This is a genomic window from Rhodoferax sp. U11-2br (assembly GCF_018619435.1).
Classification (GTDB): Bacteria; Pseudomonadota; Gammaproteobacteria; order Burkholderiales; family Burkholderiaceae_C; genus Rhodoferax.
The window spans coordinates 57,032-114,702 of record NZ_JAHFZF010000011.1; the positions used below are offsets into that span (position 1 = coordinate 57,032).

Genomic DNA, 57,671 nt, shown 5'->3' on the forward strand with positions numbered 1-57,671 from the left:
GTTTTTGGGTCGAGGTGCCCAACAAGTCGGCGCTGGACTTGGCGCCAAACAAGCGCTGCGCGGCCGGATTCACATACAAAATGGTGCCACCCCGGTGCACCAGCACCGCCTCGGGCGTGTGTTCGGCCAGCGCCCGGAAGCTGGCCTCGTTGGTGCGCAACTGTTGCGCCACCTGATGCCGCTCCACCGCCAGCCCGGCCAGACGGGCCAGTTGCGCCAACAGTTCCAGATCTTCGGCACCGGGTGTCGCCGGTGTACCCACCACCACCGACAACACTCCCAAAACCTGGCCTGACAAAGCCAAAAACGGTTGTGCCCAGCACGCCCCCTGGACAATCGGTTGCCCCAGCTGCGGGGCCAGTGTGCGGTGCACCGCGAGGTTGGGAATCACCACCCGCTGGCCGCTGGCTGCAGCCGCAGCACAGGCCCCCTGACCCCGTCCCACATCCTGGCCATCCACCAGCCGCAATGTGTCATCAGACACACCGGCCGAGGCCACCACCTGCAGGGTCTGGCCACAACCGTGGCCGGGTGTCACCAGCGCCACCAGACAGGCCTGCTCAGGCTGCAAGCCGCGCAACCCGTCTGCCAGCACCTGCAGCAGATGCGGCAGTTCAGCACCATTGGCCAGCAGCTCAAGAATCTGGCTGCGCAGTTGCTCAAACTGTGTCTGGTACCAGCGCGCCGTGATGTCCCGGCCCATGCTCAGGATGCCGTCGGCCTGCCCATCTGCATTGCGCAACACCACTTTGGTGATCTCCAGCAGCGCACGCCGTGAACCAGCCGCCGCGCTGGCCCAGCACTCGCCCACCACAGGCTGTGTGGCGGCCAGACAGGTCTGGTCCAGCTGGTGGTAACGCTGCGTGTCTTCGGGGGACAACAGGTCGGCGTTCGTGCGGCCACACAAGCGCAGGGCAGGCAATCCGGTGAAGGTCTCAAAGGCGGAGTTACACGCTAGGTAGCGGCCCTGCGGGTCTTTGAGCCAGACCATCTGCGTCACATGTCCAAAAAGCGCCTGAAAGCGCTGAGGTGACGCGACCAAGGCATGCGTATGCCCACTCCCGGCACGCTCATCCTGTCCCAATTGCGCCAGCAACTGGGTGAACAGATCAACCAACACGCGTGTTACTTCCCTGGCTTGCCCTCACCGGGACAGCCCCTCGCGCGGGGAACCCAGCCCGGTGGCAAAAAGAAGTCAACAACATCACACGCTGAACCTTGAACTTGAGTTTGTTACATATCGGCAGAATTTACCCGTTATTGAGTGGTCTGACTATCCCCCGATTGGGGGATAGTCAGCAAGGAGAACTAGAACACACTGTGGTTAAACTGGTTGTTCACCGTTCAAGGAGACACTTGATGAAGATTTTGCTGGCCGTCGACGGCAGCCCCTACACCAAAAAAATGTTGGCCTACCTGGCCGCCCACGAGCTGTTTTCCCCCAAAAACGACTACACCGCCGTGACCGCCCAGGTGGTTTTGCCGTCGCAAGCCCGCTCCGCGCTGGGTAAGGAACTGGTGAACAAATATTATGAAGAAGAGGGCCTGCGGGTGATGGCGCCGGTCACCAAATACCTGCAACGCCATGGCATCACACCGAAGTTCGTCTGGAAAACCGGCCGCCCCAGCGAACTGATCGCCAAAACCGCCACCGAGGGCAAGTTTGACCTGGTGGTGATGGGTTCCCACGGCCATGGCGCACTGCTCAACCTAGTGATGGGTTCGGTCGCCACCGAGGTGCTGGCGAGCTGCAAAGTGCCGGTGCTGATCGTGCGCTGAGAGCGCCGCAACCCACTCTTTTTTCCATAGCTTCTAGCCCTTTATAAACAAGGGCCTGAAGGCTATTTTTAGATGCTTAGCGCCCATATAAGGTGCCATGCCATGCCGTCCACCCTGCCGCCAGCATCAGTAACACCCCCACGCCGCGCCCGATGGCCACTTGTGCTGCCGGGTTACGACGCAACCACTGCTCGATGCTGCCCGCACCCCAGGCAAAACTTCCGTAGATGAGGATTTGCGTGATGGCGATGATCAGGCCCATCAGCACCGCCTGCACACCCAGCGGACCATATTCGGACCGCACAAACTGCGGAAACACCGCCACCATGAACACATAGGCCTTGGGGTTCATCAGGCAAGACACGACCCCGCGCCACATGGTTTGCTGCACGGTCAACCGCGGCACCCTACCGACTTCACCCAGCGCCGCTGCTCCACGCCACAGACACCAGCCGATCCAGGCAATGTAGAGCGAGCCCGCCAGCAGCAACACGGTGAACGCCAGCGGGTACAGCGTCAGCAGCAGCCCTAAACCCAGCGTGGCCATGGCGACATGCAGCATGCCGCCGCCCACAATGCCCACCACCGCTGCCATGCCCAGCTTGCGCCCACCCGCCAGCGCACTGGCCACCACATAGGCCATGTCCATGCCGGGCACGGCGATGATGCCCAGCACCATCAAGCTGAACAGCCAAAGGTGGCTGGTGTGGGTCAAAAGCAAGTTATCCATGGTTCAGTCCTTGATGGCGCCAGACGCGGCGGCTTGACATGAACTTTAGGCAGGCATGCGGACAGAATGTGTCCTAATGGGGCTCGCTCAGGTTCTAAACTGATGCCTATGTCCACCCCCACCAATCGCGTGCTGGCCCTGCTGGAACTTTTACAAAACGCCGACGAACTCCCCGGTGCGGCGTTGGCGCACCAGCTCGGGGTGGACAGTCGCACGCTGCGCCGCTACATCGTCAAGCTGCAAGACATGGGCGTGCCGGTGCAGTCGGTGCGCGGGCGTTATGGCGCTTACCGGCTGATGCCTGGCTGCAAGCTGCCGCCTTTGATGTTGACTGACAAGGAAGCGGTGGCCGTGTCGGTGGGGCTGCTGTTTGCCCGGCAGTTGGGACTGGCTGACACGGTGGACGGGGCCCACAGTGACCAGGCCAAGCTGGAGCGGGTGATGCCGCCGGCGTTGCGCGGCAAACTGCGGGCGGTGTCGGGCGTGGTACAGCTGGAGCTGTCGCAACCCGTGGCCAGCATGCACAGCGAATCGTTGTTGGAGATGAGCTCAGCCGCCCAAGAACGCTGCCGGGTGCGCCTGCGCTACCAAGCCGCCAATCAGGACGTGAGCGAGCGGGAGTTTGACTGCTACGGCCTGGCCTGGCGCAGCGGACGTTGGTACGCTGTGGGCCACTGCCATCTGCGCGGGAATTTGCGCTCGTTCCGGCTTGATCGGATTGAGTCAGTGACACCCCTGACCGTCAGCTTTTTGGCCCCGTTTGACTTTGATGCCGTTCGACACCTGGCGCTGGGCTTGGCCACCCTGCCCCGCACCCATGCCATTGTGGTACGGCTCAAGACCAGCCTGGCCACGGCGCAGACCGAGTTGTTTGATGCCATTGGCCTGTTCCGGCCACTGGAAGATGCCGTCATGCTGTACAGCCAGGCCGATGACCTGCCCTGGTTTGCCCGGCAACTGGCTAGGGTGTCGTTTGACTTTGAGGTGCTTGAGCCGCCTGAGCTGCAGGACGCCATCAAAGCCTGCGCGCAGCGTTTGCTGGGGCAGGTGACACCCCGAGTGGCCTAGACTAAGTTGCTACGTTATTAATAACTTATTGCCCTCTACCCATAAGGGCTAACGGGCAATCAGACCCTCAAAACAGGTGCTCAGCACCAACTCGGTGATCTGCTCGTCGGTGAACAGGCCGCCCATCTGCAGAAACTCCACCACCGAGTCGCAGGCGCGGGCGAAAAAGGTGTACAAAATCGCGATCGCTGGCAGCTTGGCGCTGAGCTGGCCAGCCGCTTGCGCCGCTTCTATCCAGGCACCGAGGCGGTCGCTGACCTCCATCAGGCCGTCCATGTAATCGTTGTTGGCCATCAGGGTGGCGCGCAGGCTGGAGTTCTGGCTCGGCAAGGTGGGCATGTCACCAGCCAGCTTGACCTGCAGCACCCAGCGCACCACCGCGCGCAAATTCTGCAGCGGGTCGGCCTCGGGCGGCAAACTGCTGATGAACTCCTGGGCGCGCTGCATCACCCGCACCATCGCTGCCGCAGCCAGGTCTTCCTTGCTGGGAAAGTGTTTGTAGAGGCTGGCCTTGGCAATGCCGACCTGGGCCGCCACCTCGTCCACCGTCATCGCGTCAAAGCCTTTTTCGGCCAGCAGGCGGTTGACAGCGTGAACAATGGCGTCTTCACGCACCTGCAGCATGCGTTGTTTGAACGAGGTTTTGGGGGTGTCGATGGCGCTCATGGCTGAATTTTAGCCGCCAAATTCACATCTTGATCTGTCAGACTTTTTTGCTACTGATGAGTTTAGATTCTGGTTTGGGTGGGCTCAAGGCCACCCCCGCTGCGGTTTTGAGCGCATGGGTCAGCGCATCGAGCACCGCCGAGTTGAGGTTCCAGCAATGCCAGTACAGCGCGACCGGCAGGCGATGGCCGGGCATCAGATCGATCAGGCTGCCGTTTTTGAGGTGCTCGGCCACCTTGAGCTCCGGCAAGACACTGACACCCCAGCCCGCCAGCACCGCACGCAACTGGCCCTCGGAGCTGGGCACATACATCTGACTCAGCGACACCTGGCGCAGACCACAGGCGCTGGCGACAAACTCGGCCTGCAGGTCGTCCTTGCGGTTGAAGGCGATGAAAGGCAGGCGACTGAAATTGTGGGGGCTCAGGCCATGCGGGCAACGTGCTGCGGCAAAACCGGGCTCGGCCACCGCCACATAGGCCATGGTGCCCAGTGGCTCCACCTTGCAGCTGCGCAGGGCCGCACGCAGGGTCGTCACACAGCCCAGCACGCGCCCCTCACGCAGCCACTCGAAGGTGAAATCCTGGTCGTCGGTGATGATCTCCAGGCCCAGGCCCTGGTGCGCCAGCGGACTCAGCGCGGGCAGGGTCCAGGTGGCAATGCTGTCGGCGTTGATGGCAATCGAGATGCGCTCGTCTTCACCCGCCGCACCAGCAGCGCCGGGCGAGAGGTCCTTGAGGTCACGCTCCAGATCGGCGCGCAGCAGGCGCATCTGCATCGCGTGTTTGAGCAGCAGGCGCCCGGCCTGGGTGGCTTTGAGCGGGCGGCTGCGCACAATCAGCACAGTGCCGACCTGCACCTCGAGGGAACGCAGACGCTGGGACACCGCCGACTGGGTGATTGACAAACGCACTGCCGCACGCTCAAAACCACCCTCTTCCACAATGGCCGCGAGGCATTCCAGGGCAGCAGGATCAAAAGTACTCATGGGGCATTAGTGAATAAGGGTTGCTAATGAATTCTGGATAAGTTTAATCCTGCCAAAAGCGGCCCATGATCTCGCGGACACTCTCGGCCCATGAAAATCACAATCCTCGGCGCCGGCATCATCGGCATCAGCACCGCCTGGCACCTGCTGGAACGCGGCCACCAAGTCACCGTCATCGACCGTCAGCCCGACGCCTCGATGGAGGCCAGTTTTGCCAATGCGGCACAAATCTCGGTCAGTTATTGCGAGCCCTGGGCCAATCGGGACACCCCGATCAAAGCGCTGAAATGGATGCTCAGCAAGGAAGCGCCGCTGCTGTTTCGCCCGCGCCTGAGCTGGCAACAATGGCGCTGGAGCCTGCTGTTCCTGAGCCAATGCCATGACCGTGCTTTTGAGCGCAATGTGCAACAACTCGTCTCCCTGGGCGCCTACAGCCACGCCGCGTTCAAGGATCTGGTGCAGACCACCGGCATCGAGTACCAACGCCTGGAAAAAGGCATTGCCCACTATTACACCGAGCAGAAGTCCTTTGACAGCGCAGGCGAGGCCGCCGCGCTGATGGCCCGCTACGGTGTGGCACGCCGGGTGGTGGACCGCGCCGAGCTGCTGCGCATTGAACCCGCGCTGACCCCATTTGCCGAGCAGATTGTGGGCGGCACCTACACCCCCAGCGACGAATCGGGAGATGCTTTTGTCTTCACCCAGGCCTTGGCCAAGCTCTGTGCGGCGCGGGGTGCCGAGTTTTTGTACAGCCACGACATCGTGGCCCTCAACAGCACCGGCGGCGCTATTGATTCTGTAACAATCAAGCCAGTATCCACGGGGGCCAAGGGCCACAAAGGCGCACAAAAAGCGCGCCAGATCAAAGCCGACCATGTGGTGGTGGCCTGCGGCGCCTACAGCGCACCGCTGCTGCGCACGGTGGGGGTGGACTTGCCGATCTACCCGGGCAAGGGTTACAGCGCAACCTTCAAGCTGCTGCGCCCGGAACAGGCGCCCCAGGTCTCGATGATTGATGACGCCAAGAAAATCGCCATGAGCCGCCTGGGCAACCAGTTGCGTGTGGCGGGCACCATCGAGGTCGGTGACTACGACCTGACCTTGGACTCGCCGGTGGCGCGTGCACGCTGCCGCATGTTGTCCAACCGCATTGAGCAGGTCATGCCCGGCGTGTGCGACACCCGCACACCCGAAGACGGTGGCGACCCGGCTTATTGGGCTGGTCTGCGCCCGGCCACACCCACCAACATCCCCTACATCGGCAAAACACCGGTGGGCAAGCTGTGGGTCAACGCCGGTCACGGCACCCTGGGCTGGACCCATGGCGCCGGTTCGGGCAAGGCGCTGGCCGAGCTGATCTGCGGTCAGCAGCCTGAGATGGCCTTCAACTGCTACGGTTTTCCGCGAAAAACCGCTTGATAGCGGGTTTTTCCCAGCCTATTTGGGCTTTAGAAACCCAAAGGCTTGCGCAAAATGCGCGTCATGACCGGAGGTTCCATGACGCTGCAATACCAACTCAAAGAAGGCAATTACCACCTGTATGACCTGAGCTCGCCCGCCAGCCGGGTCACAGGGGAACACCGCCTGCGCCTGAAGTCCGACACGGTGGCGATCGCGTTTGAGGCCAGCACCGGGGCCCTGCGCGAACACGGCAGCCCGAACCGCATCCACTCCTGGGCCAACAACACCCGTCGACGCCTGCGTGCCTCAGGGGCGCTAGACAAGGCCAACGACATCGTGGTGGTGTCGGGCCCGCTGCCGGTGGACGAGATCAACAAGTGCCTGAAGATCCAGGGGTATTGCCGCGACATGTTCACCCGCTTACATGAGTTGCCACACGGCAAACGGGTGCAGCACAGCAGCGCCCACACCACCCACTGAGCCTGCTCCGTCCGCCAAAGCTGCGCTCAAGACAAGCGCAGCGTTAGCGCAATCACCCCCAGCGTTAACAACGTCACCGGCAGGCCAATGCGGGCGTGGTCGCGCCAGTTGATGCTGACGCCGCCTTTTTGCGCCAGGTCCACCATGATCAGGTTGGCAATGGAGCCGACCAGCAGCAGGTTGCCCGCAAAAGTGCTGACCAGCGCCAGCGTCACCCCAGCCTGCTGGCCTTGCAGATGTGGCAGCAGCAGCATCACCGCGGGCACGTTGGACACCAGATTGGACAATCCCACCCCAGCCACAAACAGAGGCGCCGGGTGGCTCAGGTGCACACCTTGGGCTGCCAGCGCGGCCACCGCGTCAGTCGCCAATCCGGTCGAGGCGAACGCATGGTTGACCACAAACAGACCGGCAAACAACACCAGCAGTTCCCAGTCGACAAACCCCATCACATGGGAGGAATGGAAACGGCGGCTCATCAGCAACACCCCGGCGCCCACCAATGCCGCTACCTCGCGCGGCCAGTCGGTGAACAGAAACACGACCATCAAGGCACTGGCCACCAGCAGGCCTTTGAGCGTCTGCCAGCGGTCAAAAGCAAAGACGTCAGCGGCGTCCAGGTCGACCTCCACCCGGCTCAATGCCGGGCTGGGTGCCACAGTCGACGTGGGAGTCGCAGCGGTGGGCACCCACACCAGCCAGGCCCACAACACACCCAGGCTCAGGCCCACCGGCAGCAGTGCCTGGCGCAGGTAGTCGCCAAAATGCAGGTGCATCAGCGAGCCAATCAGCATGTTTTGCGGGTTGCCGATCAGCGTGGCGGCCGAGCCGATGTTGGCGGCACAGGCCAGCCCGACCAGAAACGGCACTGGCGCCAAACCCCGCTGAAGGCACAGTTGCAGCACCACCGGTGTCATCGCCAGGCAAATGATGTCATTCGAAAAAATCGCCGACAGCGCGCCCGACACGCCAATGATCGCGCCCAACAAGCCGGTGCGCCCGAGTGGCAGGGCCGCCACCCGGCGCGTCACCGCGGTGTAGAAGCCGCCCAGGCGCATCTGCGCCGACAGCACCATGAACGAAAACAGCAGCAGCATGGTCGGCAGATCCACCACACGGGCCGCTTCTTCGGTGCTGATGGCGCCGATACCAATCACCGCAATCGCCCCCAGCAAGGCAATGCCCGAGCGGTTGAGCTTGAGCCGTGGCAGGCCGCCGAGCACCATGCCCACGTAGACCGTGACAAAAATAGCCACGATGGCACTGTTGAGGCCCTCCAGGTCATGCAAGATCGGGCTCATGGTGTGGCCTCTTGGGGCGCAAAAACTACGCTTTTTTGATAGCTACTCGCCCTTTTTACATAAGGGCTAGAGGCATAAATCTTATAAAACATCATGCTGCAAGCGTAGCACGGCCCGCCGCATGCGCCTGGTGCAGGCAGGCTTGAAACGCCAACGTGACCCGCGCGGCCTGCGGTGAGGCGCGGACAATGCCAAAAAAACTGCAGCGGTAGTTGAACACGCTTGGCTGGACCGCCCGTAGCCGCCCCTGGCGCACAAAACTCTCGGCATAGTGGTCGGGTAAAAAGCCCAGGTAACGGCCCGACAGGATCAGCGTGGCAATCGACTCCTGGTCATACCCCGTGGCTTGGCGGGTGAGCTGCACCTTCTGAGCCAGCTCCATGTTGGGTGAGTGGTAGCCCAGCCCGGCAAAGGCATGTGCGTGTAATGCCGCCCAGTCACCCGGCTGCTGCGCGGCGTCCGCCCCAAAAAGCGGGTGTGTGAGGCCGCAGTACAAGTACATGGTTTCGCTGAACAACTCGTCGTACACCAGCGCGCCAGAGGTACGGTGGCCCGGCACCACCCCGACCTGGAACTGGCCATCGATCACACCGCGCTCGATCACATTGAGCGGCGCCACATGCAGGTGCAGGCTGACGCCCGGCGCCTGCGCCTGAAACAGCGCAATCGCCTCGCCAATAAACGCCTCTGGGTTGCTGGCAGTTTTGTCAAACACCGCCAGGTGCAACTCACCGCCCATGCGCTGGTGGATTTCGTCGACCCGGCTGCGAAACGCGTCGACACCGGCCAGCAGGCGCAGGGTCTCGGCATAAATCTGCTCGCCTTCGGGTGTCAATGCAAAACCGGCGCGGCCACGTCGGCACAGGGTCAGGCCCAGGCGGGTTTCCAGGTCCTTGATGTGGCGGCTTACCGTGCTGGTGCCGATGTTGAGTTCCAGCTCGGCCGCTGCCATGCCGCCGCAGTCGACCACGGTCTTGAACACCCGCAGCAGGCGGATGTCCATGTCGCTCAACTGGCCCAGGGCGGCGCGGGTATTTACTTGCATAGATTTGCAACCAAGCAGTGATAGTTAAGCAATCATAAGAGTAAGGCACTGCGCACAATCCTTGCTTTATTTCTGTTGCCACGCCTCACCAAGCACCAAAACACGCACAACCACAAGGAATCACCATGGACCTGACCGACAGCAAAGCTCTGGCTCAACCACGACTGGACGCCGCCTGGCTCGACGCGCACTGGATGCCGTTCACCGCCAACCGCAACTTCAAGGCGGCGCCGCGCATGATCACCCGCGCCGAAGGTTGTTATTACTTTGACAGCGACGGTCGCAAGATTTTTGACGGTCTGTCGGGCCTGTGGTGCTCCGGCCTTGGCCATGGCCGCGCCGAGATTGTGGAAGCCGCGCGCAACCAACTGGCCACGCTGGACTACTCACCCGCCTTCCAGTTTGGCCACCCGCTGTCGTTTGCCCTGGCCAACAAACTCAAGGAACTCACGCCTGACGGGCTGGACTACGCGTTTTTCACCGGCTCCGGCTCCGAATCGGCCGACACCTCGCTCAAACTGGCGCGTGCTTACTGGCGCGCCAAGGGTCAAAGCAGCAAAAGCCTGCTGATTGGCCGCGAAAAGGGTTACCACGGCGTCAACTTTGGCGGCATTTCGGTCGGTGGTATTGGCGGCAACCGCAAGACCTTTGGCCAGGGCATTGCGGCGGACCACCTGCCCCACACCCAGCCACCCGTTGGCTCGTTTTTCAAGGGTTGTCCGGAGCAAGGCGCTGACCTGGCCGACGACCTGCTCAAGCTGATAACCCTGCATGACGCGTCCAACATCGCCGCTGTCATCGTCGAGCCGATGTCGGGCTCGGCCGGTGTGGTGGTGCCGCCCAAGGGTTACCTCAAACGCCTGCGCGAGATCTGCACCGCCAACAATATCCTGCTGATATTTGACGAAGTGATCACCGGTTTTGGCCGCCTGGGTGCCTACACCGGCGCCGAGTACTTTGGCGTGACACCCGACATCCTGAACGCCGCCAAACAGATCACCAACGGCGCCCAGCCGCTGGGTGTGGTGATGGCCAGCAAGGAAATCTACGACACCTTCATGGCCGCTGGCGGCCCGGAGTACATGCTCGAATTTGCCCATGGTTACACCTACTCGGCACACCCGGTGCCCTGCGCGGTAGGCCTGGCCACCCTGGACATCCTGGTGCGCGAGAACATGATTGACCGTGTGAAGTCGCTGGCACCACATTTTGAAAATGCCGTGCACAGCCTGCGCAGCGCCAAACACGTGGCCGACATCCGCAACCTGGGCTTGGCTGCAGGTTTCACCATCGCGTCCTTGCCCGGTGAACCCGCCAAGCGGCCTTACGAGGTGGCGATGGCGATGCTCAAGAAGGGTTTTTACGTGCGTTACGGCGGCGATACCATCCAACTGGCACCCCCCTTCATCAGCACGCCCGAGCAGATCGACAGCCTGGTCAATGCACTCGGTGAATGCCTCAACGCCACTGCTTGAGCTTGTTACATTTCTGATAGCTGGCAGTCCTTATTAAATGAGGGCTACAGCCTGTTTTCTCATTATTTTGCATACAACATGACCAAATCCCTCCCCACCATTCAGCACTTGATCAACGGCCAGTTGGTTTCAGGCGGCAGCCGCAGCGCCGACGTGTTCAACCCCGCCACCGGGCAGGTTGAAAAGCAGGTGTTGCTGGCCGACAAACTCACCGTGGAGCAGGCGATTGCCAGCGCGCAGGCGGCTTTCCCGGCCTGGCGCAACACACCTCCGCTCAAACGCGCGCGCGTCATGAGCAAGCTCAAAGAACTGCTGGAGCAACACGCCGACGAACTCTGCGCCCTGATCACCGCCGAGCACGGCAAGGTGCTAAGCGACGCCTTTGGTGAGTTGCAACGCGGCATCGAAAACGTCGAATACGCGTCTTATGCGCCCGAATTACTCAAGGGTGAACACAGCAAAAACGTTGGTCCTGCCATCGACAGCTGGAGCGAGTTCCAGGCATTGGGTGTCACCGCTGGCATCACCCCGTTCAATTTCCCGGCCATGGTGCCGCTGTGGATGTGGCCGCTGGCAGTGGCCTGCGGCAACACCTTTGTGCTCAAACCCTCCGAGCGCGACCCCAGCTCGACCCTGCGCGTGGCCGAACTGGCGTTACAAGCCGGTCTGCCGCCGGGTGTGCTCAACGTGGTTCACGGTGACAAGGAAGCGGTGGACACCTTGCTGCAAGACCCACGTGTCAAGGCGGTGAGTTTTGTGGGCTCCACACCGATTGCCGAATACATCTATTCTGAGGGCTGCAAACACGGCAAACGGGTGCAGGCACTGGGCGGTGCCAAAAACCACGCGGTGTTGATGCCCGACGCCGACATCGGCAATGCGGTCAACGCCCTCATGGGGGCTGCTTTTGGCTCCTGTGGTGAGCGTTGTATGGCGATCCCGCTCGTGGTGGCCGTGGGTGACGATACGGCTGAGGCAGTGATAGCAGGTCTGAAGACCGAGATCGCCAAGATGAAAGTTGGCCCCGGCTCCGACGCCAGCAGCGACATGGGTCCGCTGGTGACCAGGACGCACTTCGAGAAGGTGACAGCCTATGTGAACCAGGGTGTCAAAGAAGGCGCTACCCTGCTTGTGGATGGCCGTGGCGTTCAAGTGGCGGGTCATGCCGCTGGTTACTTTATGGGCCCCTGCCTGTTTGACAACGTCAAACCCGGCATGACCATTTACCAGGAAGAAATATTTGGACCGGTGCTCGGTGTGGTACGCGTGAAGTCCCTGCAGGACGCCATGGACCTGATCGACGCCCACGAGTACGGCAACGGCACCTGCATCTTCACCCGCGACGGTGAAGCCGCGCGTTATTTCACCGACAACATCCAGGTCGGCATGGTGGGGGTGAATGTGCCGCTGCCGGTGCCGGTGGCTTACCACTCGTTTGGCGGCTGGAAACGCAGCCTGTTTGGTGATTTACACGCCTACGGCCCGGACGCGGTGCGCTTCTATACCAAACGCAAGACCATCACCCAGCGCTGGCCCAGCGCCGGGGTACGTGAAGGCACGGTATTCAGCTTCCCGAGCAGCCGATAGTTTCTGCTTGCCTCACTGGCGCCGGTTAGGGTAATAATTGGCGTCAGGCACCTGAGGGTGCAATCTTTCAACAGCTTGGCTCACGCGGCCGAAGGATGCAGGGCAAGACATGAGCGACAAAGAGCCAGACAACACACCGTTTCAGGGGCCGGTGGCCTTGCTGACCCGGGTGGAAAAAACCTACCACATGGACTCGGTAAGTGTGCCGGTGATCAAGGGTGTCGACATTTTGGTGCGCCCGGCCTGCTTCACCGTGTTACTCGGGCCGTCGGGCAGCGGCAAGACCACATTACTCAACATGTTTGGTTGTATCGACAAGCCGGATGCTGGTGAAGTCATGGTGGCCGGTTGCAAGGTGGGCGAACTGTCTGACGACGACTTGTCAGACTTTCGCGCCAAGAACATCGGCTTCATCTTCCAGAACTTCAACCTGCTGCCGGTGCTGAGCGCCTACGAAAACATCGAGTACCCGCTGCTGCTGACCGGCGCCACGGCCAAGACCCGCGCCGACCGCGTGCCCAAACTGCTCGAAGCTGTCGGTCTGGCCGACAAGGCGCACCACCTGCCCGGCCAGCTCTCGGGTGGGCAGCGCCAGCGTGTGGCCATTGCCCGCGCCCTGGTCCGCAAACCCAAACTGGTGATCGCCGATGAACCCACTGCCAACCTCGACAGCGAAACTGGCGCGGCCATCCTTAGCCTGATGCGCCGCATGGTGGACCGCTTCAAGATCTCGTTCATCTTTTCGTCGCATGACTCCGACGTAATCAGTGCCGCCGATGACACGATCTTCTTGAAGGATGGTCGTATCCGCGGCATCAAACGCAAAGACATGGAGACTTCGACATGATGACCTTGTCCCTGGCTGTGCGCAACCTGCTGCGCAACAGGCGCAGATCACTGGCCACCTTGCTGGCGATGGCAATTGGGTCAACGTCGATTTTGCTGTTTGGGGGTTTTAGTGCAAATATCAACTACATGATGCACACCCACCACGTGCGCACAGGCGGGCACCTGCAGATCCAGCACCGTGACTTTTACCAGTACGGCAACGGCAACCCAAGTGCCTACGGTATCAACAACTACCAAGAACTGATCAAAGCGATCCAGGCCGACGAAGTGTTGCGCGACATGGTGCTGGTTGCCTCCCCCACATTGCAATTTGGCGGCATTGCTGGCAATTATGCTGCCAACGTATCGCGCACCATTATTGGTAACGGGTTTGTCGCCCAAGACATTAACCGCATGCACGAGTGGAATGACTTTGATGTCAAAAAGAAGGAGCCACCCTTTGTTCTGGAGGGTGCAGCTGAAGATGCCGCCATTGTCGGCATAGGCGTGGCCCGGGTGCTGCAATTGTGTGACGCCCTCCATATAGACAACTGCCCCAAACCCCAAAGTGATGCTAAGCCAGCCAGCGCAGGTGTACCAGACGACATTGCAACACTCAGCCAGCAAGACGCCGCCGACGCCTCAATTGGCCAAGGCAAATCTGCCCCCACCGCCCGGAGGCTTGATGTTTTGGTGGTCAACGCAGGTGGCGCGCCAAATGTCACCGCTGTTGAAGTCATCAAAGCCCAAGAACAAGGTATCAAAGAGCTGGATGAGGTGTACATGATCATGCAGTTCCCACACATCCAGAAGCTGATGTACGGATCATCCGCCCCCAAAGCCACATCCATCATGCTTCAGTTGCGCCACTCAGACCAGATTCCGGCCGCCACGGAACGCTTAACGCCCATTCTGGCCAAGTTTTCCGTCAACCAGCCGCTGGCTGTGCTTGACTTTCGCACCCTGAACCCGTTTTATGTACAGACCATCCGCATGTTTGACACCATTTTTGGCTTTGTTTTCATTCTGATAGGTGGCATTGTGCTGTTCACAGTCAGCAACACCATGAACACGGCGGTGGTGGAACGCACTGTGGAGATAGGTACGCTTAGAGCGATTGGTCTGCGCCGCTCAGGCATCCGGGGCCTGTTTGTTACCGAAGGTGCACTTATTGGGCTGTGCGGTGCGGTGCTAGGGGTTCTGATAGCACTGATGCTGGCGGCCCTAGTCAACCAGTCTAGTCTGGACTGGCTACCACCAGGCAATGTAGAACCGCTGCCGCTAACGATCACTGTTATAGGTGAAACACGGATGATCGTCGGGACAACCATCGGTTTGATGGTGATTGCAGTACTCTCCGCCTGGTGGCCAGCATATCGTGCGGCTGATCTGAAAATTGTGGATGCGCTGCGGCATGTGTAAAGCTGCGGCTAGCTAGCTTTAGGTGACGCTACCGCTAAGTCAACCTGACCTTTCCGCCGATAAACGTACTCCATAGCTGATGGGTAAAAATCCGCTTTAGGCTTTAGTTTAGAGAGATAGGCGAATTGAAACGACGGGCACCGTACACGCTGGAATCCAAGATGGAAGCCGTATGGTTGGTCAATATTGACCAGGCGACCGCTGCCACGGCCAAGATATTGTGTGTATCCAAACAGACGCTGGAGGGCTGGGTGCGACTCGATAGCAAAACTCCGCTGCCAGATGATCTCGAGTGACCGACAGGTCTGAGGAAAGACATGGAGGTCGATCGGAGTGAGGCATGCCTTGTCACCAAGGAGCATGAATGCCGAACAAGCCGAACAATGACAAGGCCGCACAGGCGCAGCAGGCCATACCAAAAGAACTCATTGACCGGTTTGCCAGTGGCCCAATGAGCGCACAGGCGGTGAATACTGCCTCCATGGCCTTCAAGAAGGCACTGATCGAGCGTGCTTCAGGTGCCGAACTCACCGACCACCTGGGCTATGTGCTTAGCACAGAAAAACCCATTGAGATGAGCAATCATCGCAATGGCACCGCCGCCAAGACCGGCCTGACCGAAGACGGCCCCCTGCGCATCGAATTCCCGCGCGACCATGCGGGCAGTTTCGAGCCCTTGCTCATCGCCAAACACGAACGCCGCTTCACGGGCTTTGACGACAAGATCGTGGCCATGTATGCACGTGGCATGATAGTGCACGAGATACAGGACTTTCTGGTTGAGTATTACGCCACCGAGGTCTCGCTTGAGTTCATCAGTTCGGTCACGGATGCGGTGATGAGCGAAGTCACGGCCTGGCAGGTACGCCCCCTGGGGGCCAAGTATCCGGTCGTATTCCTTGATGCCTTACGGGTCAAGATTCGCGAGGATGCAGTGGTACGCCACAGCCTGAATGGAAACAGAGCAAGGAAGCGGCTTCCGATTTGCGACTGATTGACACGGCTGTGACCCAGGATGAAGCCCTGCTCCGGCCCACAGAGTTTGAAGCCAAATGGGATGCATCCTTCGCCCCGATTGGCCAGTCCTGGCGCGCAACTAGACACGTCTGACACCCTTCTTTGAATCCCCGCCAGACTGCGCAAAACCATTAAGACGCGCGGACACTTCCCTTCGAACGATGCCGCTTCAAAATTGATCTGGCTTGCCTTGCGCGACATCATCGACGACTAGGATCGCCCAGCACGGGACTGGAAGAGGGCCATGAACCAGTTTGCGATCCTTTCTGAAACCGCCTAACCAACCAAGTTCATTCAGATGAAAGCCGACTGCCCAATACTGTGGGCAAGCATTCCCGCTTCACACACAAAAACTTAGACACTCCCGGTTCAAGCCACCAGGGCAATTCGCAGCACCAACCCGATTGGTCTATCGCTGTGTTATACCCACAGTCCAGGTACAACTGGTACTGTTACTGGTACTGCCTGAGTGATGGATCAAGGCATTCGCATCTAGCTAACAGTCATACTAAGCCCGCTCCAGCGCGTCCAGTACAAGGTCCGTACGCAGATGCATGGCGGCGGTAGCCTGACGGGGCGATCTGCAAGACCTTGCAGATCGACTACAACTCCGTAGTATGGCGGTGCTGGCCCACAAAGTCTTTCAAGACTTCAATCGGTGGTCGATTCGGGCGGTCAAAAAAGCGCTGGCCAGCTGCGGGATTTCGTTGGCTCAGCGCTGTTCCATGTTCTCTCATTCCAACTCTTTGCCGCGCTGGTGTTCAACCGTAGTGACGCCATCGCGCAGCCAGTGTCAATTTCTTTTTTGCGAACCCATTCATGTAGGGTTTGGAGTACGCAACCGATCTTGGGGCAATGGACTCAATGGCTACCCACAGGGATGCATATTCGCCAAGGAGTTCCTGCACCATGCGTACGGCGCGCTCGCTTACCTCGGGGGAAAAGCGGTTTAATTTCCTGCTCATGACTCCATCTTCTCAAAGTGTGAAGCCTCCTCAAAAACCGAAGCAACTCAGTAGGGTCAACTGGGCTTGCTACTACACGAAAAAAAGGGACGCAATGAATACGTCCCTTTTTCACTACCCGCTACGGAATGCTCAACTGACTGGCAATACGCCTAAGGTATTCCGTCAAGAAATTCATCAATCTTTGACGGTTTACTTTGTTGCCATGCGGCGACGTTTGACCAACCCCAAACCTGCCAAACCTAAACCTAACAAGGCCAAAGAGCCTGGCTCGGGAATAGAATTGCCAGTCAAGTCAAACGTCCCTGACAAGATATCGCGACCGTTTTCCTGGTAACCAGCAGGTTGGAACGAAGATGAAAATACAAAATCTGCTCCATTGAGACGACTATTAGTGTCAAAGTTTTCGGCCGCGAGTCCGCCCACCACATCGAGCAACGCTGAACCAGATCCAGAATCACTACCGGTTCCGATGTTGGATCCTTCCCCGCTCAGATTACCCTTGCCTACTAAACTCAACCAAAGATTCCCATCAGAGGATGTAGCATAGTCACCAATGTAGTTTGGCGTATTATCAATAAAGATATTCACCAGCAAATTATTGAAGGAAAAATCGATTTTCCCCGTTATGGGGTTCGGCAAAAGCGACACGAGATCCATCGTAAATGTAAAAGTCAGTTCGCCACCCGGGACAAAACTACTCTGATTATTCACTGAGCTATTCATCCGCTCAACTTGACCCCAACCAGTAACAGATGTAAGTCCCTGTTCAGTATTCACCCCGGTTTCGAACAAGGAACCAAAAGACTTAAAGTCAATAAGCGAAGGCAAACTTTGCGCACTGTCCGGGTCCCAGACAACACCACCAACATTGATTGCAGATGCAGATGCTGACGCACTTGCCAAGCCGAGCACTGCGGCCAGACCTAGCGAGATAAGAGATTTTTTCATAATAAACTCCGTGTGAATGGTTTAGTCCAGCCCAGGACTTCCTGGATGCACTAGCATAAGCAGAATGTGTGCCAACAATTGAATACCTATGAAAATCAAATAGTTACAGAGATCTCTGCAAGAGCTCAACCACTTTTTGTAAAAAAATCCGACAGAATTTCAAGACAAGATGATCAGCAAACCTCAATGACGACCTTCACAAGACGCTACAGCCCATACTGCGCATAAACCAGGTTGCTGTAGAAGATCGATCAAGCGTAGCATTCCATTGGCGTCTCAACTTGTTGATATTGGAGCGGTTTTGTATGGCAAGTCTTCCGGGCGCAGCGCCAGTTTTTGATTACACAAAGGCTTTCTCTCGCAACATCGGCTGGGTCACAGTGGCCGAGCAAACACAACTACGCCAAAGTCGCGTCGCCATCGCAGGCTTGGGTGGTGTAGGCGGCGCACACCTTCTAACACTTGCCCGCCTGGGCCTTTCTCATTTCAACATCGCCGACTTTGACGACTTTGATGTTCACAACATGAATCGCCAGGCTGGCGCCTTCATGCCCTTCATGGGGCAGCCCAAAATTGACACCATTGCTCAGTTGGCTCGCGACATCAACCCCGAGGTGGATCTTCGATTGTTTAGTCAAGGCGTGACAACCGAAAACGTGGACGAATTTCTGAAGGATGTAGATGTGTATGTGGATGGGCTGGACTTCTTTGCCCTGCCAGCGCGACGCATGGTCTTTGCCAAGTGCCGAGAGAAAGGCATCCCTGCGCTCACCGCCGCACCTCTTGGCATGGGTGTCGCTTTTCTTTACTTCAGCCCCAATGGCATGAGTTTCGAAGACTATTTCAAGGTTAAAGGACATGAACCCCAAGAGCAGTACGCGCGTTTCATAGCGGGTCTATCCCCCGCTATGATGAATCGTGACTACCTGGTTGCCCCTGAGTCCGTGAACTTCCAGGAAAAGCGTGGTCCTTCCACCATCATGGCGTGCGACCTGTGCGCCGGTGTAATGGGCACTAACGTGCTCAAAATCTTACTCCAACGCGGAGAAATTAAAGCGGCCCCTTGGGGCATGCATTTTGACGCGTATCACCAGAGACTAAAACACACGTGGCGGCCCTTTGGCAACGCCAATCCAGTCCAGCAATTGCTTCTGAAATTCATCAGACCCAAATTGCGCGGAAAGCCATCCAATCGTTAGTCACCCAGGACAATTCGTTTCCTTGGCAAGACAGCGCCACAACTGATTTGTTTTCTGACGCAGACTTGCATCAATAATGCGCTATATTGCTTTAATATTGGTCTTCACTGTTTCTCGCGTCTTGCATTGGCATCACCCAGGGGATTTATCTTGAACAGCTTCTTTTCCGACACATCAATCTTGACACATATTGGTCGCCTCGCTACCGCTGGCATGGCTGCGGTGTTGCTGGCTGGCTGTGCCACCGGGGGCAACTACCCTCCTGCCCCCTCCATTGCAGCCACACCAGACTACAACTACATCGTAGGCCCAGGCGACAACCTCAACATCATCGTCTGGCGCAACCCAGAGTTGTCCATGTCGGTACCTGTTCGGCCAGATGGCAAGTTGGCAACGCCACTGGTAGATGAACTGGTGGTGCAGGGAAAAACATCCACAGAAATTGCACGCGATGTTGAAAAGGCGTTGAGCAAACTGGTGCGTGATCCAGTTGTGACAGTGATCGTGACGGGGTTCATTGGGCCCTACAGCGAGCAAATTCGTGTTGTCGGAGAAGCGGCCAAACCACAGGCTTTGCCCTACAAACAAAAGATGACGTTGCTTGACGTGATGATCGCCGTGGGCGGCCTGACCGACTTTGCGGATGGAAACGGCGCCTCGATCACCCGTGCCGCTGATGGTGACAAGCGTTACTCAGTGCGCCTCAAAGACCTGATCAAACGCGGCGACATCTCCGCCAATGTCGAGATGAAACCAGGTGATGTGCTGATCATTCCCCAGGGTTGGTTCTAATTTTTTTGTCCATTCTGCTTGGCTCTGCTTGAGCCTCGTCAGACTTCAGTTTGAATGTCCTTTTGATTTACAAGAACCTCCCCCATGGATGAGTTGATTAGTCAGGTAACAACTATAGCCCGGGGCATGTGGAAACACCGCTGGCGCGGTCTGATCGCAGCCTGGCTGGTGGCCGTCGTCGGTGCGATAGGCGTGATGGCTGTGCCTGACAAATATGAAGCCAGTGCACGTATTTACGTGGATACACAGTCGATTCTGAAGCCTTTGATGTCGGGTCTGGCTGTGCAACCCAATGTCGAGCAGCAAGTGATGATGCTCAGTCGCACGCTGATCACCCGCCCCAATGTCGAAAAGTTGATCCGCATGGCCGACTTAGACTTGGGCAACGCATCCAAATCCGAACAAGAGGCGCTGATTGATCGAGTGACGAAGACGCTGGAAATCAAGAATGTGGGCCGCGACAACATCTATACCCTGGCGTATCGAGACACAGATCCTGACAAGGCAAAGAAAGTGGTGCAGTCCTTGGTCTCGATTTTTGTGGAGTCCAGCATGGGCAGCTCGAGACAAGACTCGGACACCGCCAAAAAATTTATCGAGGAACAAATTAAGACCTATGTGACTAAGCTGGAAGAGGCCGAGGCGCGGCTCAAGGAATTCAAGCTGCGCAACATTGACCTTCAGACCACTGAAGGGCGAGACATGGCCGGGCAGTTAGGAGCCATTTCAGAGCAGCTGCGGCAAGCCCGACTGGAGTTGCGTGAAGCTGAAAACGCACGGGATGCTGCGAAAAAGCAGCTGGACTCAGAGCGTGCAGCCAACTCGAAAAACTTGATGTCTGATACTTCAGCCTCGATTTCCACGCCGGAGATTGATTCACGTATTGATACCCAAAAACGCAATCTAGACGCTCTGCTACAGCGTTTCACCGAGCAACACCCCGATGTGGTGGGTGCGCGGCGTCTGATCAAAGACCTGGAAGACCAGAAGCGCAAGGAAATCCAGGAGTTACGCAAAGCCGCTTTGGCGAATCCCGCTGCTGCACCCTCCAACAATACACTAGCATCTCAGGAACTGAGTCGAGTGATGGCTACATCTGAAGTACAGGTCGCCTCTCTGAGGGCGCGTGTAGCTGAATATGAAGCACGATATGCCAAGGCACGCGAGGCCATGAAAACCGCTCCACAGATCGAAGCAGAATTTGCCCAACTCAACCGCGACTACGAGATCAATAAAAAAAACTACAACGACTTGGTGTCACGACGTGAATCAGCCACCATGTCGGGCGACCTAGACAATGCCACTGGCGTGGCCGATTTCCGTCTGATTGATCCACCTCGCGCATCGCCAAAACCAGTGGCACCGAACCGTCTGTTATTGATGCCGCTGGCATTGCTGGCAGCCTTGGCGGCTGGCTTGGGTGTGACGTTCCTGCTGGGTCAGATCCGAGCTGTGTTTTACGATGCCAACGCTATGAGTGACTCCATAGGCTTGCCCTTGCTGGGGGTGGTATCCCTGCTGGTCGATGATGGCAGTGCACAACGGCGCAAGTCTGAGCTGGTGAAATTTTTAGCCGCTACCGGGGGCCTGGTAGTTGTGTTCGGTCTCGGAATGGCTGCGCTGTTCCTGATGTCCAACCAAGCAGGATGAATGACCTATGAGTAGCTTGATTGAACAGGCAGCCCGACGGCTGGAACAATTGCGGCAAGCGGGTGTGGAGATGCCAGCCACAGTCACTGTAGCTACACCAAGTTATCCAATGGCGGGAGCAGAATTGCCCACTGCTACACCAAAGCCTCCTGAGCCAGTAGCCACATCGCGGCGGATCGACTTGGACTTGCACGCACTGACCCACGCAGGATTTATCAACCCTAGCTCGGCACGCTCCGAGATTGCAGATCAATACCGTGTGATCAAACGACCGCTGATCAAAAACGCGATGGGTAAAGGTGCATCGATCATTGCCAATGGCAATCTGATCATGGTCACCAGCGCTTTGCCCGGCGAGGGAAAGAGCTTCACCTCGATCAATCTGGCCATGAGTATTGCCACAGAATTGGACAACACCGTGATGCTGGTGGATGCCGATGTGGCGCGTCCATCGGTCATGCGCATGCTGGGCCTGCCCGATGGTCCAGGCTTGCTTGATCTGGTATTGGATGACAAGCTGGACATGTCGTCGGTCTTGCTCAAGACCAACGTCGAGAAACTGACCATTCTTCCCAGTGGCACGCCACACCCACGCGCTACCGAATTGCTGGCCAGCGACGCCATGGTTAGGCTACTCGAGGATATGGCAGCACGCTACCCGGACCGGATCATCATTTTTGATTCACCGCCGCTGTTGATAACCACCGAAGCTCGCGTCTTAGCGACGCACATGGGCCAAATTGTGGCGGTGGTGCATGCTGGCAAGACGCTACAGTCCGAGGTCAAACAGGCGCTGGCCACCATTGATGCCTGCCCCGTGAAGCTGCTTCTGCTGAACCGCGCCAGCTCTCTGTTCAAAAGTGGTTACGGCTACAGCTATGGGTACGGTTCGGGTTATGGCCACGACAAACAGGAGGAGCAGGCAGCATGAACGCCGTGCACGTCACGCCCGCCCTTGCGACGTTGTTGCTGTTATCTGGGACTGTGGCTTGGGCTCAAGATGCAGCCCCCGGTGCGGCCACGCAAGCGGTATCCATCTCTACACGCGTGACAGTGAACGAAACGGTAACGGACAATGTGGCGCTCAGCGGTACCTCTGCCAAGTCTGACCAAATAACCGAAATCAGCCCAGGCATCCATGTCAATATCAATGGTGCCAGGCTCAAGACGTATTTCGATTACTCGCTGACACATGTCAATTACGCCCAGGGTACGGCGGCCAGTCGCAACCAGAACGCACTCAACACCTTTGGCACCCTCGAGGCGGTTGACAACTGGGCTTTCCTGGATTTCAGCGGCAACATCTCACAACAAACCATCTCCGCTTTTGGCACCCAGTCCAACAACAATACGACCATCAACGCCAATCGGACCGAGGTGGCCAGCTACAGCCTCTCACCCTATGTCAAGGGACGGCTCGGTGATGCTGCCAATTACGAGGCACGTATCAGCCGCGCGGTGAGTTCTAGCGACAGTGCAACCGCCTCCGACACTGCAACCACCAACAGCGTCGTCAAGGTCAGCAATGCATCGGCTTATCGCAGCCTGGGTTGGACAGCCGACCTGTCTCGCCAACAAGCCAGTTACAGCGCCGGACGCACCACCGAGACTGACACCTACAGTCTGGGGTTGACCTACGAGGTCTCGCCACAAGTCAAGCTGTCTGCCAATGCTGGGCAAGAATCGAACAACTACAGCAGCTTGGACAAACAAAACTACAGTACCAGCAGTGTGGGGATCAACTGGTTCCCGTCTGAGAGAACCAGCCTATCCGCACTGACCGGCAAACGTTCTTTTGGCAACACCCACAATGTGAGTCTTGAGCATCGCAGTGCCCGCACCGTCTGGCGATTCTCCGACAGCAAAGATGTGTCAACCACGCCCAATCAGAATGGCGTGGGGACCATTGGCAACCTTTATGACTTGTTTTACAGCCAGTTGGAAGGCAGTGGACTCTCCGCTACAGAGCGGGCCCAGAGGGTCAACGCATTGCTACAGTTGTATGGTCTAAGTGCCAACACACCTGTCGTTGGGGGTTTTTTGACATCAGCGATTTCGGTGCAACGCAGCCAGAACCTGTCATTGGCCCTGTTGGGTATCCGTGACACCATCACTTTTTTGCTATCGCGCACCGAGAGCAACCGACTGGACACCGTCACCAGCGTCGTTGACAACTTGTCCAATGGGGTCACCGTTATCCAGAACGGCTTCAGCGTCAACTACAGCCACCGTCTGACACCGGACTATTCGCTGGGTGTGTCTTTATCCCGACAAGACACGTCCGGCACCACAACAGCTGAGGAAACCACACTCAGATCGTTCCATGTCAATATCTCCGGAAAAGTTGGCAGAAGAACAGCAGCTTCACTGGGCCTGCGCCGGGTGGTATCTGACAACGCCACCAACCCCTACACCGAAAACGCGGTGACTGGCAACCTCAATGTTCAGTTTTGACCCATGTATGCAGCCTATTACGGATTAAGCAGCGAACCCTTTCAGATCAACCCTGATCCACGCTTCTATTACGCCAGCAAACAACACAGACGCGCCAAGGCTTACCTTGAGTATGGAGTCATGCGCAACGAAGGGTTCATCGTCATCACCGGCGAAATTGGTGCAGGCAAAACCACCGTGGTGCGCGGCCTGCTGGATGGCCTGGATGCCGACAAGGTAGTGGCTGCCAACCTGGTCACCACCCAGCTCGATGCCGAAGACACCCTGCGCATGGTGGGTGCGGCCTTTGGCGTGCGAGTCAAGGATGTCTCCAAGTCCGACCTGTTGATGACACTCGAGGCTTTTTTGGTCAACCACACCAGCCAAGGCAAGCGCTGCCTGCTGATTGTGGATGAGGCGCAAAACCTGACCCACCGCGCCGTGGAAGAACTGCGCATGCTGTCCAACTTCCAGTATGGCCAGCAGGCCCTGCTGCAGACTTTTTTGATTGGTCAGCCCGAGTTCCGCGCCATTCTGCAGAGCCCGGGCATGCAGCAGCTGCGCCAGCGCGTCACGGCCACCTGCCATATTGGACCGCTGGACATGGCCGAGACACAAGGTTATATCGAACACCGCCTCAGATGTGCAGGTGCCAAGCCCGAACGACCCGCCTTTGATGCAGCAGCCTTCGAGGCCATCTTCAAAGCCACCAACGGCATCCCAAGGCGCATCAACCTGGTGTGTGACCGTTTGCTGCTGTCGGGTTATCTGGCCAGCAAAGAAAGCTTTGGTGTGGACGAGGTCAACGAAGTGGTCAGCGAGATCAACGACGAATCGGTCTCGATGTCCAAACCCGTCTCCACCCCCGAAGGCCCTGGCTGGACAGACTCCTTTATTTCTGATTTGTCCTCGGCCAACGCCTCCGATGCTGATCTGGCCAAGCTACAGCTTCCAGCGGGTCTGGGCCAGGCCATCTCGGGCCAGATCGCCACCCTGAATGCCGAACAATACGACATCCGGCTGCGTCGCCTGGAAGCCAGCGCCTTGCGCCTGGAACGCATCAACCTGGAAATCCTGGTGATGCTGCAACGGCTGGTCAAGGCGGCCAGTGGCGCGCCGGACAAAGAGGCTTGACCCCGAGCACACCCACATAGGCCACCGCATGCCAACAAGTTTGACCAACGCGATGACGATCGATGTCGAGGACTATTTTCAGGTCTCGGCGTTTGCCCCTTACATCGCACGCACCGAGTGGGATAGCCGCGCATGCCGCGTTGAGCGCAACATCCAGACCATCCTGGAGTTGCTGGCGCGCCACCACACCCAGGCCACCTTTTTCACGCTGGGCTGGATCGCCGAACGTTACCCCCAGCTGGTGCGACAGATTGTTGACAACGGGCACGAACTCGCCAGCCACGGCTACGGCCACCAACGCGCCAGTGACCAGTCGCCTGAAGCCTTCTTCCACGACATTGACCGCGCCAAGAAACTGCTCGAAGACCTCTCGGGCCAGCGCATCCTGGGTTACCGGGCACCCAGCTTCTCCATCGGCAAAGGCAATCTGTGGGCCTATGACAACCTGCTGGAGGCCGGCTATCACTACAGCTCCAGTATCTATCCGATAGCGCACGACCATTACGGCATGCCGGATTCACCTCGATTTGCTTATGAAGTGCGGCCCGGACTGACCGAGATTCCGATCACCACAGTGCGCCTGTTCGATCGCAACTTCCCCTCCAGCGGCGGTGGCTACTTCAGGCTGCTGCCCTACCCGGTGACGCGCTGGCTGATCCAACGTGTCAACACCCGTGACCAACAGCCCGGCATGTTTTATTTCCACCCCTGGGAGATCGACCCTGATCAGCCCCGCGTCGCGGGCATTGACCGCAAGTCACAATTCCGCCATTACGTCAACATCGGGCACACCCAGGCCCGCTTGGATCGCCTGCTGGGTGACTTCCAATGGGGCCGGGTAGACCAGGTGTTTTTAAACCAGATTGCGCCTTTGCCGCTGGCGGCCTGACATCGGCATGGCACAGGTTAAACGTCTTCTACCCCACGACACCACCACCGCCCAGCGCTGGGATGCGTTTGTGTTGGCCTGCCCCCAGGCCACGTTTTTTCACCGGGCAGGCTGGCAAACCATCGTCACCGATGTGTTCAAACACGACAGTTATTTCTTGTATGTCGAGGACACAAACGGACAGATCGAAGGCGTGTTGCCACTGGGCCATATCCACAGCTGGCTGTTTGGCAACTCGCTGACCAGCCTGCCGTTTGCGGTCTATGGTGGCGTGGCAGCCAGCAACGAACAAGCAGCGACGACACTGGAACAGGAAGCCCAGAAAATCGCCGAAAGCCTGGGCGTGGACCACCTGGAACTTCGCCACGTGGACAACCGCCACCCCGACTGGCCGACACAAGAGCTGTATGTGACCTTCCGCAAAGAAATTCTGCAGACGGAAGAGGCCAACATGCTGGCCATACCACGAAAACAACGCGCCATGGTGCGCAAAGGCATCAAGAACGAGCTGCGCAGCGAGATCGACCCCAACGGCAATCGCTTTTTTGCGCTGTTTGCCGACAACGTGCATCGCCATGGCACCCCGGCCTTGCCCAAGAAATACTTCCAGGCGCTCATGCAGGTGTTTGGCCCGGACTGCGAGGTGCTCACCGTGGTTGCACCCAATGGCAAACCGCTGAGCAGTGTGCTGAGTTTTTACTTCCGCGACGAGGTTCTACCCTATTACGCCGGGGATGACGAAGCCGCACGCGACCTGGCCGCCAACGACTTCAAATACTGGGAGCTGATGCGCCGCGCCTGCGCGCGCGGGCTCAAGGTGTTTGACTACGGTCGCAGCAAAAAAGACACCGGCCCCTACGCCTTCAAAAAAAACTGGGGCTTTGAGCCAACCCAGCTGCACTACGCCTACCGCCTGTACAAGCGCGACGACATCCCGCAAAATAACCCGTCCAACGCCAAGTTCAAGCTGCTGATTAACACCTGGCGGCGTATGCCGATTGGCCTGGCCAACTGGCTGGGGCCGTTCATTGTGCGCAACCTGGCCTGAGGCAGAGCATGGGCAAGCTGCTTTACCTGGTGCATCGCCTGCCCTACCCGCCCAACAAGGGCGACAAGGTGCGCTCCTACCATCTGCTCAAACACTTGACGCAAGACCATCGGGTGTTTCTGGGCACCTTCATCGACGACCCGGCGGACGAGGCCTACCTCGACACGGTGCGCACCCTCTGCCCGGATCTGTTTGTGGCGCCCATTCACCCGCGCAGCGCCAAGTTGCGCAGTCTGGCTGGCTTGCTCACCGGGCGGTCATTGAGCCAACACTACTACCAAAACGCCGGGCTGCAACGCTGGGTGCAGCAAACACTGGCGGAGCACGACATCGACGCCGTGGTGATTTTCTCGTCAGTCATGGCGCAGTACATCCAGGTGTCGTCCAAAGTGCCGATGCTGGTGGACTTTGTGGACGTGGACTCGGCCAAATGGACCCAATACGCGCCCGACCACCGCTGGCCGCTGTCCTGGCTGTACCGACGCGAAGGTGAACGACTGCTGGCCTTCGAGCGCAGTGTGGCCCAGCACGCCCAGCGCTCATTCTTTGTGACCGACAACGAAGCAGCCATGTTCAGGCAACTCGCGCCGGAAAGCGCTGGCACCGTCGATGCCATCAGCAACGGGGTCGACGCCGAGTTTTTTGCCCCCGACCCGATCCGCCCTTCGCCTTTTGCTGGCACAGCTGGTCTGCCCGAGCCCATCCCTCTGGTGTTTACCGGCGCCATGGATTACTGGCCCAACATCGATGCGGTGACTTGGTTTGTGGCCGAGATGCTGCCCGGCCTGCGCCAGCAATGGCCACAGCTGTGTTTTTACATCGTTGGCCGCAGCCCGCCACCGGTCGTGCAGGCGCTGGCAGGCGCGGGCGTGGTGGTGACCGGCACGGTACCCGATGTGCGACCCTATCTGCAGCACGCAGCGGTGGTGGTCGCCCCCCTTCGGGTGGCGCGGGGCATTCAGAACAAGATTCTGGAGGCTATGGCCATGGCCCGGCCGGTGGTGGCATCTGACTCGTGTGCGCAGGCCATCCAGGCTGAGTCTGAATCCGAGTTGTTGTCCGCCTCCACCCCGGCCCATTTCGTCACCCAGATCAGTGCCTTGCTGACATCACCTGAGCGCAGTGCCCATGTGGGTGCGGCCGGGCGACAAAGGGTGCTCAGTGATTACAGTTGGTCCGCCCACCTGTCCAAAATCGACACCCATTTGAACTTGAAGGCCCATCCATGACCCCTGCTGTGCAACTCAAACCCCAACACCACTGGCCCCGTGCTGGTCTGTTGTTTGGCTTGCTGGCGGTCGTTTTGGTGGTGCTGTACTTCGACACCGCCAGTGCCATGGTCGGCATCTGGTGGCGCTCCGAGACCTTCACCCACGGCTTTCTGGTGCTGCCGCTGGCGCTGTGGATGGTGTGGCGTCGCCGCACACATCTGGCCCATCTGCAGCCCCAGCCCAGCGCCTGGGGCCTGATAGCACTGGTGTTGGTCGGTTTTGGCTGGCTGCTAGGTGACCTTGTCGCGGTGAATGCGCTGACACAACTGGCGTTTGTGGCCATGTTGGCGCTGCTGGTGCCAACTTTGCTGGGGCTGACGGTAGCACGTTCGCTGCTGTTCCCGCTGCTTTTCCTGTTTTTTGCGGTGCCGTTTGGCGAATTCGCCATGCCCCAGCTGATGGAATGGACCGCCGACTTCACCGTGATGGCCTTGCGCCTAAGCGGCATCCCGGTCTACCGCGAGGGTTTGCAATTTGTCATCCCCTCAGGCAATTGGTCGGTGGTGGAAGCCTGCAGCGGCGTACGTTACCTGATTGCCTCGCTCACCGTGGGCACCCTGTTTGCCTACCTGAACTACCAGTCCACAAAGCGCAGGGTGTTGTTCATCATCGTCTCGATCCTGGTCCCGGTGCTTGCCAACTGGTTGCGTGCCTACATGATCGTGATGCTGGGCCACCTGTCAGGCAACAAATTGGCCGCCGGGGTCGACCACATCATCTACGGCTGGGTGTTTTTTGGTTTTGTCATTTTGCTGATGTTTTGGATCGGTGCACGCTGGTCCGAGCCGGAGCCCAGTGTCAGCGCGGCCGACATCGACTCGGTCACCCTCAACAAACCTTTGCCAGGTGACAACGCTGGAACACGTCCCTGGTTTGAGCTGTTTGCACTGCTGGCTGCCGTGATTCTGGCCTGGCCACTGGCCGCCCGCTGGGCGCTAGACCACAACAACGTGACAGCCCCCGTACAGCTCTCGGCACCGGCCGAGTTGACGGCCAACTGGGTGGCGGATACCCAAACGCCCCCCATTTTTGAGCCCGCGTTTCAGAACCCGTCGGCCTATGTCAACTCCAGCTATGTCCAAGAGGAACAGCGTGTTGGTCTGTATCTCGGTTATTACCGCCAGCAAAACTACCAGCGCAAACTGGTCAGCTCCGAGAACGTGCTGGTCACCTCAAAAGACACCCAGTGGGCACAAGTGGCCGGCAACTCTCGAAGCATTCGCTTTGATAGCAACCAAGTCAATATCCGCGAGGAGGAACTGCGGAAACTCTCTGCATCTGCCAGCCCGACGGACGAGCGACTGGTGGTCTGGCAAGTCTATTGGGTCAACGGCCAGCTCACCGCCAGCCAAATGCAGGCTAAGCTGTACGGCGCGCTGCAACGCCTGCTGGGGCGTGGCGACGACTCGGCTGTTGTGATCCTCTACGCCGACAAAGGCCAAGGTGCCGAAGGTGCACAACGCCTGCAGGCTTTTGTGCAAGCCAATGGCACACGCATCATCGCGCTGCTGGAGGCCACCCAGCGCAACCACCCCACTCCCTGAGCAAACCCTATGTGTGGCATCGCCGGACTTTTTGACACGCGCGGCAAGCGCGAGTTTGCGCCCAAGCTGATGGAGCGCATCAACAATGTGCAGGCCCACCGCGGCCCGGACGAACTCGGCCTGCACCTGGAACCCGGTCTGGCCTTTGGTCACCGACGCCTGTCGGTGATCGACCTGTCCACCGGCCAGCAGCCGCTGTTCAACGAAGACCACAGCGTGGCCATCGTCTTCAACGGCGAGATCTACAACTACCAGGCGCTGACCACCGAACTCAAGGCGCTGGGCCATGTGTTTCGCACTCGCAGTGATACCGAGGTCATCATCCACGCCTGGGAAGCCTGGGGAGAGGACTGTGTACAACGCCTGCGCGGCATGTTTGCTTTTGCCGTGTGGGACCGCAACCAACAGACGCTGTTCCTGGCGCGTGACCGCCTGGGCGTCAAGCCCATGTTCTACGCGCTGCTGGGTGACGGCAGCTTCATTTTTGGCTCCGAACTGAAGGTCATCACCGCTCACCCAGCCTTTGTCCGAAGCATCGACCCGCTGGCGGTGGAGGAGTACTTTGCGCTGGGCTACGTGGCTGACCCACGCTGCATCTACACCGGTGCCCACAAACTGGCACCGGCGCATACGCTCACACTGCGCCACGGCCAGGGCCTGCCTGAGCCCAAGTCCTATTGGGACGTGAGCTTCTCACTGGACAACCGCATCAGCGGTGAGGACGCGACGCACGAGTTGCGCGCACGGCTCGACGAATCGGTGCAGTTGCGCCTGATGGCCGAGGTGCCGCTGGGAGCCTTCCTGTCCGGTGGTGTCGACTCCAGCGCCGTGGTGGCCACGATGGCCAGCGTCTCAAGCACCCAGGTGCGCACCTGCGCCATCGGTTTTGACGACCCGAAGTTCAACGAATCGGACTTTGCCCAGCAGGTGGCCGAGCGTTACCACACCGACCACCACCTGGAAATTGTCAAAAGCGACGACTTCGACCTGATCGACACCCTGGCCAGGCTGTACGACGAACCTTTTGCCGACAGTTCCGCCATCCCGACCTACCGCGTTTGCCAGCTGGCGCGCAAACATGTCACAGTGGCCCTGTCGGGCGATGGGGGCGACGAGAGTTTTGGTGGCTACCGGCGTTACCGCCTGCACGCCGCCGAGGAACGAGCCCGCAACCTGGTGCCTCTGGGCCTGCGCCAGCCGCTTTTTGGCGCACTGGGCCACATGTTCCCCAAGTTGGACTGGGCGCCGCGCATGTTCCGCGCCAAAACCACCTTGCAAGCGCTGGCGCTGGACTCGACCCAGGCCTATTTGCACAGCGTCTCGGTGCTACGTTCAGATGAGCGCGAGACCCTTTATTCATCAGGATTCAAGCGCACTTTGGCCGGATACCGTGCGCAGGAAGTGTTCAAGCACCACGCGGCCAAGGCCAACACCACCGACCCGCTGGCGCTGGTGCAATACCTGGACTACAAAACCTGGCTGGTCGGTGACATCAACACCAAGGTGGACCGCGCCAGCATGGCGCACTCGCTCGAAGTGCGTGAACCTCTGATGGACCATGAGCTCATCGAATGGCTGGCCACCCTGCCCAGCGAGCTCAAGATCAAGGGACAGGAAGGCAAATGGTTGCTGAAAAAGGCCTTTGAACCGAGCCTGCCCAATGATGTGTTGTACCGACCAAAGATGGGTTTTTCGGTGCCCTTGGCCAAGTGGTTACGCGGCCCGCTACGCGAGCGTTTGCAACAAGCCGTGCTGGGGCCACAACTGGAAGCCACCGGCTACTTCAATCAGGAGACACTGCAGACCATGGTGCGCCAGCACCTGAGCGGCCAGCGCGACCACTCGGCACCGCTGTGGACCTTGCTGATGTTTGACGCATTTTTGCGGCAGGCAGCAGAGCTGCCTGATGCTTTGTAGCCAGGCAGGTCTTGAACCATTATAAAACATGGGTACGTTGCTATTGAATTAAAAGTATTCGATCTTAGTATGAACACCCGCCAGCACCCATGGACCGTGGTCATTTTTGCCTGCCGGGAGTCTCTGTCCCAGTTACGCCAAACGCTCGACTCCGCAAAGGTATCTGCCGCCTCATGCGCGGTGGTCCATGTCCTGGTCAACGGCAACCAGGCACTGGCCAGCGCCTTGGCGCAAGATCTGACTCAGCGTCAACTCAGCGCCGCCAAAAATGAGGGCGGCCCCGACATCCAGGTCTGGTCGATTCCGCTGGCTGACAAAGCCAACGCCTGGAACCAATACATCCACCGAATATGGAACGGTGAAGAGATTGCCTTTTTTGTCGACGGGTATGTCAGGCTCAATCCCGATGCAGTGGACCTGCTGGGTCATGCGGTGGCCGCCAATGCCCAAGCTTTGGCAGGCACCGGCGTGCCGACCATGGGTCGCTCGGCCAAGGCTTTGAGGGAAAACATGATTGTCAACACCGGCTACCACGGCAATTTTTGCTGTATCAAGGGCAGCACAATCCAACGACTGCGAGACAAAGAGATACGCATCCCGCTGGGGCTTTACCGTACTGACAGTCTGATGGGGGCGATTCTTTGTTATGCCCTGGAGCCGGGCAACCACGCCTGGGAAGACTACCGCATCCATGTCCACCCAACTGCTTCATGGGGAATAGATGCAGCAAAATGGTGGCGCTGGCGAGATGTGCGGGCTGCTGTCAATCGCCACTTTCGCCAAGTGCGCGGCAAACTCGAGAACGCCGCACTTGCCGACCATCTGGCCAAGCGCCAGTGCTCGCCAGCAAAGCTGCCCTCCACTGCGCGAGAGCTGGTGCTTGAGTGGGCTATGAGACACCCAAATGACTTCAAACGCATAGCACGCAAAAATATACTGGCCAGGCAAGCACTGGCATCATTTCAGTCTACCGGTTTGATGCCAAGTCACACCACTGAGCCAACCCTTGTTTGGCAACATGACGCCAAAACCACAAGCTAGCCCCAAGCGGGCCCTGATATCAGGGGCTTTTTGGACGGTTAGCACTCGCTGGATGGTCAAGGGGCTGGGCTTCATCAGCACCCTGATCGTCGCGCGTCTGTTGCTGCCCGCAGACTACGGCATTGTGGCCATGGCCACCTTGACAGCCGGCCTGATCCAGGCCATGCTGGACTTTGGAGCCTCTACCGCGTTGCTGCGCAAAGGCGCGGTCAGCCAGGCGGAGATCGATTCGGCCTGGTCCTTGCGACTGCTGGAAGGTTGTGCCGTCGGCCTGCTTCTGCTTGGCGTGGCCCATCCTAGCGCCTTGTATTTCAAAGAACCCCGCGTTGAAGCGGTGATGTGGGTGCTGGCAGCCTGCATGGTCATCAGCAGTGCATCCAACATCGGCTTCACGCTGGCGCAAAAGGAGTTCAATTTTTCGCTGCAGTTCCGCCACAACCTGATCTGCAAATCCATGGGTGTCGTCGCTACCGTCGCTGCGGCGTTCCTGTTGCGTGACTACCGGGCCCTGGTCATTGGTGTGGTGACCGGTTATGCCAGTGGCTGCATCATGAGCTACGTCATGCACCCCTACCGCCCCCGCTGGAACACGACCCAAATCGGCGAGATCTGGGCGGTGACCAAATGGCTCATGCTGGCCGGGTTGGGCGGGTTCTTTTTGCGTAAAAGCGACGAACTGATTGCCGCACGCATCGGCACCACAGGTGAGTATGGGCTCTACAACGTGGGGGCAGACCTGGGCCAATTGCCCACCGGAGAACTGGGGCCAGCCATGCTGCGGGCTTTTTTGCCGGTGTTGTCCTCCATTCAGGACGACGTGACCCGCACCAACCAGGCGGTGCTCAAGACCCTGTCTGCCGTCAACACCATCACCCTGCCGGTGGGCTTGGGCTTTGCGGCGGTGGCGACTCCGGCAACCGCGCTGCTGCTGGGTGCCCAGTGGGTGGAAGCTGCCCAGTATGTTGCCCTGTTTGCACTGGCTGGTGTCGTGCAATTTGCCGCGTCACCCCTCTCAACCCTGCTGACTCTGCGGGGACACACACGTTTACAAAACCACATTGTGTGGGCTGAATTTGCTGTGTTTGTGCTGTGCAGCCTGGTGTTGGTGCCGCAGCTCCATCTGCCTGGCTTGGTTTGGGCACGCATTGCAGCCAGTGGTGTCAATGCCCTGGTCGCGGCACTGTGCGCCAGCTTGTATTGCCAGCTTGCATTCAGTGCCATGGTCAAGGTACTGCTGCGCCCCACCCTAGGTGCTGTCGGCATGTATCTTCTGGTCAGCCTGGTGATGCCATGGGTGCCTGGCAATGCCTGGAGTCTGGCGATCAGTATCACGCTGGGCGCTTTGGCCTACACAAGCTGGACCCTTCTCACCTGGTTTGCCGCAGGCAGGCCAGAGGGGCTGGAGTCAACCATCTATGACTTTTTGGCATCTGGCAAACGCGCCTGATGCCACTGGAGACACAGCGTGCAAGTGGTTCCCGTCTTTGTTGTCAGTTTAAAAAATGCCTCGGCTCGGCGAACGGCCCTCAAGTCGCATCTGGATGCTTTGGGCATCCAGTTTGAATGGTTCGACGCCATCAGGGGTGATGAGCTTAGCCCACAGTACCGCCAGGATGTCAACCCAAGCGGGAACATGTCACCCGGGCAACTGGGCTGCTACCTGTCACATATCCACATCTATGAACGCATCATTGAACAGTCGCTGCCAGTGGCACTGGTTCTGGAAGACGACGCGGTTCTGCATCCCAGCGTTAAAAACCTTGTGGCAACGGGTTGCCAACATCTGGAGTTTGACTATTGTTTTTTGGGCAGTGACGACCGGGGTGATGCCGGTTTTGTTTTCTACAACACGGCGGCGCCCGTCCCCCTGAGTAAGGCACATCTGAGTTATCCACTGTCGTCTGGCCCCTTTTGCACCCATGCCTATTGCATCACGCTCGAAGGTGCCAAAAAAAGGTTGGCGTGCGCGTATCCCGCGCGCAGTGCCATCGACCACTACCATCATTTGCCATATACCCCCCGCTTGATGGCCGTGGTGCCTATGCTGGCATTTGTCCATGAATTGAGTGCCGTGCAATCCATGTCATCACTCAATTGGTCGGGGCTGCAGACCATGGCACGCAAACACTGGTGGTACTACCCGCTGCGTGATGTGCTGAAGTTGAAGGTGTTGAAAAAGTGGCTGGCACGCCGACACACCAGGTTTCCCCATCCGGGTCAATGGAGACCCTTTGAGTCGGCCTTCAAGGTTGTCCCAAATCGTTGGCTAAAGGAGCACACAGATGCACCTTGAGAACCCGCTGGTCAGCGTCATCCTACCCGCCTACAACGCACAGGTCCACATCGCACAGGCTGTGGACAGTGTGCTGACCCAGGACTATACCAACCTGGAACTTCTGGTAATTGACGATGGCTCCACCGATGGCACAGCTGACCATCCCTGCCTGCAAGACCCACGCATTCGTGTGCTGCGCCAGCACAACGCCGGACCAGCCAGCGCCAGGAACCTCGGCCTGACCCAGGCCAAGGGGGAATTGATTGCCTTTATCGATGCCGACGATCTCTGGCTGACCGGGAAGTTGAGCTTGCAGGTGGCCTACCTGCGGGACCACCCCGAAATCAGCATTGTGTTTGGCGGTTTCCAGCGCTGGTTGGCCTCACCTGACAAGCGCTTCGAGGTGCCGCTTTGCCCACGGATCGAATCAACATCCCAGGCCCTGGCCCAACCCTCGGGCTGGCTCTACACCGACCTACTGCTCGACAGCGTGGTCCACATCATCACCGCCATGGTGCGCAGGTCGGTTTTTGACACGGTCGGCGTTTTTGACACCCGGCTTCCCACAGGCGAAGACTACGATTTCTGGCTGCGTGCCTCACGCCAGTTCAAGCTCGACCAACTGGCCCAGACCGTGGCCTGTTATCGCATTCACGCCGGCAGCCTGACCAAGGTGCCACGCCCCGAGAACAACGAATACTTGGTGCTCCAGCATGCATTGGCAAGCTGGGGCGGCAGCGGGCCCGATGGACGCAGCGTCGACGCCAGATCGCTGCAGAACCGTCTTTTTGGCATCTGTTTTGGTCATGCCTACTTCCATTTCTGGCATGGCGACCGCCGGCGCGCCCGACACGCTTTTGGCCAGGCATTGCAACATGCGTTTTGGCACCCGAAGGTCTGGGCCTACTGGTTGATATCTGCGATCACATCTTCTGCAACCAGCGTGTAACATGCACCCAGCGCTATTAAATTTGATAACCCCAAGCTTATGAGAATCCTCTACCACCACCGCACCGCCTCCAAAGACGGGCAGGCCGTCCACATCGAAGAAATGATTGACGCCCTGCGCAGCCTTGGGCATGAGGTACGGGTGGTTGCACCCAGCATTGGCGGACAGGCCGCACAGCAAGGAGCCATGGGAGGAGAAGTAGGCTGGGTGCACCGCCTCAAAGCGGCCCTGCCCAACGCTGTTTACGAACTGCTGGAACTCGCCTACTCCCTGGTGGCCTACCGCAAATTGGTCCAGGCCGCGCAAGAGTTCAACCCCGATGTCATTTACGAGCGTTACAACCTGTTTTTGCTGGCGGGCACCCTGCTCAAACGCAAGCTGGGCATCCCGCTGCTGCTGGAGGTCAACGCCCCGCTGGTGGATGAACGCCTCAAACACAGTGGCGGCCTGTCACTGCTGGCCCTGGCGCGCTGGGCTGAAGGCACCGCCTGGCGTAGCGCCGACCATGTGCTTCCAGTGACCCAGGTGCTGGCCCGGCATGTTCAAGCCTACGGCGTGCCAAGCCAACGCGTCACCGTCATCCCCAACGGCATCAACCGGGCGCATTTTGTCACTGCCCCCACCCCTGAGGCAGCCAAACAGCAGCTCGGTCTACACGGCCAGATCGTGCTTGGTTTTACCGGCTTTGTCCGTGACTGGCATGGCGTGGACCGAGTGGTGCGCTGGCTGGCCACACCACAAGCCCCGATCAACGGCCACCTGCTGGTGGTGGGTGACGGGCCAGTGCGGGCTGAGCTTGAAGCGCTGGCGGTGCAGCTGGGCGTGGGCCCGCGTGTCACCTTCACCGGGGTGATCGACCGACACCGCGTGCCCGAACACGTCGCCGCCTTCGATATCGCCTTGCAGCCCGCCGTCACCGCCTACGCCTCGCCCCTCAAATTGATGGAATACCTGGTGCTGGCCAAGGCAGTAGTGGCACCAAGCGAGCCCAATCTGCTCGAGGTTCTGACTGATGGTCAGAACGCCTTGCTGTTTGACGATAAGACCGCAGGAAGCTTTGAAGCCACGTTAACCCGCCTGTGTGAAGACACCGAGCTGCGCGCGCGCCTGGCACAAGGCGCATATGACACGATTGATCGGCTGGACCTGACCTGGCTGGGCAATGCCCGACGCGTGTTGTCACTGGTGCACGCATCATGACCACATCGCCCATGCGTATCCTGCTGTTTTCCACCCTGTTCCCCAGCGCCGTGAGGCCAATTCACGGCATTTTTGTCGAAACACGCTTGCGTGAACTCATCAAAACCGGCCAAGTTAAAGCAAAAGTCATAGCGCCTGTCCCTTGGTTTCCATGGTCTGGAGAGCAATTTGGTGAATACGGGCTATTTGCAGCCACCCCCCGCTTTGAGCAACGCAATGGGCTGGAGGTGTATCACCCGCGCTACCTGCTTCCGCCCAAAGTGGGCATGAACGTGGCCCCGCACACGCTGGCCATAGCAGCGCTTCCCGTGGTCAAAAAGCTGATCAAGGAAGGCTTTGACTTTGACCTGATCGACGCCCACTACTATTACCCTGACGGCGTGGCGGCCAGCATCATTGCCAAAAAACTCGGCAAACCCTTTGTCGTGACTGCGCGCGGCACCGATCTCAACCTGATTCCCAAACACGCCTATCCGCGCAAGCTTATCCTGCAGGCCGCTGCCGATGCAAGCGCCTCTATCGGTGTTTGCCAGGCGTTGATGGACAGCCTACGCGACCTGGGTGCCGACCCAAACAAGCTCAACACCCTGCGCAACGGTGTCGACTTGGAACGCTTTGTGCCCGAGCCCCGTGAGGCTGCACGCCACAAACTCGGTCTGCCTGTAAACACAAAACTGCTGCTCAGCGTGGGCCACCTGATTGAACGCAAAGGCCATTTTGTCGCCATTGACGCGCTCCCCCTGCTACCACACGACGTGCAGCTACTCATCGCCGGTGGCGGGCCAGACCGCGCCGCCCTGCAACGCCAGGCCGACACACTGGGTGTGAGCAAACGCGTGCAGTTTGTTGGTGTGGTACCGCAGACCGATTTGAAGTGGTGGTACAGCGCCGCCGATGCCCTGACCCTGTGTTCCAGTCGCGAAGGTTGGGCCAATGTGCTGCTTGAAGCCATGGCTTGCGGCACACCGGTCATTGCCACTAACATCTGGGGCACGCCGGAGGTCGTTAGCACGCTTGCGGCCGGGGTGCTGATGCCGGAGCGTTCCGGTCGGGGCTTGGCGCAGGCTTGGCATACCCTTTTTGCCGACTACCCCCAACGCGCTGCAACCCGCGCCCATGCCGATACCTTTTCATGGGATGCCACCACACAGGGTCAACTCGGGCTGTTTAGGCAGATCATCGCGAACCACTGAAACGTCGCAGGGACCATGCCTTCGGCACCCCTGCACACAACCACACCTATGCTCCCCACGCCGCGCCAACCTGTTCATATCGTCCACCTGGTGTACCGCTTCGCGGCCGGCGGGCTGGAAAACGTCATTGTGCAGCTGGTCAACGGTCTATCACCAGACCGGTTCAGTCACACCGTGGTGGCGCTCACCACGGTAGATGCCGACTTTGCCAAGCGCATCAACCGCTCTGGCGTGCAAGTGATAGCCCTACACAAGCCGCCTGGTCAGCCTTTCAAACTGTACCCAGCCGTGTACAAACTGCTGCGCCAGCTCAAGCCTGATGTCTTTCACAGCTGCAACATTGCCGCGCTTGAATTTGCCCCCATGGCCGCCCTGGCCGGTGTGCCGCTACGCATTCACGCCGAGCACGGCTGGGACGTGGCTGACCCCGATGGCAGCAACCGCCACTACCAGCGCCTGCGCAGGTTTTACCAACGCTTTGTGCACCAGTTTGTGACCGTGTCCGAGCAACTGCACAGCTACCTGCTGCAACGCATTGGCCTGCCCGCCAGCCGAGTACACCTTATCCCCAACGGGGTAGACACCCAGCGCTTTCGCCCCTGGCAAGCGGGTGACACGCTGCCGCCCGGCTACCCCTTCAACAAGCAAGACCACTGGGTGGTGGGCACTGTGGGGCGGTTGGAGCCCATCAAAAACCAGCCTCTGCTGGCGCGTGCCTTTGTGCGTCTGGTGGAAAACCAGCCACCCGGGGCGGACCGGTTGCGCCTCGCCATTGTGGGCGTCGGTCCGCTGGCTACAGAGGTGCGCCAAATCATGCAAGATGCTGGTCTGCTTGATCGGCTGTGGCTACCTGGTGTGCGTGCCGATGTGCCCGAGGTGCTGCGAGCGCTCGACTGCTTTGTGTTGCCTTCTCTGTCTGAGGGCACTTCTTGCACCCTCCAAGAAGCCATGGCCAGCGGCTTGCACTTGGTAACTACGGATGTTGGCGGTAACCCTCAGCTACTGGCGCACGGGCAGCGGGGTTTGCTGGTACCAAATGACGACGAACTCGCCCTGAGTCACGCCTTACGCCACGTCTGGCAAGCAAAAGGGGCGCTTCCAGACATTGAGGCCAACCGGATGCACGCCATTCAAAATCTGGGCTTGGCAACCGTTTTGGAACGGTATCAGCAGCTTTTTAGCGGCTGACTATCGCGTGTCAGGTGGTAAATAACTTCTCGCCACGTGCCACGATTGCTTTCAGCTTGTCTTTTATGCGCGCTGCATACGACCGAAACTGGATTCGTGTGTAAGGGATGTCGAAGAGGTTCGAGCAATGCTTGCTGAACCCGCTTGTCCATCCGTATACGCTGTAGGAGTAAATATGGCTTGCCTTCGAGAGCAACGCAAAGTCTATGAGCGAATCCCTGACATGAAGGTCAGTGGTATTGCACTCGCCCAGATGCACTGCGCTGGTAGTAGTCATATGCAGCTTGAAATGCACCGAGAGCATATTTTTTAGCTTCCCGTTATTTGAGAGAACAACCACGTGCTTGCCCCATACAGGCACCACATTCTTCTTGATGTATCCAATCAGTCCACGCACGACCACGTCGGGGTTATGCATGTCTTCATCCGCCACCCTGACATGCACAACAGCAAAGTGAGGACTGCCGATCTTTTCAATTGTGGCGGCAACTTTATTGGTGACTTCATCTGAAAAACACATATACGATTGAATCAATAACCTGTCGGCATCGGTAATCTCTGCCTCAACCACATTCGCATGCGTTGTGATCAGCGCTACCTGACCCGGAGTAAGCGCACGCAGATACGGAAGCAACTCCGCTTTTTTATCGTTGAAAAATTCCTCGGGGGTGATTGACGATGTGTCAGGGAAGCAGACCGATTGGACAAACTTCCCAATGGGGTGCTGACTGAAGTCTATGACCAGAAGCATCCTGTTCTCCCGGCAAAAGATCGCCAAGAAAAACGACCCACGCAAGAAGTCACCGAAGCCCGGTGGCTGTGAAACCGTCAGGCAATGGGAACGATATGTATGCACGATGGTGGTCGGTGTTGATTCCATAGGCTTGTATCTGGTGTTCTCGTTCCCCCCGCTAAAGTCAGTGAGCAAGCCGCGCTAGGTCGGTAAAAGCCACTTCAATCATACGTCGCATTGGCCGGGGATCGAAGCCCTCATAAATGCCTATGACGCATCCATCCCACATCGCTACCGCATTCGCAAACCAAAATTGCCAACGTGTGGGGCAGCGCAGTTGCAGCATTGCGGCGGCAATAGATTCACAAAGTAAACTCAAGGAAAGTTAGCAAGTCAATGGGTACCCAGACCCGCTAGCAAATCACTTACACCACCTACATCGGGAGTGGTCATGCGCACCAACAGGGCCGACGAAATCAAGACATCAGCTGTGCCAAAGATATCCGTCTGCATCCCCACCTACTGCGGTGGCCTGACCATCGGCGCGGCAATAGAGTCTGTTTTGGCGCAAAGCCTGACGGACTTTGAGTTGATCGTAATTGACGATGGCTCAACTGACAACACGCGGGCCATTGTTGAAAGCTACTCTGATCCACGCCTTCAGTATTTTCATAACGCCAAAAACCTGGGCCCCCAAGGCAACTGGAACCGGTGCCTTGAGTTGGCAAATGGCGAATACTTCAAACTCTTGCCTCATGACGACCTGCTGCACCCCCAGTGCCTGGCGCGCCAAGCGGCTGCGCTTGATGCAGACCACCAACAGAACATTGCGTTGGTCTTCAGCGCCAGAGACGTTATTGGCCCAAGTGGCAAACGGCTGACACGCCGCGGATACCCAAACGGTCATGAAGGGCCTATAAATGGCTCTAGTGTCATGCGGACCTGCGTGCGCCGTGGCACTAACCTCTTGGGTGAGCCGGGCGCCGTGTTGTTGCGCAAAACACTGGCGGATAAAGTGGGACCTTTTGATGCCACCAATCCTTACGTCATTGATTTGGACTACTGGTTTCGGCTACTGACACATGGTGACGCCTATTTTTGTGTTGACAGTTTGGCATCGTTCCGGGTTTCGCCGCAATCTTGGAGCGTGACGATTGGAGGTGGTCAGGACCGTGATTTTATTCATTTTGCCAAGCGGATGTATGCAAGTCACAGTGCATCGATTACTGCAACAGATATGTCTATGATGCAAGTTACTTCACGAATGAATAAATGGCTGCGTCTGGCTTTCTACTCTATTTTTCTTAAACAGAAATAATCAAAATCTATTTCCTAGATAAGTAAATAAATACAAGACTATGCAAAGCCACAATGCCACTGAACCCAATCCGGCAGGGGAGTTCGACAGCCGGTATGCCATTGAACAAATACGACGTAGTCAGCAGCCACTACGGCGTTTCATTAAAGGTTTTTACCTTGACAACATGCTGAAACAAATTGACGGCCCTACTATAGATTTCGGATGTGGTGCTGGGCAGCTATTGAAAAAGCTACCAAAAGGTTCCGAAGGACTAGAAGTCAACCCCTTCTTGATCAGTGAATTGAAAAAATCTGGATTGACGGTCCACCGTGCAAATGCAAATCTTCAAGATTTTGAACTTCTTCCATTCCGGGAGAATTTTTTTCGCACATTAATAATTGCTCATGTCTTGGAGCATCTACCCGACCCCGTTGCAGCACTAAAAATATTATTTACAGCATGTATGCGGATCGGTGTGCGGCGTGTAGTTATTGTTTTACCAGGCGCCAAGGGATTTAAATCAGATCACACACACAAAACGTATATAAATCGCGCTTATGTCAGAAAAAATATAATACACCACTGTAATGGCTTCAATCAAACAAGCCTTAGCTACTTCCCTGGGCCCTGGGAGTTTATTGGTGAGTACTTTGTTTTTCATGAAATGATGGTTGTATTCGATCACCTTGGGGCTTAATCAAATCAAATGCACAAGCTGATCAACATTCAAGCACTTAGATACCTGGCTGTTGGAATCGGCAACACCGCCTTCAGCTATTCTATTTATGCATTTTTTTTATTCTTGGGCCTGTCATATCAAGCATCGAATCTTGCAGCTGTTTTAATAGGCATATTATTCAGCTACACAATGCACGGCAATATTGTTTTTAAAAATGCAACGCCCATTACTTTTGTTAAGTTTATTTTTGCTTGGATCTGCATTTATTTAGGTAATATTACAATTATTGCATTCTTGATGCGTTTTCATATGAATGCCTATCTAGCAGGCTCTCTTGCGCTTATCCCTGTCACGTTCGTCTCATTTTTTGTGCTTAAGTTTTTCGTTTTCGCTAGAAAGTAGCATTTCATGACCATCCTTCTTGCCATAGTCGTGCCTTGTTATAACGAGGAAGAAGTTTTACCAGAAACAAACCGACGACTAACAGCGCTTCTTGCGCGTTTGACTGGTCAGGGATTGATATCAGAAGCTAGTAGCGTCCATTACGTTGACGACGGCAGCAAGGACAGGACCTGGGCTCTTATTGAGGAGTTGGCGGCTGCGGACATACGGGTGCACGGCATCAAACTGTCAGGCAACCGAGGACACCAAAACGCACTGTTGTCGGGCCTGCTGTCGGTCGAGGGCGATGCCATTGTCAGCATAGATGCGGATCTTCAGGACGATGTCGCCGTGATTGAGAGCATGGTCCGTGAGTTTAAATGCGGCGCAGAAGTGGTCTACGGCGTGCGTGACTCACGTCAGACCGACACAGGATTTAAGCGCAACACCGCTTTGATGTATTACGGCCTGATGAAAAAGATGGGCGTTGACCTGGTGCATAACCATGCCGATTTTCGGCTTCTAGGGCGCCGTGCAATAGAGGCCCTGCGCCAGTTCGGCGAAGTCAATATGTTTCTACGTGGCATTGTGCCGTTAATTGGGTACAGGGCAGTCACTGTTAAATACAACCGTGCTGAGCGCTTTGCGGGTGTTTCCAAATATCCGTTGCGAAAAATGTTAGCTTTTGCAACTGAAGGGGTAACCTCCTTTAGCATCGTTCCTTTGAGACTAATTACTTTATTAGGTTTTTTGGTTTCCGGTTTTAGCTTCGCGATGATTCTGTTTGTAATATATGGCACTGTGGTTCTAAAAGCGGTTATACCAGGCTGGGCGTCATCAGTTGTACCCATTTACTTTCTAGGTGGAATACAGTTACTCTCGATAGGTATTCTTGGTGAGTATGTGGCCAAAATCTATATGGAAACCAAGCAAAGGCCTCGTTACTTCATCGAGAAGACTATATGAAAGAAGTTTCATATATGAACACTCTGCTCAAGCACCGACCTCTGCAACTGTTTGCAACATTGGCATTGATTGTTGGGCTGGCGGCCGTGTTGATGAGTTTTTTGCAGTGGAACGGGTTTTGGGAAGATGAAATTTTTCAGGTCGCTTTCCTGAATGAGCGGTTGCCTTATTTTTTTGTGGAGATTGCGCGGCTTGACCAGCACCCCCCATTTCATTTCTTGCAGCTCAAGTTTTGGGCGTTATTTTTTAATAGCGACAAAGGCCTGCTGCTCAATTCCATTGCCTGGCACTTGGTGAGCTGTTTGGTCATTTTTTGGGTGGGCCGCCAGTGGCTTGGCACAACGGCAGCGCTGTTGGCCGTGGCTTTGTTTGCACTCACGCCACAGGTGGCATCGGCTGCGGTCAATTTGCGGATGTACGCCATGATCCCTGCGCTTGCGGTGGGCACCTGGTGGCTCAACCAGCGTGCGCTGCTTGACCCAGACAAGCGGAACTGGCCTTGGTTTGCTGTGCTTTTTGTGCAGCTAGCCCTCGGCTACAGTCATGCCATTGCTATCTATTTTGTGGCATGGATCGCCCTTGCTGCAGCGGTACAAGTTTATTCAGAACACGGTGGATCTGCCTCATGGAAGCAGTGGCTAACCGCCCAATTGGGCAGTGCCGTCTTGTTGTTGCCCTTGGTTGCGTCTGTCGTCATTCGGATCGGCATGCCCGCGCAGGGCGAGCCCGGTGGCAATAGCGACGCTGGCTCGGTGGTGACGCATCTGGGCGGAATGGTAGCCGGATGGGGCATGAAGTGGGAATACGGCAAGCCATTTGGATTCGCCCTGTTTGCGCTAGCGGTGTTACTGGGTATGTGGAATAGGCGCACGCGATGGGTGGCCTTGTGCTTGCTGACTGGCCCCTATCTGGCGGCAACGCTAATTGGGCTGTTTTTTGTGCCTATGTTCAAGACGCCTGTTTATTCGGCCATGCTCATGCCATTCGCTTGCCTGGCGCTAGCTGGTGGCCTGCAAATGTTACGGCCTGTGCTTGGTACGTGGGTCGGCATTGGGCTTCTTGCGGTGATGGTATTGACCGTAATGCCTGCCACGAACCATCTGCAGGAGCGGTCCAGTCCGTACAAACCCATAGCGATTGAACTGGAAAAGCGTGCACAAACTGGTGACGTGGTGGTGATACCTAAGCCATATCTGTACTGGGCGGTGCTCCGTTATGCCGTTGCTCCGAACTGGGGGTCACCACTTGAAGTACTGCCTCCGCTTGGCGAAAACTGGCAGCGCTTGATGGCACGGCTAGGCCCCGAGTTAACTTCAGCGTTGAAATTGCAGCCTAGGACCAATCAGGTGATTGACCGCGGCATCACCTATGTGATTGGTGAGGACGCTGTGTCTGCCTCGTCAAAAGCAACCCGTGTTTGGGAAGTGCGGCGCACACGGTACCCAACACCAGCGATTCTTGCAGATGGATTTATTGCTAGAGGCGTTGTGACTGAGTTTGGCTACCCGGAAACAACTCAGTTACTCATGTTCGAGAGGAGAAACTAAAGTGTTTGAAGGTTTGATTTTTATGGGTTTTGTTTTTTCTTTTGTTGCACTTTGTATTTATGTCCATAAGTCAAGCAAATCCGCCCGAGAAAAAAACCTGGGCTATTTTGCTTACAGCAAGAGGCGTGGTTAATGCGTGACTTGATGGTTGGCGTGGCCATGCTGGCGTTGATATGGCTGGCCTTCGCAAATGGTTTTATTGCATTTTTGATATGGGGATGGGCCGGACTTATATCAATTCAGTCCTACACTTATGGATTTATATCTACCATACCTCTTGTTCAGCTATTCGCCATAACAACTCTGTTGATGGTTTTTTTTAAAAAAGATGCAGAACAAGTCGGCTGGAAAAAAAATGCCACGTTAATATTATTTTTACTATTAGCCTTTCAATCCATCTTAAGTGCTATTTTTGCTTATGATGGAGTATCTCGCAACTGGGAATTGTGCACCAATCTTCTGAAAACACTTTTATATTGTGCACTAATGCCTATGCTTTTAACCAATCGGCTCCGCATACATGCTTTTGTGGTGATGGTTGTTTTAGGTGTAACCTTTCATGGCATGGTGGACGGGCTTAAATTCCTTTCCAGTGCCGGTGGACATTTGGCTCGGGGAATTGTCAAGTATGGTGACAATAACCATTATGCTTTGATATTGGCTATGGTTATGCCATTAGCACTTTATTTGTATCTTTATACAGAGAAACGTTTAGTAAAAAATTTTTTCTTGTCCGTGCTAACACTTAATATATTGGCGGTGATTGCAACGCAGTCCCGCGGCGGACTGGTGTGCCTCATTGCATTGGCAGCTTGGACAATTTATCATAGCAAACGAAAATTTCTTGGGACAATGGCTCTAGCACTTTGCACTTTGATGATTCTTCAACTTGCGCCAGATTCTTGGGGTGAGCGTATGTCAACCATCAATACTGCGGAGCAAGACAACTCTTTTATGACAAGAGTTGCAGCGTGGAAGAAAAGCTCTGCTATTGCTCTGGAAAACCCGTTGCTTGGCGGGGGGTTTCATGCTGTGCAAGCGCCAAATCTTGCTGATCAATTCAATCAAAAGCAAGGACTTTTTGGATTTATTGATACACCAAACCCATATAATTTTGCTGCGCACAGTATTTACTTCGAAACCATGGGAGACATGGGATTTATTGGTTTTTCTTTATTGTTAATGTCATTTTTTAACGCTTTTTTTATATATAAGAAAATTAAAGCTGATGCCTCAAATACCAATGCGGATGTTCAATGGGCGGCAGATTTGGCATCATTAACAATGGCTTCAATTTTTGTCTTTGCGATTGGGGGAGCTTTGTTAAGTGCCGCCTATTTTGAACTACCATACATTTTATTTATGTTAATGCAAGTTGTGAAAATAGAAGTCAATCGACAAATATATTCTGCAGAGTTTAAAAATTAACCAACTAGATTTATGTCAAAATTTATTTCAACAAAATATTTGAAATAAATTTCAAATATGGCATTAATAATCATGAGAAAAAATATTGCCATTTCTGAACGTATCTTGATATAGGATAGGTGAAAAATCTGCCAAACTAATTAAATGCGTCTTGTTTTTTAAGAAAAGTAGAGGTTTATCGCCCACGAAAGATGCCCACATTGAGAATGTGCTCGGCGGTCCGAGTATGTAGTCGCATCTGCCAAGCGACTCCAAGTCGGTCAACGGCGAACTGCTCGGCACATAATGCACAGCCAAACCATTGAAGCTTGAGATATCAATAGTCTCGTTTGATGCGATATAAGTTATTAATCTACGACTAGGCATTTGTGCCGCGAGTTGCTTCACGAAGTTGGCATATACCACATCGTCAAAATAGTATCGACCATCAATAAATGTTTTGTAGTCACCACGTCGCACATGTAACCCAATCACAAGATCATAGTTTTTCCTGAGTTCATAAAAAACTGCATCAACTTCCTGGGAACATTTTTCTTCTGGCTTGAATAAATTTACTATGTATTTTTTATTTTTCAAAAAAATATCATTGTCCCTATCACCATTCCAAGAGCCAACAAATACAAGTGCATTTTTTTTCAATAGAATTGATTTGGGCCAACATTCTTTTTCCCATTCAGAAAAATTTAGGTAAATCGACAAATTTTTTAAATCAATTTTTTTTGAAATCGTTTTGCACAGTTTGACAAATATTTTATAAAAAAAATAAAGAGTCTTGGCTGTTCCAAGCTTTTGAAAAGGTGCCTTAACAATCACACCGTCAGTATTGTTAAGATTAAAAAAAAGATCACTGTACTTATAAAAATGAGGCAACGCCACCTTGATATTATTTTCTCTTGCAAATGCTATGTAGGGCGCGTAAGACCATAAACAATTACACATTTGACCGGGTTTATCGTTAATAATTAACATAATAAATTCAAGTTAATTCAATGGACCCCAGAATTCTTCTGTACAAGTTCAAGTCAATTTTATTTTTTTGATTTTGTCGCCCCACTCATCCTTGATAGCATGATTAAAATAATAGATACTACTTAGCCAAACAGTTCCGCAAACTGCAGAAACAGCTAAGATAGTGACATAACTTGGCAAAGATGCGGGGATCATTTCATGCATAGCTAAACCAGCTACCAAGACCACTACAGTTACCTTTAAACTACCCCAATGTGCCAAGAACAAATCTTTAAGGCTGTAATCGGCATAGACTACTAACACCCAAACAGATATAAAAGCTGACAGACAATCAGCTATACAAATGGCAACCACAATGTCATATAAATCAGTGCTCCCCAATAGGAATATCAATGCCAATCTGGCAATCGCCGTACTACCAGACGTAATAGCTGAAATATAAGGTTTACCAATAGCCAACAGCAACGGCTGCACCAACGAAAAGCCTGTTCTGACAGCTGCTTGTATACATAGCAGTAAAACAATTGGTGCTGCAGATATCCATTGCGCACCGTACAAAACTTTAATAATAGGTTCCGAAAATAACCCAATAACAATATAAGCAGGCCATGCCAGACACGTCAGATAACTGATTGCTTTTGATATAAGCGGCGTGAGCGGGTTATTTTTATGATGATTGCTGGCAATAAACGGTACTGCACTGTAGTTGACCATCGGGCCAATCACCTGCTGAAACAAGCCAACCAAACCGCCGGCCCTGCTGTATAACCCAACAGCTGTAGTTCCGCTTATTTTGCCAATGACCAAATCGGGTATAGCGTAGTTGAGCCGATCAACCAAAGTTCCCAGCACTGCCCCCCCCCCATATTGGGCGGGTGCGCGCCAGCCTTTAAAACTTGGTTTGAAAGACGTCCCAGCAGGTATGAACTTGGTGTAAACGAGTAAAGTCACTGCCAAATTGGCGACATTAGCCCAGGCCAGCGACATGTAGCTGAAGCCCATGTAGGCCATGGTGATGCAAGTTGCGGCGTAGGCAATGGTACCAAGCCCGGTAGCAATGGCGGCCTTGCCCGCCTGCAGTTCGCGCGCCAACAGGGACGACACAAATGACGCAAAAGGCACGATCAGGAAACTAAGGGTAAGCACACGTAGCGCCCGACCTATACCTGGCTGCGCGTAATAGGCTGCAACATAGTCGCTTGAAAAGTACAAGAAAGCAGCCAGCATCCACGAGGAAGTAATGAGCAGCCCAAGCGCGGAGCGCGTTTTTTCCGGGGTCAGATCTTTTTCGCGCTGAAGATAGGTGGACACACCAAAGTCTCTGAACACAATAGTGATGGCCACAAACACAGCGGTGATGGAGTAGATGCCCACCTCCGCTGGCGTGAGGAGCCGTGACAAAACCACAACAACTGCAAACTGGACGGCGTTAGCAGCGTTGCTTGAAAAAAATGTAATGAACAACGCGCGACGCAACTGCATGCTAAGCAGCCCCGGCCGTGCGTTGGTCCAACAGCAAGCGATGCAATTCGCTGGCAGTCAGAAAACAGCCACCCAACTCGTGCTGAAAAAACTGTAAGACATCTTTGACCGTTTGCTTGAACTGTCTTAACTCTTGCGCATTTTTGACGTAGGTGGTGTTGCCAGGCACCAGAGTTGAGCTGTGGTAGGTGACCGTGACAACTTGCTGCCCAACCGTCATCAGCGCACGCAGCAGGCGGGTGAGTTCCTGGGTGGTGTAACCCTCAGGCGTGAGTCGGATGCGCTCCAACAAACCAAGCCTGGCAACAACTCCTGGCAAATGCAATGCCTTGCCCACTTCGCTGTGCAGCTTGGGGTACAAGGCTGGCCCCAACTGGCGCAGCGTGCCGGTAAACCCTGTGGTAACGGGCAGCTCCAGAAGACTGCGGGTAGTGGAACCAAACCAGTAGGGGTGCTCTGGCAAACCGGTAAAGTCTGGCCCTCCCACGCCACTGAAAGAGGTGTGGGGTACAACGCTTGCATCCACGGTGTAACCCAACTCAAGCAGCGTCTGGGTGGTGTGCGGTCCTACGCCGTAACGCCCGGCTTTGTACAGGGTGGGCTTGATGCCAAAACTGTGCTCAATCTGCGCAGTTAGCTGCTTGAGTTTTTCACGCTCAAGCATTGGCGGCAAGTTACCAGGAAAAGAGTTGTTGGCACAAACCTGTTCCCCATGGGGCGGGTTGACCCAAGGGTGCAGGTGAGTGCCAATCTGGCATCGACCCGCTTCCAGCAAGCCACTCAATGTGCCAATCGCGCTGGGGGTAGACGCCACCGGCCAATCAACAGCATAGGTTGGCACCATGCCAAAGCTGTCGTAAACCTCGTCATGTAAGGCTGGCTGGGCACTGATAGATGCTACACCCACGCTCTGGCGGGAGAAGGGTTGGCCCCAGTCAAACTCTTCCTCGGTGTCTACCACCACCATCATTACTGGCGGGTGGCCATCTGGCAAGGCTGCCCGGCTGTGGGTGGTTGGGTTGAGCATGGATTTAACGCAGAACCACAGCCAGCAGCAACCGCGGGAGTAGTGGCAACGTTGCGGTGGGGTTAAAAGGCCCGCCAACGCCTGCCCAACCGTGCCAAAGGCCGAGCTTGGTAGCGTGCAGCAAATCAGCACGGCCATCAAACTTACTCAGAGTGACGCGCACGCGCTGTATGTTCCACCAGCAGAGTTTCAAAAATACGGGCATGGGGGTGTATTTCCGCCACATCAGGCCAGCATTGCGAATGGTGTAGTAATAATAGTGGGGCTTGCGCAAACCAGAGGTGCTGGCATGCCAGATGCTGGCGTCAAACACGGTCACGTTTCTAAAACCAGCGTGGGTGCTGCGCAAAGAATAGTCGGTGTCTTCGGAATAGGCAAAAAGCGCTTCGTCCAGGCCTCCAATCTGCCGGGCTAGACGGGCAGAGATCAACAGCGCCGTGCCCCAAAGGATGACGTTGCCCGGTTCGCTGGCCTGCCACTGCTGGGCTGTGGCTAGGTCAGCGGCCTCTCGCACACCATGCCGCTGCGGGTTTAACCGGGTGCCCCCGTGCTGTAGCGCGTCCGGCTGGTCCAGATGGTAAATAACGGGGCTAAGTAGACCGATGCCTGCGTCTGCTGTAGCCACTGCCACCATCTTCTCCAGACAGTCGGGGGCTACCACTGCGTCGCTGTTAAGCAGCCAGATATAGTCTGCCTGGTGTGCCAGCGCATGATGAATAGCCACATTATTGCCACCGGCAAAGCCAAGGTTGGTTTGATTCTGAATCAGGGTGATGCCTTTGACATCTCCCAAAACCACACGCGACTGATTAACTGAGCCATTGTCAACCACAATAATTTGATAATTTTTGTAGGTTAAGGCTTCAAGAGACTTTAAACATTGCAGGGTGTCATCAAAACTATTCCAATTCAAAATTACAATATAGACCAGTGGATTCATAATTGATACTGGTTCTTACAAAAAGCGATGGGCTAGCTTCTTGAGCTTGCTGGCAGTCAAAAAGCCTGCTTCTGATGCGGTTAAATAAGAATTTTTAGCCAACCATCTGAGCGTACCCGCCGTGTAGGCGGTGTTTGTGCAAGTTTTATACAAATTAACGTCGGAGGGCAAACCATACTGAAATTCACCCGTGAATTGGTGCAACAAACGCGATGGCACTACATAGTCTTGCCAACGGGTTTTGCTGACATGACCCCAATTGCCAGAGGTTTTGTTGTTGGCCTGACGAATATCTACACGGGTTTGTAACTGCTGGGCCGAGCGGTATTGAAAATGATTAACCAATAGTTTGGCAGGTGCTAGGCGCATTGACGCATGGCGCGACTTCACCATATGATCGGTCAAAGGTTGACCGGCGGTATATCTGAATAAGCGTGGTTCACCGTAGTTCACCAAATAGTGAGAACGTTGCTCAATGGCCGGGCGACCAGGATCAAAAAAAGTAGCGTCGTCTTGCTCGGTCATGTAAAACTGGGCGGACTTTGTCTCAATATAGTTGGCATTAGAGTTTATTGCAATATCTATAAGAGGTGCAATATTTTCAGCGTAAAGTTCGTCCGCATCCAATATAGCCAACCAATCACCTTCTTGGTATAAATCTGCATGTCTATAGAGTAGCTTATATTTCAGATTGTCTGAATATGATTCGCTTTCGACAGCGGCGTGTAACACCAGATCGTTAAACTTGGAGACGATTTGAAAAGTGTGGTCGGTTGAGCCATTGTCATAGAAGAATATGCCATCAAAACACCCATATTGCCGAATAGACAACAAGGTTTGCTCAATGATGTCAGATTCATTCTTGGCAAGAAGCAAACCGTAGAACTTCATGATTAATTATTCGTATCTGATGTTTAGGATGTATAGGTAGCAGTCTGAATGAGCCGTAAACGCCAAGATTGGATGCTGCAATACGTGGTGAACAAAAACCACTTGAACGTGAGGTTTGGCCCAAACGCCTCTTTCGCATAATAAGCAGCCTCGGCCCACATTTTAATATCGGCAAGATCCTCAGCAATCTTTTTCAAAGCATACCCTTTATGCCGTTTTGCATATATTCGGATGCATTTTTTTTTGGAAAAAATTGCCGCCTTGTCAAAAACCCGTATCTGGTATAAGCGTTTTTCGAGCATCGACAGCGCAGTACTCATATTCATACTTTTTGACGGATCAGGTATGTTATGGCGCGAAACAAAGGACGGGTTAAATATGATAATGCTTGCACTGTCAACCAAGCGCAGAAATATATCTCTATCACATTCCCAACGAATTCCTTCGTCCATACCCATAATATTTAAATAAAGCTCGCGTCGCACAGCCATACAGTTCAGATGACAAAACCCCCAAGTATTCATCAAATTTTCTATTGGGACGATGAAAAAGTTATCAACATCCGGCTTTATTGAATCATTAATTAGTTCTTTTTCAAGCGATTCAAGCCATATAGGACCAGCTTTTATTTCATCGCGAAAATATGCATTTTGATTGGTAAAATACAAGTCAGCATTTGGATGGTTGACTAATGCCTGATTAAATCGTGTCAGGTGGTGTCTATCAGTCCATGTATCATCGTCATCTAGAAAGAGTACATAAGTACCTATTGCTTGATCAACACCAAAATTCAATGAATAACTCTGACCATGGCCACGAGGTCGGCGCAAAAGGCGAAACAATTTTATTCTCTTACCAAGAGAACGTTGTGCACGCTCGTAAATAGATTCATATAGCTCTTTGTATTCGCTGGCAGATCCGTCGTCCACGATGATGATTTCAAAATCATCGAAATCTTGGTCAAGAACCGATAGGAGTGCTGCTTCAAATAAAACAGGTCTATCACGCGTGGCTAATATTACCGAAAATTTACTCATTTCCGCTCTCTAAAATTGAATTTTTAAAATCCAGCAAATACTTATTTATCAATTTGTAGCAATCAATAAAATGATCCACCCCCTGGTCTTCTGGATCATTGACTATCTTTAATTGATCGGTTGACTCAAAGCTGCTTAAAAAAACTATCGGGCATTGAAGATCAGGGAATCGATCGAAGACCGCGTAAAGATTGATGGTGTCAAAAATGATTAATAGCTGTGCGCCAAAAATGATTTCATCAGTTAGACACTGCGATTGATGCGTGCGCATATCTACGCCCATGGTGGCTGCAGCGGTGATGGCATCACCCGGCGAGCGCCGGGCATTGCGTGGCAGCATGCCGGCGGAGCCAAATTGAATGAGATGACTTTGTTGGCTAAATAACTGCCGGGCAAGCAGTTGCGCAAATGGACTGCGGCAAATATTGCCCTGGCAGACAAATATGACATTTGCAGGTTGACCAGTTTTTTGCGTAAAGCTGGTTAATGACTGTATGGCATCAGAGGCGGTAGTCAACTGTTTCAAATACCGTTGTGGGTTGATCGAGTCAAGCCGCTGTTGCACTACTTGTTTGAGTTCAACCCAGGCGGGGCGGGGGTCAGACCAGACAAACGCGTCATGATGTTCCCTGCCAATGATGAAGCGTGCGTAACCAGCCAGCCATTTAAAGACATAAATGGCTTTTTTGGCGCTAGAGCCGCCAAGTGCCTGGGAGGCCGCGCGCATTTGCCACAAGTCTGCCACCACATTACGTGCATAAATGTTGGCACGGTAACTGATGGGGGAAGGGGGTTGGTGGTTAACCAGTAATTGGTAGAGTTGATACGGAAAGTCAACGCCCACCGCAACGGGCAACGGCAAAGAGCCCCATGGGCGCGCATTGACTTCAAGCAATATCCACGCATCGTTGGTCTCGTTGAGCTTGAACTCAAACATGGCCAAGCCTGTATAGCCCACGGCTTTCACCATACGGGTGACGGCAGCGAGCCTGGGGGCATCAAGGGGGGCGCTCTTGCGGTAGTAACTGCTGCCGCCCAACTCATGGGCGCGGTGATGCTCAAAAGCCTGGAGAACCTCACCCTGCTGACAAAGCACGGACACACCAAGTCCCCTGCCAGGGAACATCTCTTCAAAGAAGAAATCGTCAAACCCCTTATCCAGACTCAGTATAATGCTATTAAGTTGTGATCGACTATCAATAACCTTGACGCTAGTTCTGATGTATAACTCTGGCCATGAATACGACTTGCGTTGTTTGAAAATGATCGGCAAGGCAAGGTCCGCCAACACCGTGTCAGCAGTATCGCCTGTCATAAGTAGCCGCCCTTTGGCCACGGGTACCCCGACCGACGTGGCGAGCTGACGAGTGTGGATCTTGTCAAAAAAGGCGTCCAGCGCCTGCTGACTTGGTATTGCAAGCACAGCATGCTGGGGCAATTCATGCTGGTGTTTGTAAAGCGGCAGCAGGCTGCGCTCTTCACATGGGATGACGATGGCGTATTGGTGTTCAGACAACAGCTTTTGCATGGCATGCAGCCAGTCTGCGCCACCGTCAAGATAGTATGGAATGCGATGTGTTTGCGTGATGTAGCGGGAGGTCAACGCTGGTGCGCGCAGGTTATAGGGCGCTGCGTGTACTTCAATACCCTGGCGACCAAGCGACCGCACCGTGGCGAGAAAACTCCGGGTGTCGTCGCCAACGACCAGGGCCTTTTTACGCTGGGCCATATCAGGTGGGGCTACGCCGCTGTTTGATCAGGAGCCACAGCACGTAAGTAGCCCACTTGATAGAGAATCTGGCGGCCAATGCTTGGCGACCCATCAAGTATGCAGATTTCATGGCCTGCTGCTCAACCAGTTTCAAGCAAACTTTTCGCAATAAATCGCCCTTGCAAGACACGGCCAGCTTGATGATGGCCGTGTGTTTGGCGTTGGCGGTTTTGGCGGGGTGTGGCGCATGGTGTTGTGCCACCACGGCTGGATTGAAGGCGATAGCTTGGCATTGATCCAGCGCGCGCCAAAAGAAGTCGCTGTTCCCTTCGTAGGTGAGGGTGCTCCAGAAACGACCAATCCGCTCAACAACGCTGCGTCGGAGGACGAAGGTGTTGAGTTGAGGGAAACCACCCGCAGCGCACAAATCTTGATGGGTGGCCAAAACCACTCCATCGAGCAAGGGTTGGCGGTAGCGTGCTGTTTTGCACAGCGAGAGGAGCCAGTCTGGCTGGCCCCATCCATCCCCATGTACGGCTTTTTGATAGCCAACATACATATCCAGAGTAGAGCGGCTTTCAAAACTAGCTGATACAGATGCCAGGTAGTCTGGCGTGCACCAAAAATCATCGTCACCACAAAATGCGAGCAACTGGCCAGTGGCTTTCTCGATACCTATATTGCGGGCCGATGATAGCCCCACACCGCGCTGCCCGGGTACACCCAAGTAGACGAATTTGAATCGCGCCCCAAACGTGGCAACAAATTCTTGGTTGCGCTGCCTGGCGGTGTTGCTTGAGCCGTCATCAACCACGATGACTTCAAAGTCTCTGTGAGTTTGCGCTGCAATCGCCAATAGCGCGCGATGCAGATCGTCAAGCCGATCACGCGTTGGGAGAATTACAGAAATAAGCATCGCATGATCATAAAGGCATTCAGAGCGCATTATTAGACGCTACTGCGTCTGAAGAGCTCCCGGGCGAGTGGGTTTCTGCACCAGCGGCCTAACTTGCAGGGGAGCCAGGTATTCCGCAGCAGGCGCAAGCTCAGGCAACACTGGAACGGCATATGACCATGCCAGACCTTTAGCACCAAGGCGATAGTCAAGCCGGGACGCTTGCACAAAGGCACTCCAGTCTGTGCGAATGTCATTCTGCGTTTGCACGTTTGGCTGACCGTCAAAAACTTTGCCCAAGCCAACCCACAAGTTGTTGATAGACACCAAGCTTTGGGTGCCCGGCGCACTGCGCACAAAGGTGCCGCCATAGGGATGATCGTTCACCAGTGTATTGCTTGCCAGATACAACTGGTTTTCGGGCCAGAGCACGCCTTCTGCCCCGTAGGTAATGATTGCCGAGTTTTGGGGCGTTACATCTTGCTGAATGATGTTGCCCACCAAGTAGGCAATGCCGCCATTGGGCAGATCAACTTCGTAGCTGGCGCGACCACCGCTTTCATCAGTAATGCGGTTGTAATAGATGTGATTGTTTTGCGCACGGCTTTTAATGCCATGACCGACGTTGACGTGATGAAAATAGCTGCCGGTGATTTTGAGGCTGCGCATTTTGCCCACATACAGGTTGTGGCTGTAGCCATCGCCATAGCCGTTATAAGCAAATTCGCTGCTTTCTATGACTAACGAATCTGCGCTGTCAGTTGTCAACAAACCGGTGTCATTTCCGTAAAACAAGCAGTTTTTTACAAACAAAGTCCCGCCCTCAAACCGGATGCCTGCACCGTTGTGGTCATAGACGTGGGCACCAACAAACTCGATGTTTTCAACATAAAAATCGCCGTCTTGAATGACCCAGATGCCTTTCCCTTGGGCGCTTTTGCCTTCAGCATAGATACGCGCTTTGCCTCCACGGGCGCGGATGGTGAGCTTTTTCTGGCGCCAGATGGCAACGTCGCCATAGTATTCACCCGCTTGGATCTCGACGATGTCACCGTCTTTGGCGAACTTAGCTGCCGATTCGATGGTTCGCAGGTCCTCATAGGGCCCAACCCGCAACACTCGCCGGATGTCGGCCGGATCAAGGTCTTGCTTATCGTCTGTTTTGTTCATGACTACCGGTGACAGCCGGGGCACCACAAAGGGGATTTTGAGTAGGGTTTGGCGAGAAGGCTGGTCAAGCACATCACGCACCACGCCCAAGATGGGCAAGGCCACCCATTCCAGCTTGTTGTGGCCTTGCAGACGGCGTTCGATGTAATCCATCAGCTCGCCGGGGGTTTTACCGATTTGGGCGTAGGCATAACATGCACCAACAAAGCCAGCAACAACGAGTGAGCTGGCAAGAGCTATCAGGACGATGATTGGTTTATTGATGTGTGCCACGTTGGCATTATGAATGGAGGGTAAGGCAGATAACGCAAGAGAACGCTGATGCCACCACTACAGCACAATTGTCATGAAGGCAGTAAATCACCATTAGCCCCGCGAATGTTCCCCTGAAATGCCTGATCTTTGTTCCATTCACAAACAGCTTGTTACACACTGTGCGCTTTCCTAACCCCCGGAGCATGCCATGCTGATCGGACTGCCCAAAGAAATCAAGAACCACGAGTACCGCGTCGGTCTGACACCGGCCAGCGTGCGAGAGCTCACCAGCCATGGCCACCAGCTGCTGGTGCAGTCCGGTGCCGGCGCCGCCATTGGCCTGAGCGACGCACAGTACCAGACGGCTGGCGCCACCTTGGTGACCACCGCCGCTGAAGTGTTTGCCACTGCCGACATGATTGTCAAGGTCAAAGAACCCCAGCCCGCTGAATGCGCTTGGCTGCGCCCCGGGCAGATTCTTTACACCTACCTGCACCTGGCCCCAGACCCGGACCAGACCGCCGCGCTGGTGAAATCAGGCGCGGTGTGTATCGCCTACGAAACTATCACTGGCCCCAGTGGAGGCCTGCCGCTGCTGGCACCGATGAGCGAGGTGGCCGGTCGCATGGCGATTCAGGCCGGTGCCGCGCATCTGGAAAAGAGCAAAGGCGGCATGGGCATCCTGCTGGGAGGTGTGCCAGGTGTCCCAGCGGGGCATGTGGTGATCTTGGGTGCAGGGGTGGTGGGCACCCATGCGCTGCAGATGGCTGTGGGCATGGGCGCCCGCGTGACCGTGCTGGACAAGAATGTGGACCGCCTGCGAGCGCTGGACCT

50 protein-coding genes and 2 pseudogenes (2 of these 52 running past the window's edge) are annotated in these 57,671 nt (G+C 55.6%); 34 read left to right on the forward strand and 18 right to left on the reverse strand.

The features are described from left to right. Positions 1-1,120, reverse strand: the 5' portion of a protein-coding gene (locus KKO72_RS09260; RefSeq protein WP_214937596.1) for a PAS domain S-box protein. 1,106 nt of this gene lie to the left of the window's left edge; the window shows 1,120 of its 2,226 coding nt (coding positions 1-1,120); it begins with the start codon at positions 1,118-1,120; the stop codon falls past the left edge of the window. A 239-nt stretch (positions 1,121-1,359) separates the two neighbouring features. Here KKO72_RS09260 and KKO72_RS09265 point away from each other — a divergent pair, with 239 nt between their 5' ends. Beyond that, positions 1,360-1,779 (forward strand): universal stress protein, encoded by a 420-nt coding sequence (locus KKO72_RS09265; RefSeq protein ID WP_078365157.1) that lies wholly within the window; start codon positions 1,360-1,362, stop codon positions 1,777-1,779. Between the two features lie 76 nt (positions 1,780-1,855). Here KKO72_RS09265 and KKO72_RS09270 read toward each other — a convergent pair whose 3' ends face one another. Continuing rightward, the gene (locus KKO72_RS09270; protein WP_251140556.1) at positions 1,856-2,509 is read right to left on the reverse strand and encodes a LysE family translocator; all 654 of its coding nucleotides are present in this window, start codon (positions 2,507-2,509) and stop codon (positions 1,856-1,858) included. A 108-nt stretch (positions 2,510-2,617) separates the two neighbouring features. Here KKO72_RS09270 and KKO72_RS09275 point away from each other — a divergent pair, with 108 nt between their 5' ends. After that, positions 2,618-3,577 (forward strand): YafY family protein, encoded by a 960-nt coding sequence (locus KKO72_RS09275; protein ID WP_214937598.1) that lies wholly within the window; start codon positions 2,618-2,620, stop codon positions 3,575-3,577. A gap of 48 nt (positions 3,578-3,625) precedes the next feature. Here the strand turns inward: KKO72_RS09275 and KKO72_RS09280 are convergent, their stop codons facing one another. Both KKO72_RS09280 and KKO72_RS09285 read right to left on the reverse strand, forming a co-directional pair. Further along, positions 3,626-4,243, reverse strand: coding sequence for a TetR/AcrR family transcriptional regulator (locus KKO72_RS09280; RefSeq protein WP_214937601.1), 618 nt, complete (start codon positions 4,241-4,243; stop codon positions 3,626-3,628). 37 nt (positions 4,244-4,280) lie between these two features. After that, positions 4,281-5,231, reverse strand: coding sequence for a LysR family transcriptional regulator ArgP (locus KKO72_RS09285; protein WP_214937603.1), 951 nt, complete (start codon positions 5,229-5,231; stop codon positions 4,281-4,283). Between the two features lie 90 nt (positions 5,232-5,321). Here KKO72_RS09285 and KKO72_RS09290 point away from each other — a divergent pair, with 90 nt between their 5' ends. Further along, positions 5,322-6,650: a D-amino acid dehydrogenase gene (locus KKO72_RS09290; RefSeq protein ID WP_214937605.1), complete on the forward strand. Its 1,329-nt coding sequence runs from the start codon at positions 5,322-5,324 to the stop codon at positions 6,648-6,650. A gap of 78 nt (positions 6,651-6,728) precedes the next feature. Further along, positions 6,729-7,112, forward strand: coding sequence for a hypothetical protein (locus KKO72_RS09295; RefSeq protein WP_078366913.1), 384 nt, complete (start codon positions 6,729-6,731; stop codon positions 7,110-7,112). A 26-nt stretch (positions 7,113-7,138) separates the two neighbouring features. Here the strand turns inward: KKO72_RS09295 and KKO72_RS09300 are convergent, their stop codons facing one another. Then, a complete protein-coding gene (locus tag KKO72_RS09300) occupies positions 7,139-8,413 on the reverse strand; it encodes an anion transporter (protein ID WP_214937607.1) in 1,275 nt (424 codons plus the stop codon). Positions 8,414-8,504: 91 nt separating this feature from the next. Next, the gene (locus tag KKO72_RS09305; protein ID WP_214937609.1) at positions 8,505-9,458 is read right to left on the reverse strand and encodes a LysR family transcriptional regulator; all 954 of its coding nucleotides are present in this window, start codon (positions 9,456-9,458) and stop codon (positions 8,505-8,507) included. Between the two features lie 125 nt (positions 9,459-9,583). Here KKO72_RS09305 and KKO72_RS09310 point away from each other — a divergent pair, with 125 nt between their 5' ends. The 5 genes and pseudogenes from KKO72_RS09310 to KKO72_RS09330 all read left to right on the forward strand — a co-directional run bounded on the left by KKO72_RS09310 (position 9,584) and on the right by KKO72_RS09330 (position 16,001). After that, the gene (locus KKO72_RS09310; protein ID WP_214937611.1) at positions 9,584-10,933 is read left to right on the forward strand and encodes an aspartate aminotransferase family protein; all 1,350 of its coding nucleotides are present in this window, start codon (positions 9,584-9,586) and stop codon (positions 10,931-10,933) included. A 78-nt stretch (positions 10,934-11,011) separates the two neighbouring features. Continuing rightward, on the forward strand, positions 11,012-12,520 hold the full coding sequence (locus tag KKO72_RS09315; RefSeq protein ID WP_214937613.1) for a CoA-acylating methylmalonate-semialdehyde dehydrogenase: 1,509 nt from the start codon (positions 11,012-11,014) through the stop codon (positions 12,518-12,520). Positions 12,521-12,629: 109 nt separating this feature from the next. Beyond that, positions 12,630-13,367, forward strand: coding sequence for an ABC transporter ATP-binding protein (locus tag KKO72_RS09320; RefSeq protein WP_214937615.1), 738 nt, complete (start codon positions 12,630-12,632; stop codon positions 13,365-13,367). After that, on the forward strand, positions 13,364-14,770 hold the full coding sequence (locus tag KKO72_RS09325) for an ABC transporter permease (protein ID WP_214937617.1): 1,407 nt from the start codon (positions 13,364-13,366) through the stop codon (positions 14,768-14,770). The genes KKO72_RS09320 and KKO72_RS09325 overlap by 4 nt, the downstream gene beginning before the upstream one ends. 364 nt (positions 14,771-15,134) lie before the next feature. Then, positions 15,135-16,001: pseudogene (locus KKO72_RS09330) on the forward strand (transposase). Positions 16,002-16,392: 391 nt separating this feature from the next. On the opposite strand, the pseudogene KKO72_RS20960 reads toward KKO72_RS09330, so the two are convergent. Both KKO72_RS20960 and KKO72_RS09335 read right to left on the reverse strand, forming a co-directional pair. Next, positions 16,393-16,752: pseudogene (locus KKO72_RS20960) on the reverse strand (IS3 family transposase); the annotation flags it as partial. 192 nt (positions 16,753-16,944) lie between these two features. Next, positions 16,945-17,703, reverse strand: a complete 759-nt coding sequence (locus KKO72_RS09335; RefSeq protein ID WP_214937619.1) for a PEP-CTERM sorting domain-containing protein — start codon at positions 17,701-17,703, stop codon at positions 16,945-16,947. Positions 17,704-18,008: 305 nt separating this feature from the next. Here KKO72_RS09335 and KKO72_RS09340 point away from each other — a divergent pair, with 305 nt between their 5' ends. The 18 genes from KKO72_RS09340 to KKO72_RS09425 all read left to right on the forward strand — a co-directional run bounded on the left by KKO72_RS09340 (position 18,009) and on the right by KKO72_RS09425 (position 39,426). Beyond that, positions 18,009-18,902, forward strand: coding sequence for a ThiF family adenylyltransferase (locus KKO72_RS09340; RefSeq protein WP_214937620.1), 894 nt, complete (start codon positions 18,009-18,011; stop codon positions 18,900-18,902). Positions 18,903-19,115: 213 nt separating this feature from the next. Beyond that, complete coding sequence (locus KKO72_RS09345) at positions 19,116-19,694, forward strand: XrtA/PEP-CTERM system exopolysaccharide export protein (protein WP_214937721.1); 579 nt, start codon at positions 19,116-19,118, stop codon at positions 19,692-19,694. Between the two features lie 84 nt (positions 19,695-19,778). Further along, positions 19,779-21,344, forward strand: a complete 1,566-nt coding sequence (locus KKO72_RS09350) for an XrtA system polysaccharide chain length determinant (RefSeq protein WP_214937622.1) — start codon at positions 19,779-19,781, stop codon at positions 21,342-21,344. A gap of 7 nt (positions 21,345-21,351) precedes the next feature. Continuing rightward, positions 21,352-22,275, forward strand: coding sequence for an XrtA-associated tyrosine autokinase (locus KKO72_RS09355; protein WP_214937625.1), 924 nt, complete (start codon positions 21,352-21,354; stop codon positions 22,273-22,275). Then, on the forward strand, positions 22,272-23,798 hold the full coding sequence (locus KKO72_RS09360; RefSeq protein WP_214937627.1) for a TIGR03016 family PEP-CTERM system-associated outer membrane protein: 1,527 nt from the start codon (positions 22,272-22,274) through the stop codon (positions 23,796-23,798). The genes KKO72_RS09355 and KKO72_RS09360 overlap by 4 nt, the downstream gene beginning before the upstream one ends. A gap of 3 nt (positions 23,799-23,801) precedes the next feature. Further along, positions 23,802-24,911 carry an XrtA/PEP-CTERM system-associated ATPase gene (locus KKO72_RS09365; protein WP_214937629.1) on the forward strand — a complete coding sequence of 370 codons (1,110 nt, stop codon included), beginning with the start codon at positions 23,802-23,804 and terminating at the stop codon, positions 24,909-24,911. 28 nt (positions 24,912-24,939) lie between these two features. Further along, positions 24,940-25,800 (forward strand): XrtA system polysaccharide deacetylase, encoded by an 861-nt coding sequence (locus tag KKO72_RS09370; RefSeq protein ID WP_214937631.1) that lies wholly within the window; start codon positions 24,940-24,942, stop codon positions 25,798-25,800. A 7-nt stretch (positions 25,801-25,807) separates the two neighbouring features. Further along, complete coding sequence (locus KKO72_RS09375; protein ID WP_214937633.1) at positions 25,808-26,848, forward strand: FemAB family XrtA/PEP-CTERM system-associated protein; 1,041 nt, start codon at positions 25,808-25,810, stop codon at positions 26,846-26,848. An 8-nt stretch (positions 26,849-26,856) separates the two neighbouring features. Continuing rightward, on the forward strand, positions 26,857-28,077 hold the full coding sequence (locus KKO72_RS09380) for a TIGR03087 family PEP-CTERM/XrtA system glycosyltransferase (RefSeq protein ID WP_214937635.1): 1,221 nt from the start codon (positions 26,857-26,859) through the stop codon (positions 28,075-28,077). Then, entirely contained in the window at positions 28,074-29,663 is a 1,590-nt protein-coding gene (gene xrtA / locus KKO72_RS09385; protein ID WP_214937637.1) for an exosortase A, read from the forward strand. The genes KKO72_RS09380 and xrtA overlap by 4 nt, the downstream gene beginning before the upstream one ends. A gap of 9 nt (positions 29,664-29,672) precedes the next feature. After that, positions 29,673-31,580, forward strand: a complete 1,908-nt coding sequence (locus tag KKO72_RS09390; RefSeq protein WP_214937639.1) for an XrtA/PEP-CTERM system amidotransferase — start codon at positions 29,673-29,675, stop codon at positions 31,578-31,580. A gap of 69 nt (positions 31,581-31,649) precedes the next feature. Further along, positions 31,650-32,621, forward strand: coding sequence for a hypothetical protein (locus KKO72_RS09395; RefSeq protein ID WP_214937641.1), 972 nt, complete (start codon positions 31,650-31,652; stop codon positions 32,619-32,621). Further along, on the forward strand, positions 32,599-34,068 hold the full coding sequence (locus KKO72_RS09400; RefSeq protein ID WP_256445080.1) for an oligosaccharide flippase family protein: 1,470 nt from the start codon (positions 32,599-32,601) through the stop codon (positions 34,066-34,068). Before KKO72_RS09395 ends, KKO72_RS09400 begins: the two co-directional genes overlap by 23 nt. A gap of 18 nt (positions 34,069-34,086) precedes the next feature. After that, positions 34,087-34,914 carry a glycosyltransferase family 25 protein gene (locus tag KKO72_RS09405; RefSeq protein WP_214937645.1) on the forward strand — a complete coding sequence of 276 codons (828 nt, stop codon included), beginning with the start codon at positions 34,087-34,089 and terminating at the stop codon, positions 34,912-34,914. Beyond that, entirely contained in the window at positions 34,904-35,845 is a 942-nt protein-coding gene (locus tag KKO72_RS09410; protein ID WP_214937647.1) for a glycosyltransferase, read from the forward strand. The genes KKO72_RS09405 and KKO72_RS09410 overlap by 11 nt, the downstream gene beginning before the upstream one ends. 39 nt (positions 35,846-35,884) lie before the next feature. Then, positions 35,885-37,045, forward strand: coding sequence for a glycosyltransferase family 4 protein (locus KKO72_RS09415; RefSeq protein ID WP_214937649.1), 1,161 nt, complete (start codon positions 35,885-35,887; stop codon positions 37,043-37,045). A gap of 11 nt (positions 37,046-37,056) precedes the next feature. Next, complete coding sequence (locus tag KKO72_RS09420; protein WP_214937723.1) at positions 37,057-38,238, forward strand: glycosyltransferase family 4 protein; 1,182 nt, start codon at positions 37,057-37,059, stop codon at positions 38,236-38,238. Between the two features lie 48 nt (positions 38,239-38,286). Then, positions 38,287-39,426: a TIGR03088 family PEP-CTERM/XrtA system glycosyltransferase gene (locus KKO72_RS09425; RefSeq protein WP_214937651.1), complete on the forward strand. Its 1,140-nt coding sequence runs from the start codon at positions 38,287-38,289 to the stop codon at positions 39,424-39,426. A gap of 10 nt (positions 39,427-39,436) precedes the next feature. Here the strand turns inward: KKO72_RS09425 and KKO72_RS09430 are convergent, their stop codons facing one another. Then, a complete protein-coding gene (locus tag KKO72_RS09430; RefSeq protein ID WP_214937653.1) occupies positions 39,437-40,306 on the reverse strand; it encodes a hypothetical protein in 870 nt (289 codons plus the stop codon). A gap of 304 nt (positions 40,307-40,610) precedes the next feature. On the opposite strand from KKO72_RS09430, the gene KKO72_RS09435 reads away from it, so the two are divergent. From KKO72_RS09435 to KKO72_RS09460, 6 genes are all read left to right on the forward strand, one after another. Further along, positions 40,611-41,477 (forward strand): glycosyltransferase family 2 protein, encoded by an 867-nt coding sequence (locus tag KKO72_RS09435; RefSeq protein ID WP_214937655.1) that lies wholly within the window; start codon positions 40,611-40,613, stop codon positions 41,475-41,477. A 40-nt stretch (positions 41,478-41,517) separates the two neighbouring features. After that, positions 41,518-42,156: a bifunctional 2-polyprenyl-6-hydroxyphenol methylase/3-demethylubiquinol 3-O-methyltransferase UbiG gene (locus KKO72_RS09440; RefSeq protein WP_214937657.1), complete on the forward strand. Its 639-nt coding sequence runs from the start codon at positions 41,518-41,520 to the stop codon at positions 42,154-42,156. Between the two features lie 9 nt (positions 42,157-42,165). Beyond that, entirely contained in the window at positions 42,166-42,540 is a 375-nt protein-coding gene (locus KKO72_RS09445; RefSeq protein ID WP_214937659.1) for a GtrA family protein, read from the forward strand. A 6-nt stretch (positions 42,541-42,546) separates the two neighbouring features. Next, positions 42,547-43,485 carry a glycosyltransferase family 2 protein gene (locus KKO72_RS09450; RefSeq protein WP_214937662.1) on the forward strand — a complete coding sequence of 313 codons (939 nt, stop codon included), beginning with the start codon at positions 42,547-42,549 and terminating at the stop codon, positions 43,483-43,485. After that, positions 43,482-45,032, forward strand: a complete 1,551-nt coding sequence (locus KKO72_RS09455; RefSeq protein ID WP_214937664.1) for a glycosyltransferase family 39 protein — start codon at positions 43,482-43,484, stop codon at positions 45,030-45,032. The genes KKO72_RS09450 and KKO72_RS09455 overlap by 4 nt, the downstream gene beginning before the upstream one ends. Positions 45,033-45,164: 132 nt before the next feature. After that, complete coding sequence (locus KKO72_RS09460) at positions 45,165-46,460, forward strand: putative O-glycosylation ligase, exosortase A system-associated (RefSeq protein ID WP_214937666.1); 1,296 nt, start codon at positions 45,165-45,167, stop codon at positions 46,458-46,460. A 63-nt stretch (positions 46,461-46,523) separates the two neighbouring features. Here KKO72_RS09460 and KKO72_RS09465 read toward each other — a convergent pair whose 3' ends face one another. The 9 genes from KKO72_RS09465 to KKO72_RS09505 are packed head-to-tail and all read right to left on the reverse strand — an operon-like array spanning position 46,524 to position 56,855. Continuing rightward, positions 46,524-47,429, reverse strand: a complete 906-nt coding sequence (locus tag KKO72_RS09465; RefSeq protein ID WP_214937668.1) for a hypothetical protein — start codon at positions 47,427-47,429, stop codon at positions 46,524-46,526. 48 nt (positions 47,430-47,477) lie between these two features. Then, a complete protein-coding gene (locus KKO72_RS09470) occupies positions 47,478-48,911 on the reverse strand; it encodes an oligosaccharide flippase family protein (protein WP_214937670.1) in 1,434 nt (477 codons plus the stop codon). A gap of 1 nt (position 48,912) precedes the next feature. Continuing rightward, positions 48,913-49,938, reverse strand: a complete 1,026-nt coding sequence (locus KKO72_RS09475; RefSeq protein ID WP_214937672.1) for a polysaccharide deacetylase family protein — start codon at positions 49,936-49,938, stop codon at positions 48,913-48,915. 4 nt (positions 49,939-49,942) lie between these two features. Then, the gene (locus KKO72_RS09480; RefSeq protein ID WP_214937674.1) at positions 49,943-50,878 is read right to left on the reverse strand and encodes a glycosyltransferase family 2 protein; all 936 of its coding nucleotides are present in this window, start codon (positions 50,876-50,878) and stop codon (positions 49,943-49,945) included. 15 nt (positions 50,879-50,893) lie between these two features. Further along, positions 50,894-51,769 carry a glycosyltransferase family 2 protein gene (locus KKO72_RS09485; RefSeq protein ID WP_214937676.1) on the reverse strand — a complete coding sequence of 292 codons (876 nt, stop codon included), beginning with the start codon at positions 51,767-51,769 and terminating at the stop codon, positions 50,894-50,896. 23 nt (positions 51,770-51,792) lie between these two features. After that, a complete protein-coding gene (locus tag KKO72_RS09490) occupies positions 51,793-52,806 on the reverse strand; it encodes a glycosyltransferase family 2 protein (protein ID WP_214937678.1) in 1,014 nt (337 codons plus the stop codon). Continuing rightward, positions 52,799-54,535: an ATP-grasp domain-containing protein gene (locus tag KKO72_RS09495; protein ID WP_214937680.1), complete on the reverse strand. Its 1,737-nt coding sequence runs from the start codon at positions 54,533-54,535 to the stop codon at positions 52,799-52,801. Before KKO72_RS09495 ends, KKO72_RS09490 begins: the two co-directional genes overlap by 8 nt. 1 nt (position 54,536) lies before the next feature. Next, entirely contained in the window at positions 54,537-55,433 is an 897-nt protein-coding gene (locus KKO72_RS09500; protein WP_214937681.1) for a glycosyltransferase family 2 protein, read from the reverse strand. A 39-nt stretch (positions 55,434-55,472) separates the two neighbouring features. Beyond that, on the reverse strand, positions 55,473-56,855 hold the full coding sequence (locus KKO72_RS09505) for a right-handed parallel beta-helix repeat-containing protein (RefSeq protein ID WP_214937683.1): 1,383 nt from the start codon (positions 56,853-56,855) through the stop codon (positions 55,473-55,475). Positions 56,856-57,045: 190 nt separating this feature from the next. Here KKO72_RS09505 and ald point away from each other — a divergent pair, with 190 nt between their 5' ends. Continuing rightward, on the forward strand, positions 57,046-57,671 hold the 5' portion of the coding sequence (gene ald / locus KKO72_RS09510) for an alanine dehydrogenase (protein ID WP_214937686.1). Its footprint extends 487 nt past the window's final position; only the first 626 of its 1,113 coding nucleotides appear in the window; the start codon lies at positions 57,046-57,048; its stop codon lies off the right edge, out of view.

Bases quoted from the DNA above. Each gene is read 5' to 3' on its own strand.
- KKO72_RS09415 (WP_214937649.1), top strand. From the start codon at position 35,885: ATGAGAATCCTCTACCACCACCGCACCGCCTCCAAAGACGGGCAGGCC.
- KKO72_RS09490 (WP_214937678.1), bottom strand. From the start codon at position 52,806: ATGAGTAAATTTTCGGTAATATTAGCCACGCGTGATAGACCTGTTTTA.
- KKO72_RS09310 (WP_214937611.1), top strand. From the start codon at position 9,584: ATGGACCTGACCGACAGCAAAGCTCTGGCTCAACCACGACTGGACGCC.
- KKO72_RS09355 (WP_214937625.1), top strand. From the start codon at position 21,352: ATGAGTAGCTTGATTGAACAGGCAGCCCGACGGCTGGAACAATTGCGG.
- KKO72_RS09420 (WP_214937723.1), top strand. From the start codon at position 37,057: ATGCGTATCCTGCTGTTTTCCACCCTGTTCCCCAGCGCCGTGAGGCCA.
- KKO72_RS09270 (WP_251140556.1), bottom strand. From the start codon at position 2,509: ATGGATAACTTGCTTTTGACCCACACCAGCCACCTTTGGCTGTTCAGC.
- KKO72_RS09425 (WP_214937651.1), top strand. From the start codon at position 38,287: ATGCTCCCCACGCCGCGCCAACCTGTTCATATCGTCCACCTGGTGTAC.
- KKO72_RS09300 (WP_214937607.1), bottom strand. From the start codon at position 8,413: ATGAGCCCGATCTTGCATGACCTGGAGGGCCTCAACAGTGCCATCGTG.
- KKO72_RS09450 (WP_214937662.1), top strand. From the start codon at position 42,547: ATGACCATCCTTCTTGCCATAGTCGTGCCTTGTTATAACGAGGAAGAA.
- KKO72_RS09390 (WP_214937639.1), top strand. From the start codon at position 29,673: ATGTGTGGCATCGCCGGACTTTTTGACACGCGCGGCAAGCGCGAGTTT.
- KKO72_RS09345 (WP_214937721.1), top strand. From the start codon at position 19,116: ATGGCTGCGGTGTTGCTGGCTGGCTGTGCCACCGGGGGCAACTACCCT.
- KKO72_RS09335 (WP_214937619.1), bottom strand. From the start codon at position 17,703: ATGAAAAAATCTCTTATCTCGCTAGGTCTGGCCGCAGTGCTCGGCTTG.
- KKO72_RS09435 (WP_214937655.1), top strand. From the start codon at position 40,611: ATGCGCACCAACAGGGCCGACGAAATCAAGACATCAGCTGTGCCAAAG.
- KKO72_RS09280 (WP_214937601.1), bottom strand. From the start codon at position 4,243: ATGAGCGCCATCGACACCCCCAAAACCTCGTTCAAACAACGCATGCTG.
- KKO72_RS09265 (WP_078365157.1), top strand. From the start codon at position 1,360: ATGAAGATTTTGCTGGCCGTCGACGGCAGCCCCTACACCAAAAAAATG.
- KKO72_RS09365 (WP_214937629.1), top strand. From the start codon at position 23,802: ATGTATGCAGCCTATTACGGATTAAGCAGCGAACCCTTTCAGATCAAC.
- KKO72_RS09380 (WP_214937635.1), top strand. From the start codon at position 26,857: ATGGGCAAGCTGCTTTACCTGGTGCATCGCCTGCCCTACCCGCCCAAC.
- KKO72_RS09295 (WP_078366913.1), top strand. From the start codon at position 6,729: ATGACGCTGCAATACCAACTCAAAGAAGGCAATTACCACCTGTATGAC.
- KKO72_RS09475 (WP_214937672.1), bottom strand. From the start codon at position 49,938: ATGCTCAACCCAACCACCCACAGCCGGGCAGCCTTGCCAGATGGCCAC.
- KKO72_RS09360 (WP_214937627.1), top strand. From the start codon at position 22,272: ATGAACGCCGTGCACGTCACGCCCGCCCTTGCGACGTTGTTGCTGTTA.
- KKO72_RS09290 (WP_214937605.1), top strand. From the start codon at position 5,322: ATGAAAATCACAATCCTCGGCGCCGGCATCATCGGCATCAGCACCGCC.
- KKO72_RS09375 (WP_214937633.1), top strand. From the start codon at position 25,808: ATGGCACAGGTTAAACGTCTTCTACCCCACGACACCACCACCGCCCAG.
- KKO72_RS09430 (WP_214937653.1), bottom strand. From the start codon at position 40,306: ATGGAATCAACACCGACCACCATCGTGCATACATATCGTTCCCATTGC.
- xrtA (WP_214937637.1), top strand. From the start codon at position 28,074: ATGACCCCTGCTGTGCAACTCAAACCCCAACACCACTGGCCCCGTGCT.
- KKO72_RS09470 (WP_214937670.1), bottom strand. From the start codon at position 48,911: ATGCAGTTGCGTCGCGCGTTGTTCATTACATTTTTTTCAAGCAACGCT.
- KKO72_RS09395 (WP_214937641.1), top strand. From the start codon at position 31,650: ATGAACACCCGCCAGCACCCATGGACCGTGGTCATTTTTGCCTGCCGG.
- KKO72_RS09440 (WP_214937657.1), top strand. From the start codon at position 41,518: ATGCAAAGCCACAATGCCACTGAACCCAATCCGGCAGGGGAGTTCGAC.
- KKO72_RS09485 (WP_214937676.1), bottom strand. From the start codon at position 51,769: ATGAAGTTCTACGGTTTGCTTCTTGCCAAGAATGAATCTGACATCATT.
- KKO72_RS09460 (WP_214937666.1), top strand. From the start codon at position 45,165: ATGCGTGACTTGATGGTTGGCGTGGCCATGCTGGCGTTGATATGGCTG.
- KKO72_RS09495 (WP_214937680.1), bottom strand. From the start codon at position 54,535: ATGGCCCAGCGTAAAAAGGCCCTGGTCGTTGGCGACGACACCCGGAGT.
- KKO72_RS09465 (WP_214937668.1), bottom strand. From the start codon at position 47,429: ATGTTAATTATTAACGATAAACCCGGTCAAATGTGTAATTGTTTATGG.
- KKO72_RS09340 (WP_214937620.1), top strand. From the start codon at position 18,009: ATGGCAAGTCTTCCGGGCGCAGCGCCAGTTTTTGATTACACAAAGGCT.
- KKO72_RS09275 (WP_214937598.1), top strand. From the start codon at position 2,618: ATGTCCACCCCCACCAATCGCGTGCTGGCCCTGCTGGAACTTTTACAA.
- KKO72_RS09480 (WP_214937674.1), bottom strand. From the start codon at position 50,878: ATGAATCCACTGGTCTATATTGTAATTTTGAATTGGAATAGTTTTGAT.
- KKO72_RS09325 (WP_214937617.1), top strand. From the start codon at position 13,364: ATGATGACCTTGTCCCTGGCTGTGCGCAACCTGCTGCGCAACAGGCGC.
- KKO72_RS09350 (WP_214937622.1), top strand. From the start codon at position 19,779: ATGGATGAGTTGATTAGTCAGGTAACAACTATAGCCCGGGGCATGTGG.
- KKO72_RS09315 (WP_214937613.1), top strand. From the start codon at position 11,012: ATGACCAAATCCCTCCCCACCATTCAGCACTTGATCAACGGCCAGTTG.
- KKO72_RS09305 (WP_214937609.1), bottom strand. From the start codon at position 9,458: ATGCAAGTAAATACCCGCGCCGCCCTGGGCCAGTTGAGCGACATGGAC.
- KKO72_RS09500 (WP_214937681.1), bottom strand. From the start codon at position 55,433: ATGCTTATTTCTGTAATTCTCCCAACGCGTGATCGGCTTGACGATCTG.
- KKO72_RS09400 (WP_256445080.1), top strand. From the start codon at position 32,599: ATGACGCCAAAACCACAAGCTAGCCCCAAGCGGGCCCTGATATCAGGG.
- KKO72_RS09410 (WP_214937647.1), top strand. From the start codon at position 34,904: ATGCACCTTGAGAACCCGCTGGTCAGCGTCATCCTACCCGCCTACAAC.
- KKO72_RS09320 (WP_214937615.1), top strand. From the start codon at position 12,630: ATGAGCGACAAAGAGCCAGACAACACACCGTTTCAGGGGCCGGTGGCC.
- KKO72_RS09445 (WP_214937659.1), top strand. From the start codon at position 42,166: ATGCACAAGCTGATCAACATTCAAGCACTTAGATACCTGGCTGTTGGA.
- KKO72_RS09285 (WP_214937603.1), bottom strand. From the start codon at position 5,231: ATGAGTACTTTTGATCCTGCTGCCCTGGAATGCCTCGCGGCCATTGTG.
- KKO72_RS09370 (WP_214937631.1), top strand. From the start codon at position 24,940: ATGCCAACAAGTTTGACCAACGCGATGACGATCGATGTCGAGGACTAT.
- KKO72_RS09455 (WP_214937664.1), top strand. From the start codon at position 43,482: ATGAAAGAAGTTTCATATATGAACACTCTGCTCAAGCACCGACCTCTG.